The sequence below is a fragment of the Pseudomonas sp. GM50 genome (genome assembly GCF_000282375.1).
Lineage (GTDB): Bacteria > Pseudomonadota > Gammaproteobacteria > Pseudomonadales > Pseudomonadaceae > Aquipseudomonas.
Genome location: NZ_AKJK01000066.1, coordinates 1 through 57111, shown reverse-complemented (window position 1 = coordinate 57111; position 57111 = coordinate 1). Strand labels below are relative to the sequence as shown.

At 56.6% G+C, this 57111-nt stretch carries 57 protein-coding genes (1 of these 57 only partly in view); 34 read left to right on the top strand and 23 right to left on the bottom strand.

What is annotated here, in order from left to right; genetic code table 11:
* Positions 1-420, bottom strand: the 5' end (the start) of a protein-coding gene (locus PMI30_RS13060) for a LysR family transcriptional regulator (protein ID WP_008010520.1). Its footprint begins 501 nt before the window's first position; only the first 420 of its 921 coding nucleotides appear in the window; its start codon is at positions 418-420; its stop codon lies beyond the left edge, outside the window.
* A 260-nt stretch (positions 421-680) separates the two neighbouring features.
* On the opposite strand from PMI30_RS13060, the gene PMI30_RS13065 reads away from it, so the two are divergent.
* On the top strand, positions 681-1127 hold the full coding sequence (locus PMI30_RS13065; RefSeq protein ID WP_008010519.1) for a DUF2442 domain-containing protein: 447 nt from the start codon (positions 681-683) through the stop codon (positions 1125-1127).
* Between the two features lie 54 nt (positions 1128-1181).
* Here PMI30_RS13065 and trmA read toward each other — a convergent pair whose 3' ends face one another.
* Together trmA and PMI30_RS13075 are read right to left on the bottom strand one after the other, a co-directional pair.
* Entirely contained in the window at positions 1182-2261 is a 1080-nt protein-coding gene (trmA, locus tag PMI30_RS13070) for a tRNA (uridine(54)-C5)-methyltransferase TrmA (RefSeq protein ID WP_008010517.1), read from the bottom strand.
* Positions 2258-3553, bottom strand: coding sequence for an NCS2 family permease (locus PMI30_RS13075; RefSeq protein WP_007895297.1), 1296 nt, complete (start codon positions 3551-3553; stop codon positions 2258-2260). The genes trmA and PMI30_RS13075 overlap by 4 nt, the downstream gene beginning before the upstream one ends.
* A 227-nt stretch (positions 3554-3780) precedes the next feature.
* On the opposite strand from PMI30_RS13075, the gene PMI30_RS13080 reads away from it, so the two are divergent.
* Together PMI30_RS13080 and PMI30_RS13085 are read left to right on the top strand one after the other, a co-directional pair.
* Positions 3781-4236, top strand: a complete 456-nt coding sequence (locus PMI30_RS13080; RefSeq protein WP_008010515.1) for a DUF4879 domain-containing protein — start codon at positions 3781-3783, stop codon at positions 4234-4236.
* 67 nt (positions 4237-4303) lie between these two features.
* Positions 4304-4855 carry a DJ-1 family glyoxalase III gene (locus PMI30_RS13085; protein ID WP_008010512.1) on the top strand — a complete coding sequence of 184 codons (552 nt, stop codon included), beginning with the start codon at positions 4304-4306 and terminating at the stop codon, positions 4853-4855.
* Between the two features lie 20 nt (positions 4856-4875).
* On the opposite strand, the gene PMI30_RS13090 is transcribed toward PMI30_RS13085, so the two are convergent.
* Positions 4876-6114 carry an MFS transporter gene (locus PMI30_RS13090; protein WP_008010510.1) on the bottom strand — a complete coding sequence of 413 codons (1239 nt, stop codon included), beginning with the start codon at positions 6112-6114 and terminating at the stop codon, positions 4876-4878.
* A 504-nt stretch (positions 6115-6618) separates the two neighbouring features.
* Here PMI30_RS13090 and PMI30_RS13095 point away from each other — a divergent pair.
* The 3 genes from PMI30_RS13095 to PMI30_RS30660 are packed head-to-tail and all read left to right on the top strand — an operon-like array spanning position 6619 to position 9291.
* On the top strand, positions 6619-8061 hold the full coding sequence (locus PMI30_RS13095) for a cytochrome ubiquinol oxidase subunit I (RefSeq protein WP_008010508.1): 1443 nt from the start codon (positions 6619-6621) through the stop codon (positions 8059-8061).
* A gap of 3 nt (positions 8062-8064) precedes the next feature.
* The gene (gene cydB / locus PMI30_RS13100) at positions 8065-9072 is read left to right on the top strand and encodes a cytochrome d ubiquinol oxidase subunit II (protein ID WP_007895284.1); all 1008 of its coding nucleotides are present in this window, start codon (positions 8065-8067) and stop codon (positions 9070-9072) included.
* Between the two features lie 51 nt (positions 9073-9123).
* On the top strand, positions 9124-9291 hold the full coding sequence (locus PMI30_RS30660; protein ID WP_052967973.1) for a DUF2474 domain-containing protein: 168 nt from the start codon (positions 9124-9126) through the stop codon (positions 9289-9291).
* 72 nt (positions 9292-9363) lie between these two features.
* Here PMI30_RS30660 and PMI30_RS13105 read toward each other — a convergent pair whose 3' ends face one another.
* Positions 9364-10488, bottom strand: a complete 1125-nt coding sequence (locus PMI30_RS13105) for a methyltransferase (protein WP_008010507.1) — start codon at positions 10486-10488, stop codon at positions 9364-9366.
* Positions 10489-10680: 192 nt separating this feature from the next.
* Positions 10681-11391 (bottom strand): autoinducer binding domain-containing protein, encoded by a 711-nt coding sequence (locus tag PMI30_RS13110; RefSeq protein ID WP_008010505.1) that lies wholly within the window; start codon positions 11389-11391, stop codon positions 10681-10683.
* A gap of 303 nt (positions 11392-11694) precedes the next feature.
* On the opposite strand from PMI30_RS13110, the gene PMI30_RS13115 reads away from it, so the two are divergent.
* Positions 11695-12471 (top strand): ferredoxin--NADP reductase, encoded by a 777-nt coding sequence (locus PMI30_RS13115; protein ID WP_008010504.1) that lies wholly within the window; start codon positions 11695-11697, stop codon positions 12469-12471.
* Positions 12472-12515: 44 nt separating this feature from the next.
* On the opposite strand, the gene mscL is transcribed toward PMI30_RS13115, so the two are convergent.
* On the bottom strand, positions 12516-12929 hold the full coding sequence (mscL, locus tag PMI30_RS13120; RefSeq protein WP_008010503.1) for a large-conductance mechanosensitive channel protein MscL: 414 nt from the start codon (positions 12927-12929) through the stop codon (positions 12516-12518).
* A gap of 285 nt (positions 12930-13214) precedes the next feature.
* Here mscL and katB point away from each other — a divergent pair, with 285 nt between their 5' ends.
* From katB to radA, 3 genes are read left to right on the top strand one after another with little or no spacing between them, the layout of a single operon-like run.
* The gene (katB, locus tag PMI30_RS13125; protein ID WP_008010502.1) at positions 13215-14756 is read left to right on the top strand and encodes a catalase KatB; all 1542 of its coding nucleotides are present in this window, start codon (positions 13215-13217) and stop codon (positions 14754-14756) included.
* Between the two features lie 57 nt (positions 14757-14813).
* Positions 14814-15368 (top strand): ankyrin repeat domain-containing protein, encoded by a 555-nt coding sequence (locus PMI30_RS13130; RefSeq protein ID WP_008010501.1) that lies wholly within the window; start codon positions 14814-14816, stop codon positions 15366-15368.
* A gap of 45 nt (positions 15369-15413) precedes the next feature.
* Complete coding sequence (gene radA, locus PMI30_RS13135) at positions 15414-16781, top strand: DNA repair protein RadA (protein WP_007937264.1); 1368 nt, start codon at positions 15414-15416, stop codon at positions 16779-16781.
* Between the two features lie 129 nt (positions 16782-16910).
* On the opposite strand, the gene PMI30_RS13140 is transcribed toward radA, so the two are convergent.
* On the bottom strand, positions 16911-17279 hold the full coding sequence (locus tag PMI30_RS13140) for a PilZ domain-containing protein (protein ID WP_008010500.1): 369 nt from the start codon (positions 17277-17279) through the stop codon (positions 16911-16913).
* Positions 17280-17436: 157 nt separating this feature from the next.
* Between PMI30_RS13140 and PMI30_RS13145 the strand changes: the two genes are divergently transcribed.
* Both PMI30_RS13145 and PMI30_RS13150 read left to right on the top strand, forming a co-directional pair.
* The gene (locus PMI30_RS13145; RefSeq protein WP_008010499.1) at positions 17437-19503 is read left to right on the top strand and encodes a carbon starvation CstA family protein; all 2067 of its coding nucleotides are present in this window, start codon (positions 17437-17439) and stop codon (positions 19501-19503) included.
* A gap of 15 nt (positions 19504-19518) precedes the next feature.
* Positions 19519-19716, top strand: a complete 198-nt coding sequence (locus PMI30_RS13150; protein ID WP_007900300.1) for a YbdD/YjiX family protein — start codon at positions 19519-19521, stop codon at positions 19714-19716.
* A gap of 110 nt (positions 19717-19826) precedes the next feature.
* Here PMI30_RS13150 and PMI30_RS13155 read toward each other — a convergent pair whose 3' ends face one another.
* Together PMI30_RS13155 and potE are read right to left on the bottom strand one after the other, a co-directional pair.
* Positions 19827-20732, bottom strand: coding sequence for an amino acid ABC transporter substrate-binding protein (locus tag PMI30_RS13155; RefSeq protein WP_008010498.1), 906 nt, complete (start codon positions 20730-20732; stop codon positions 19827-19829).
* 48 nt (positions 20733-20780) lie between these two features.
* Entirely contained in the window at positions 20781-22121 is a 1341-nt protein-coding gene (potE, locus tag PMI30_RS13160) for a putrescine-ornithine antiporter (RefSeq protein WP_008010497.1), read from the bottom strand.
* 352 nt (positions 22122-22473) lie between these two features.
* Here potE and PMI30_RS13165 point away from each other — a divergent pair, with 352 nt between their 5' ends.
* The 20 genes from PMI30_RS13165 to PMI30_RS13265 all read left to right on the top strand — a co-directional run bounded on the left by PMI30_RS13165 (position 22474) and on the right by PMI30_RS13265 (position 42114).
* Entirely contained in the window at positions 22474-22998 is a 525-nt protein-coding gene (locus PMI30_RS13165) for a cupin domain-containing protein (protein WP_008010496.1), read from the top strand.
* 790 nt (positions 22999-23788) lie between these two features.
* Positions 23789-24094 carry a hypothetical protein gene (locus tag PMI30_RS13175; protein ID WP_008010494.1) on the top strand — a complete coding sequence of 102 codons (306 nt, stop codon included), beginning with the start codon at positions 23789-23791 and terminating at the stop codon, positions 24092-24094.
* Complete coding sequence (locus tag PMI30_RS13180; protein ID WP_008010492.1) at positions 24075-25382, top strand: diaminopimelate decarboxylase; 1308 nt, start codon at positions 24075-24077, stop codon at positions 25380-25382. The genes PMI30_RS13175 and PMI30_RS13180 overlap by 20 nt, the downstream gene beginning before the upstream one ends.
* A 10-nt stretch (positions 25383-25392) precedes the next feature.
* Complete coding sequence (locus PMI30_RS13185; protein ID WP_008010491.1) at positions 25393-26301, top strand: hypothetical protein; 909 nt, start codon at positions 25393-25395, stop codon at positions 26299-26301.
* 1 nt (position 26302) lies between these two features.
* Positions 26303-27280, top strand: a complete 978-nt coding sequence (locus PMI30_RS13190; protein ID WP_008010490.1) for a hypothetical protein — start codon at positions 26303-26305, stop codon at positions 27278-27280.
* 11 nt (positions 27281-27291) lie between these two features.
* A complete protein-coding gene (locus PMI30_RS13195; RefSeq protein WP_238541997.1) occupies positions 27292-28887 on the top strand; it encodes a class I adenylate-forming enzyme family protein in 1596 nt (531 codons plus the stop codon).
* A complete protein-coding gene (locus PMI30_RS13200) occupies positions 28865-29119 on the top strand; it encodes a phosphopantetheine-binding protein (protein ID WP_008010488.1) in 255 nt (84 codons plus the stop codon). Before PMI30_RS13195 ends, PMI30_RS13200 begins: the two co-directional genes overlap by 23 nt.
* Positions 29120-30673 carry an AMP-binding protein gene (locus tag PMI30_RS13205; protein WP_008010487.1) on the top strand — a complete coding sequence of 518 codons (1554 nt, stop codon included), beginning with the start codon at positions 29120-29122 and terminating at the stop codon, positions 30671-30673.
* Positions 30642-32159: an AMP-binding protein gene (locus PMI30_RS13210; protein ID WP_008010486.1), complete on the top strand. Its 1518-nt coding sequence runs from the start codon at positions 30642-30644 to the stop codon at positions 32157-32159. The genes PMI30_RS13205 and PMI30_RS13210 overlap by 32 nt, the downstream gene beginning before the upstream one ends.
* A 123-nt stretch (positions 32160-32282) precedes the next feature.
* On the top strand, positions 32283-32687 hold the full coding sequence (locus tag PMI30_RS13215) for a VOC family protein (protein ID WP_008010484.1): 405 nt from the start codon (positions 32283-32285) through the stop codon (positions 32685-32687).
* Entirely contained in the window at positions 32684-33811 is a 1128-nt protein-coding gene (locus PMI30_RS13220) for an acyl-CoA dehydrogenase family protein (protein WP_008010483.1), read from the top strand. The genes PMI30_RS13215 and PMI30_RS13220 overlap by 4 nt, the downstream gene beginning before the upstream one ends.
* Positions 33808-34287 carry a hypothetical protein gene (locus tag PMI30_RS13225; RefSeq protein WP_008010482.1) on the top strand — a complete coding sequence of 160 codons (480 nt, stop codon included), beginning with the start codon at positions 33808-33810 and terminating at the stop codon, positions 34285-34287. The genes PMI30_RS13220 and PMI30_RS13225 overlap by 4 nt, the downstream gene beginning before the upstream one ends.
* Before the next feature lie 8 nt (positions 34288-34295).
* Complete coding sequence (locus PMI30_RS13230; protein ID WP_008010481.1) at positions 34296-35117, top strand: alpha/beta fold hydrolase; 822 nt, start codon at positions 34296-34298, stop codon at positions 35115-35117.
* Positions 35101-36087: a 3-oxoacyl-[acyl-carrier-protein] synthase III C-terminal domain-containing protein gene (locus tag PMI30_RS13235; protein ID WP_008010480.1), complete on the top strand. Its 987-nt coding sequence runs from the start codon at positions 35101-35103 to the stop codon at positions 36085-36087. Before PMI30_RS13230 ends, PMI30_RS13235 begins: the two co-directional genes overlap by 17 nt.
* Before the next feature lie 40 nt (positions 36088-36127).
* Positions 36128-37246, top strand: a complete 1119-nt coding sequence (locus PMI30_RS13240; RefSeq protein WP_008010479.1) for an acyl-CoA dehydrogenase family protein — start codon at positions 36128-36130, stop codon at positions 37244-37246.
* Positions 37243-38094: a hypothetical protein gene (locus PMI30_RS13245; RefSeq protein WP_008010478.1), complete on the top strand. Its 852-nt coding sequence runs from the start codon at positions 37243-37245 to the stop codon at positions 38092-38094. The genes PMI30_RS13240 and PMI30_RS13245 overlap by 4 nt, the downstream gene beginning before the upstream one ends.
* A complete protein-coding gene (locus tag PMI30_RS13250; protein WP_008010477.1) occupies positions 38091-39038 on the top strand; it encodes a 3-oxoacyl-ACP synthase in 948 nt (315 codons plus the stop codon). The genes PMI30_RS13245 and PMI30_RS13250 overlap by 4 nt, the downstream gene beginning before the upstream one ends.
* The gene (locus tag PMI30_RS13255) at positions 39028-40335 is read left to right on the top strand and encodes a cytochrome P450 (RefSeq protein ID WP_008010476.1); all 1308 of its coding nucleotides are present in this window, start codon (positions 39028-39030) and stop codon (positions 40333-40335) included. Before PMI30_RS13250 ends, PMI30_RS13255 begins: the two co-directional genes overlap by 11 nt.
* Positions 40319-41389: a MupA/Atu3671 family FMN-dependent luciferase-like monooxygenase gene (locus PMI30_RS13260; RefSeq protein WP_008010475.1), complete on the top strand. Its 1071-nt coding sequence runs from the start codon at positions 40319-40321 to the stop codon at positions 41387-41389. The genes PMI30_RS13255 and PMI30_RS13260 overlap by 17 nt, the downstream gene beginning before the upstream one ends.
* A 14-nt stretch (positions 41390-41403) precedes the next feature.
* Positions 41404-42114: a GIN domain-containing protein gene (locus tag PMI30_RS13265; RefSeq protein WP_008010474.1), complete on the top strand. Its 711-nt coding sequence runs from the start codon at positions 41404-41406 to the stop codon at positions 42112-42114.
* Here PMI30_RS13265 and PMI30_RS13270 read toward each other — a convergent pair.
* Together PMI30_RS13270 and PMI30_RS13275 are read right to left on the bottom strand one after the other, a co-directional pair.
* Positions 42051-42827 carry a 4'-phosphopantetheinyl transferase family protein gene (locus PMI30_RS13270; protein ID WP_008010473.1) on the bottom strand — a complete coding sequence of 259 codons (777 nt, stop codon included), beginning with the start codon at positions 42825-42827 and terminating at the stop codon, positions 42051-42053. The two genes, PMI30_RS13265 and PMI30_RS13270, sit on opposite strands and share 64 nt — an antisense overlap.
* Complete coding sequence (locus PMI30_RS13275) at positions 42772-43746, bottom strand: sensor histidine kinase (RefSeq protein ID WP_238541996.1); 975 nt, start codon at positions 43744-43746, stop codon at positions 42772-42774. Before PMI30_RS13275 ends, PMI30_RS13270 begins: the two co-directional genes overlap by 56 nt.
* On the opposite strand from PMI30_RS13275, the gene PMI30_RS31710 reads away from it, so the two are divergent.
* Positions 43729-44169, top strand: coding sequence for a hypothetical protein (locus PMI30_RS31710; protein ID WP_238541995.1), 441 nt, complete (start codon positions 43729-43731; stop codon positions 44167-44169). The genes PMI30_RS13275 and PMI30_RS31710 overlap by 18 nt on opposite strands.
* On the opposite strand, the gene PMI30_RS13280 is transcribed toward PMI30_RS31710, so the two are convergent.
* From PMI30_RS13280 to PMI30_RS13295, 4 genes are read right to left on the bottom strand one after another with little or no spacing between them, the layout of a single operon-like run.
* Complete coding sequence (locus tag PMI30_RS13280; protein WP_008010471.1) at positions 44090-45502, bottom strand: sigma-54-dependent transcriptional regulator; 1413 nt, start codon at positions 45500-45502, stop codon at positions 44090-44092. The two genes, PMI30_RS31710 and PMI30_RS13280, sit on opposite strands and share 80 nt — an antisense overlap.
* A gap of 47 nt (positions 45503-45549) precedes the next feature.
* The gene (locus PMI30_RS13285; RefSeq protein WP_008010469.1) at positions 45550-47979 is read right to left on the bottom strand and encodes an ABC transporter permease; all 2430 of its coding nucleotides are present in this window, start codon (positions 47977-47979) and stop codon (positions 45550-45552) included.
* Between the two features lies 1 nt (position 47980).
* Complete coding sequence (locus tag PMI30_RS13290; protein ID WP_008010467.1) at positions 47981-48700, bottom strand: ABC transporter ATP-binding protein; 720 nt, start codon at positions 48698-48700, stop codon at positions 47981-47983.
* 43 nt (positions 48701-48743) lie between these two features.
* Positions 48744-49994 carry an efflux RND transporter periplasmic adaptor subunit gene (locus PMI30_RS13295; RefSeq protein ID WP_008010465.1) on the bottom strand — a complete coding sequence of 417 codons (1251 nt, stop codon included), beginning with the start codon at positions 49992-49994 and terminating at the stop codon, positions 48744-48746.
* A 429-nt stretch (positions 49995-50423) separates the two neighbouring features.
* Between PMI30_RS13295 and PMI30_RS13300 the strand changes: the two genes are divergently transcribed.
* Positions 50424-50969, top strand: coding sequence for a helix-turn-helix transcriptional regulator (locus PMI30_RS13300; RefSeq protein ID WP_008010464.1), 546 nt, complete (start codon positions 50424-50426; stop codon positions 50967-50969).
* Positions 50970-51195: 226 nt separating this feature from the next.
* Here PMI30_RS13300 and PMI30_RS13305 read toward each other — a convergent pair whose 3' ends face one another.
* The 7 genes from PMI30_RS13305 to wrbA form a co-directional block, all read right to left on the bottom strand.
* The gene (locus PMI30_RS13305; protein ID WP_008010462.1) at positions 51196-52266 is read right to left on the bottom strand and encodes an alpha/beta hydrolase; all 1071 of its coding nucleotides are present in this window, start codon (positions 52264-52266) and stop codon (positions 51196-51198) included.
* Positions 52256-53608: an MATE family efflux transporter gene (locus PMI30_RS13310; RefSeq protein WP_008010461.1), complete on the bottom strand. Its 1353-nt coding sequence runs from the start codon at positions 53606-53608 to the stop codon at positions 52256-52258. The genes PMI30_RS13305 and PMI30_RS13310 overlap by 11 nt, the downstream gene beginning before the upstream one ends.
* On the bottom strand, positions 53605-54246 hold the full coding sequence (locus PMI30_RS13315) for a hypothetical protein (protein WP_008010459.1): 642 nt from the start codon (positions 54244-54246) through the stop codon (positions 53605-53607). Before PMI30_RS13315 ends, PMI30_RS13310 begins: the two co-directional genes overlap by 4 nt.
* Complete coding sequence (locus tag PMI30_RS13320) at positions 54239-54499, bottom strand: acyl carrier protein (RefSeq protein WP_008010457.1); 261 nt, start codon at positions 54497-54499, stop codon at positions 54239-54241. Before PMI30_RS13320 ends, PMI30_RS13315 begins: the two co-directional genes overlap by 8 nt.
* The gene (locus tag PMI30_RS13325; protein ID WP_008010456.1) at positions 54471-55427 is read right to left on the bottom strand and encodes a 3-oxoacyl-[acyl-carrier-protein] synthase III C-terminal domain-containing protein; all 957 of its coding nucleotides are present in this window, start codon (positions 55425-55427) and stop codon (positions 54471-54473) included. Before PMI30_RS13325 ends, PMI30_RS13320 begins: the two co-directional genes overlap by 29 nt.
* Positions 55428-55608: 181 nt before the next feature.
* The gene (locus PMI30_RS13330; RefSeq protein ID WP_008010454.1) at positions 55609-56253 is read right to left on the bottom strand and encodes a dTMP kinase; all 645 of its coding nucleotides are present in this window, start codon (positions 56251-56253) and stop codon (positions 55609-55611) included.
* Positions 56254-56459: 206 nt separating this feature from the next.
* Complete coding sequence (wrbA, locus tag PMI30_RS13335; RefSeq protein ID WP_008010452.1) at positions 56460-57062, bottom strand: NAD(P)H:quinone oxidoreductase; 603 nt, start codon at positions 57060-57062, stop codon at positions 56460-56462.
* Between the last annotated feature and the right edge of the window lie 49 nt (positions 57063-57111).

Sequence of the window (57111 nt, the reverse complement as noted above, 5' to 3'; positions counted from 1 at the left end):
GAAATCGATGTTGCGATTGCTGATGTGCGCCTCGACTTTCACGGCGGGAAAGCGCGCCCGAAACGCAGGCAGCAAGGGCAGGATTCGATGATGGGCATAGGTCGTGGGAATGCTGATGCGCAAAGTGCCGGAAGGTTCTTGCTGCTGCCCCATCACCTCGCGCTGGGCCTCGACCAGTTGTGCGAGAGCCTCGCGACACTCTTCGAAATAACGCCGGCCACTGTCGGTCAGCTTGACGCTGCGGGTGGTACGCGCAAACAGCCTCACACCCAAACGTTCTTCCATGCGCGACACCGAGCGGCTGACGGCGGCCGGGGTCACGCCCGCCACCTGGGCTGCTGCGGTAAAGCTGCCGGCCTCTGCGGCCAGGCAAAACAGTTCGATGCTGCCCAACTGAAGATCGTCGAAATGTCGCTGCATGATTGATTACACCGGGAATCAAATGAAGTGTCAGAGTGTGTATTTATCAAATAAGAGCGCACAAATACAGGGTGTTTCAACCTGCCAGTGCCGAGTTCCGAACCGGCCAATTGATCGAGCGATCAGCGCGCCAGCTGTCGGATTCTTCAAGGAGTGGCGAATCTTTGAGTTTGTAACCTAACTGATGGGTTAGCATAAATGTAATCGCTACAGAAAAAGCAAACAGCCCTAAGAGCACCCGAGGGCGTGGAGATCGAATTATGAAAACGATAAACGCAAAAATGCAGGTCGATCACCCAGTGACCGAAGGCGCTCTGGACGAAGCGATCGAGAGTGGTGAGGCGCGCCGTCGCGCTGGATTGAATGCGACCACGGTGATCTTTCTTGATCCGTGTCTCGCCGTCGGTTTTGAGGATGGCAGCGGTGTGTTGTTGCCAGTGAAAAACTATCCAGAGTTCGATGGTTTCGAGACTGAGGATTTCGCCGGGCTGAAAGTCGGTTTCGCCGGAGCCGCACTTTGTCATGAAGACAAGGAATTGCAGGTGTCCATCGCCGGCTTGATCTCGGCGAGCAAACCGCTGATGGATATGGCCGCCTCGGTGATCGCATCGCGCAATGGTCGTCAGAGCAGCGCGGCCAAGGCCGAGGCTGCGCGGGCCAATGGCAAGAAGGGTGGTCGCCCGCGCAAGACCGATGTGGCGCTTTGATCACCCACAAAAAAGCCGTCCTGTGGACGGCTGATTTGTAGGTGGAGGCTGCGATCAACGACGGGTCAACAACACCCCGGATTCCATGTGATGGGTCCATGGAAACTGGTCGAACATCGCGCACTGAGTGATGCGGTGGGTGTCGTGCAACTGGGCGATGTTGGCCGCGAGGGTTTCCGGGTTGCAGGAAATGTAGAGGATGTTGTCGAAGCGCCGGGTCAGCTCGCAAGTGTCCGGGTCCATGCCGGCGCGGGGCGGGTCGACGAACACGCTACCGAATTCGTAGCTCTTGAGGTCGATGCCGTGCAGGCGACGGAACGGGCGAACTTCGTTCAGGGCTTCGGTCAGTTCTTCGGCAGACAAACGCACCAGCGTGACATTACCCACCGCGTTTTCACTCAGGTTGCTGAGCGCTGCATTGACCGACGTCTTGCTGATTTCGGTGGCCAGCACTTTGCGCACACGGGTCGCGAGCGGCAGGGTGAAGTTACCGTTGCCGCAATACAGCTCCAGCAAATCGTCGGAGCGATCGCCGAGGGCGTCATACGCCCAGTTGAGCATCTTCTGGTTCACGGTGCCGTTGGGTTGGGTGAACGCGCCTTCCGGCTGGCGATAGCTGAAGGTGCGACCGCCAACTTCGAGTTTTTCGACCACGTAATCGTGACCGATCACTTCGCGTTTGCCCTTCGAACGACCGATGATGCTGACGTTCAGGTCGGCGGCCAGTTTCGACGCGGCCGCGTGCCAGTGCTCCTCCAGCGGGCGGTGATAGCACAGGGTGATCATCGCATCGCCGGCCAGGGTGGTGAGGAACTCCACCTGAAACAGCTTGTGGCTCAGGGCCGCACTCGCTTGCCACGCCGCCTTGAGTTGCGGCATCAACTGGTTGATGCGCAGGCTTGCGATCGGGAATTCTTCGATCAGGATCGGCGTGCGTTTGTCTTCCTGGGAAAACATTGCGTAGTGGCGCTCGCCGGCTTCACGCCACAGCCGGAATTCGGCACGCAGGCGAAAGTTTTTCAGCGGCGAATCGAACACCGCAGGTTCGGGTGCGTCGAACGGGGCCAGCAGGTCACGCAGGCGCGTGACCTTTTCTTCGAGCTGAACGGCGTAGGCCTGGGAATCAAAAGTCATGCGTTGAACCAACCCAACTTGATCACGAACAGAATCGACAGAATCACCAGCGCCGAATTCAACTCACGGCCGCGACCGGACAGCAACTTGATGGCTGTCCAGGAGATGAAACCGAAGGCGATGCCGTTGGCGATGGAATATGTGAATGGCATGGCCAGGGCGGTGACCACGACCGGTGCGGCGACGGTGATGTCGTCCCAGTCTATTTCCGCCAGGCCGGATGTCATCAGTACGGCGACGAACAGCAACGCCGGCGCGGTGGCGAAGGCTGGAACGCTGGCCGCCAATGGCGAGAAAAACAGCGCCAGCAGGAACAGAATCGCGACCACGATGGCGGTCAGGCCGGTGCGGCCACCGGCACTCACGCCGGCTGCGGATTCGATGTAGCTGGTGGTGGTCGACGTACCCAGCAAGGAACCGGCCATGGCCGCGGTGCTGTCGGCGATCAGGGCGCGGCCCATTTTCGGCATGTGGCCGTCCTTGCCCATCAGGCCGGCGCGCTTGGCGACGCCGATCAGGGTGCCGGAGTTGTCGAACAGGTCGACGAACAGGAAGGCGAAGATCACGCTGACCAGACCGATGTCCAGTGCGCCTTTGATGTCCAGTTGCAGGAAGGTCGGTGCCAGCGACGGCGGCATCGACATCACGCCACCGAACGGGGTGAAGCCCAACAGAATGGATACGATGGTCACCGACAGAATGCCGATCAGCACCGCTCCACGGACTTTCAGGGCCTCCAGGGCGACGATCAGGGCAAAGCCGAGGGTCGCGAGAATCGGCGCCGGTTGCTTCAAGTCGCCGAGGCCGACCATGGTCGCCGGATTGCTGACGACGATGCCGGCGTTGTGCAGGGCGATCAGCGCCAGGAACAGGCCGATACCGGCGGCAATCGCCGAGCGTAGCGCCAGCGGGATGCTGTTGATGATCCATTCACGGATGCGGAAGATCGACAGCAGGAAAAACATCACCGCCGAGATGAACACCGCGCCCAACGCCACTTGCCAGGTGTGGCCCATGTGCAGGACCACGGTGTAGGTAAAGAAGGCGTTCAGGCCCATGCCCGGCGCGAGGGCGATCGGGTAGTTGGCGATCAGGCCCATGGTCGCCGAGCCGATGGCAGCTGCCAGACAGGTGGCGACAAACACCGCACCCTTGTCCATGCCGGTCTCGCCGAGGATGCTCGGGTTGACGAACAGAATGTAGGCCATGGCCAAAAAGGTCGTGACGCCCGCCAGAATCTCGGTCCGCACGTTGGTGTTGTGTGCCTTGAGTTGAAACAGCCTTTCCAGCATGTCTGCTCCCCGTGGCGCGCCCGGCGCCGTGAATGTATCGACCTCAACAGCAAAGCACAGGCCGCAGCAGGCGCCTGGGAATTTTCTGTGGGGTCGGAAAAAGCCGCGCATCATACCAGCAGCGTGGGGCTATGGCTGCTTATGGCTGCGATCGTCGTCGATGTTTTGCATAAAAGGGAACTGCGCCATACTGCGCGCTGTTTTTTTGGGGGAGGGAGGGGGTAGATATGTATTGCATTAAAAAGCGTGCGATTGCGTTATCGGGATTGCTGCTCAGCTGTTTCATCGGAGCGCAAACAGCCTTCGCGGCCATGGCCCAACCGTTGAGCCAGGTGAAGGTGCTCAAGGTCGAATCACCAGGCTGTGGCTTTGAAAATATCGCGGACGGCCAGGCGCAAACCCGTTGCGACCACAAAGGGCCAAACATCAAGGTGTATGTGCTGGAGGTCGGCTACGGCCGTGCAGCCCATGTCGCACTGGACGGTTTCGAGGTGAACGGCACCCGAACCCCTGTCTGTGCTTTTGATACCGGCAACCTGACCGAGTGCTCCGCCGGGAAAAAAACCGTCGGCTATCTGTACATCTTCGACCTGGCGGGCAAGCAGGACGGCACCTTCACGTTCAGCAATACCTCGATCAACGCCCCCGGCAACACGCTGTCGACGCAGCTTTACATCAAGTAACGGCTGGCCTCGAACAAGTGTCAGGAAAGCTGACTACGCTTTAAAGATCATCCTGTGGACCGCGCCCATGACCTTTAGAGCCCTGATTACCCTCGCCGAGGGCATCGACGATCTGCAAACCGTGACCTTGATCGATGTGCTGCGCCGCGCCAAGGTTGAAGTGGTGGTGGCCAGCATCGAGGCACGGCGCATGCTCACCTGCGCTCGCGGCACCCGCTTGACCGCCGATGCGATGTTGGTGGATTTACTGGCCCAACCCTTCGACCTGATCGTTCTGCCTGGCGGTGCCGTAGGGGCGCAGCATTTGGCGGCCCACCAACCCTTGCAACAATTGATCAAGGACCAGGCCGCCGCCGGGCGCCTGTTCGCCGGTATTGCCGAATCTCCGGCACTGGCGCTGCAAACCTTTGGCGTTTTGCGTCAGCGGCGCATGACTTGCCTGCCCACGGTCAGCAATCAACTGTCGGGTTGCAACTTCATCGATCAACCGGTGGTGGTCGATGGCAACTGCATCACCGCTCAGGGTTCGGGCGCCGCGTTGGAGTTTGCCCTGGCGCTGGTGGAGCAACTCTGCGGCAAAGCCACGCGGTCGACGGTGGCGGGGGAGTTGGTGGTTTAAGAGTGCCCTGGACAACTACGTCAGACCCTGACCTCTTCCACCGGCACATGCATGCGGTCGCGGTTGGCCAGGGTCGGGAACAGTTTAATCCAGGTCCCGGTCACCATCAGCGTGCCGATGCCGCCCATGACCACTGCCGGCACGGTGCCGAACCAGTGGGCCGTCAGGCCTGATTCGAACTCGCCGAGCTGATTCGAAGCGCCGATGAACAAGCCATTCACCGCGCTCACCCGGCCGCGCATTTCGTCGGGAGTTTCCAGTTGCACGAATGAGGCGCGGATCACCATGCTGATCATGTCCGCTGCGCCCAATACCACCAGCACGGCGAGAGAGAACCAGAACGAAGTCGACAGGCCGAAAGCGATGGTCGCCACGCCGAATACACCCACGGCCGTGAACATCACCCGCCCGACGTTTCGCTCTACGGCAAATCGCGCCAGAAACAGCGACATCAGCAGCGCACCGACTGCCGGGGCCGAACGCAGCAGGCCCAGACCCCACGGGCCGGTCAGCAGAATGTCTTTGGCGAACACCGGCAGCAACGCGGTCGCGCCGCCCAGCAGGACGGCAAACAGATCCAGGGAAATTGCCCCGAGAATGTCCGGGCGACTGCGAATGAAGCGGATGCCCGCCAGCAGCGAATCCAGGGTGGCCTTGCCCTTGTTCAGCGGTGTCTGTCGGGCCGGAAGGTTGAGCATCAGCGCACAAGCGATGAGGTAAAGAATCACCGTCGGGCCATACACCCAGACGCTGCCAAAGGCGTAGAGCAAACCGCCCAACGCCGGGGCGACGATAGTTGCCGATTGTTGTGCAGATTGCGCGGCGGCAACGGCACGGGGGAACAACGCGCTGGGCACGATGCTCGGCAGCAAGGCCTGAGTCGTCGGCATTTCGAAGGACCGGGCGGCGCCGAGCAGGAACGCGAGGATGAAGATCATCTCCCGGGTGACATGGTCGGTCGCGCTGCCGATGGCCAGCGACAGGGCGATCAGCGCTTGCAGGAACTGACAAATCGCCGCGACCTTGCGCCGGTCATAGCGGTCCGCGACATGCCCGGTGTGCAGCATGAACAACACTCGAGGGGCAAATTCCACCAGCCCCACCAGGCCCAGATCGAGCACATTGCCCGTCAGTTGATACAGATTCCAGCCGATTGCCACCGTGAGCATCTGAAAACCGCTGGCGGTAAACACCCGAGCCAGCCAGAACGCGATAAACGGGCGGTGATGACGTAACAGCAGGGGCGCTTGGTTGGGCATCTGAAGGCAGGTCTGGGAGAGGGGAAGGGCGAGATTATCACCAAGCTGTAACCAGAAGTTGCAGGGCTGAGAAATTTAGTTAGCTAGACACCGATCTACACAGCATACGAAATCCCTGTGGCGAGGGGGCTTGCCCCCGTTGGGCCGCGAAGCGACCCCAGACCTTTACGACTGCTGCGCAGCCGAACGGGGACAAGCCCCCTCGCCACAGTTAGTTCACCCATCTAAAAATGTATTGCAATGCATGACCAAACCCATGAGGCAACCTGTCACGCGGCAAAAGACCACACCGTCCATCGGCAAAAATGCGACTACTCTTTCAACGTTGCTTGATCCAGATCAAGACCCTTCGTGGAAATGATCCGGCGGCCAGATGGCCAGACTCCCTACGTTGTGATGATGGTAAAAAAAGAACGAATTCGAATTCGCCGCATTCCATATCCGTGGGGGCAGTGGGTGTAGGCCACAAGCCTTCAGCCGGTATTACCTGACAGAGGAAGACTTATGTTCGGTTTGGAGGCACTTGATCTCGCCCGGATTCAGTTCGCATTCACCATTTCGTTTCACATCCTGTTCCCGGCCATCACCATTGGCCTGGCGAGTTACCTGGCGGTGCTCGAAGGCTTGTGGCTGAAAACGCACAACGACACTTACCGCGATCTGTACCATTTCTGGTCGAAGATATTTGCCGTCAACTTCGGCATGGGCGTGGTTTCCGGCTTGGTCATGGCCTATCAGTTCGGCACCAACTGGAGCCGTTTTTCGGACTTCGCCGGTTCGGTGACCGGGCCGTTGCTGACCTATGAAGTGCTCACCGCCTTCTTCCTCGAAGCCGGTTTCCTCGGCGTCATGCTGTTCGGCTGGAACAAGGTGGGGCGCAAGCTGCACTTCTTCGCTACCGTCATGGTGGCCATCGGCACCCTTATTTCTACCTTCTGGATTTTGGCCTCCAACAGCTGGATGCAGACCCCGCAAGGCTACGAGATCGTCAACGGCCAGGTCATTCCGGTGGACTGGCTGGCGATTATCTTCAACCCGTCGTTCCCCTACCGCCTGATGCACATGGCCACGGCGGCATTCGTTGCGACCGCCTTCTTCGTCGGTTCGTCGGCGGCCTGGCACTTGCTACGCGGCAAGGACAACCCGGCGATTCGCACCATGCTCTCGATGGCGATGTGGATGGCGCTGATCGTTGCCCCGATTCAGGCCGTTATCGGTGACTTCCACGGCCTCAATACCCTCAAGCATCAGCCGGCGAAAATCGCTGCGATCGAAGGCCACTGGGAAAACCACGGCGACGAACCGACGCCGCTGATTCTGTTCGGCTGGCCGGACATGAAAGCTGAGAAGACCAGGTTCGCGGTAGAAATTCCGTACCTCGGCAGCCTGATCCTGACTCACTCCCTGGACAAACAGGTCCCTGCGCTCAAGGAGTTCCCGCCTGAAGACCGGCCGAATTCGACCATCGTGTTCTGGTCGTTCCGGATCATGGTCGGTCTGGGCATGCTGATGATCTTCACCGGTTTGTGGAGCCTGTGGCTGCGCAAACGCGACAAGCTGTATACCTCGCGGCCGTTCTTGTACCTGGCGCTGTGGATGGGGCCGTCTGGCCTGATCGCGATCCTGGCCGGCTGGTTCACTACTGAAATCGGCCGTCAGCCGTGGGTGGTTTATGGGTTGATGCGCACGGCGGATGCGTCCTCCGGGCACAGCTTCGTGCAGATGAGCATCACGTTGATCATGTTCGTTGTGGTGTATTTCGCGCTGTTCGGTGCCGGTCTTGGTTACATGATGCGTCTGGTGCGCAAAGGGCCGAAGATCGACGAAGGCAAGGAAACCAACGAAGGTGGTCCTGGCCAGAAACGCACACCGGCCCGTCCGCTGTCTGCAGCCGATGACGATGGCACCGAAGCTGATAACAGCCCCAGCCTGACCAAGGAGATTTGAATCATGGGTATTGATCTTCCGCTGATCTGGGCCGTGATCATCATCTTCGGCATCATGATGTACGTGGTCATGGACGGCTTCGACCTGGGAATCGGCATTCTCTTCCCGTTCATCAAGGGCAAGAGCGATCGTGACGTCATGATGAACACCGTCGCCCCGGTCTGGGACGGCAACGAAACCTGGCTGGTGCTGGGAGGCGCGGCATTGTTCGGCGCTTTCCCGCTGGCCTATTCGGTGGTGCTCTCGGCGTTGTACCTGCCGCTGATTTTTATGCTGATCGGGTTGATTTTCCGCGGTGTGGCCTTCGAGTTCCGCTTCAAGGCCAAGGATGACAAACGCCACCTGTGGGACAAGGCCTTCATCGGTGGCTCGATCGCCGCCACCTTCTTCCAGGGCGTGGCATTGGGTGCGTTCATCGATGGGCTGCCGGTGGTCAACCGTCAGTTCGCCGGCGGTTCACTCGACTGGCTGACACCGTTCACGATGTTCTGCGGCGCGGCGCTGGTGGTGGCTTATGCGCTGCTTGGTTGCACGTGGTTGATCATGAAGACCGAAGGCAAGCTGCAGGAGCAGATGCATGATCTGGCGCGGCCATTGGCCTTCGTGTTGCTCGCGGTGATTGGCATCGTCAGCATCTGGACGCCGTTGGCCCATGCCGAGATCGCCGCACGCTGGTTCACCCTGCCGAACCTGTTCTGGTTCTTGCCGGTGCCGATTCTGGTGCTGGTGACCCTGTACGGTCTGATTCGCGCGGTGGCCCGCAATGCGCATTACACGCCATTCCTGCTGACCCTGGTGCTGATCTTCCTCGGTTACAGCGGTCTGGGTATCAGCCTGTGGCCGAACATCGTGCCGCCGTCGATCTCGATCTGGGACGCCGCCGCACCGCCGCAAAGCCAGGGCTTCATGCTGGTGGGCACGCTGTTCATCATTCCGTTCATCCTGGGTTACACCTTCTGGAGCTACTACGTATTCCGCGGCAAGGTCACCCACGAAGATGGTTACCACTAGCGACTACGGCGCAGAATTGATACCTGCGCCGTTGTAGAGGAGAAAGCGATGATGGCTGGAAAACCTGATTTGCAGGAAATCGAAGCTGCCGAGAAAAAGCCGCTCTGGCAGCGACTCGGCTGGCTGGCGATGATCTGGACCGGCAGCGTCGTGGCACTGTTCATTGTGGCCTCGCTGATGCGCATGTTCATGAATGCCGCCGGTTTGAGCACCCACTGAAATTCCCATCCCGTTGCCTTGCGGCACGGATTTATAACCCTCCTGCGATGGAGGGTTTTTTTTAACCCGTATTTATTTACGTGCTTTGAGAATGACGAACTTGGGGGTGGCCGCGACTTGTTCGACGCCGCGGAACAACCGCGCCAGCTTGCTGTGATAACCCAGGTGACGATTGCCGACGATGTACAGCGCACCGCCCACCACCAGCGATTCACGCGCCTGCTGGAACATCCGCCAGGCCAGGAAATCGCCGACCACTTGCTGTTGGTGAAACGGCGGATTGCACAGCACTACATCCAGGGATTGAGGTTCCTGCTCTGCCAGACCATCGCCGGCCCGCACGATCACGTCACGATCGCCCAGCGCCGCGTGCCAGTTCTCAGCGGCCGATTGCACCGCCATGAACGATTCGTCCACCAGCGTGTAGTGGGCCTCAGGGTTTTGCAGAGCACTGGCAATCGCCAGCACGCCATTGCCACACCCCAGATCGGCAACCCGTGCTGCGCCGAGGTTCTTCGGCAAGTGCGGCAAAAAGGCCCGCGTGCCGATATCCAGCCCTTCACGGCAGAACACATTGGCGTGATTGAGCAGGTCGATCGCAGGAGCGTCGAGTCGATAGCGGGTCGGGTAGGGGGAGACAGCAGGGGCTTTGGCTTCTGCTGTGGCGATCAGCAGCCGAGCCTTCTTCACGGCAAGCGAGGCTTGCACCGGGCCGATGTAACGATCCAGCAGATCGCCCGCAGCGCGTGGCAAATGCTTCACCATCGCGGCCGCAATCACTTGAGCGCCGGGAGCCAATTGCCCTTGTAGCCTGATCAGTTGCTCTTCCAGCAGGGCCAGGGTTTTCGGTACCCGGATCAATACCCGGTCGAACGGCCCGATGAACGCTTGGCTGGCAGGCACCTTCGGCACCGCATCAAACGCCTGGCCGTTGCGTATCAGGTTCTTTTCCAGTCCCTGAAACGCCAGAAACGAATCGCCGCTGCTGGTCACCCGAACCTTGCCCACCAGGCTGGCGGCCAGAGCACCGAAGCTGTCGTTGAGCACCAGCACGCGGGTATCGGCTGCCGGTTGTTGCTCGGCCAGATGAGTCAGCAGGTATTCGTCTGCGGCATCAAACGCTTGCAACGGTTCGTTCTGCTGTTCGGGCTGGCGGATCAGATCGAGTTGAGCGAAGGGGGTTTCGAGCAGAGGCATGAGGCAGGGGGGCTCTGGGTAGTCAACGGAGGATAATCATCGAATGGCCCGTCGCTCAGGGGCGTCGTAGCGGGCTGAACCATCCGAGCAGACTGCGTCGTGGAATGTCACACGGCATCACTCAGGATGGATCGCAGATGGTACGTTTTTTTCGTCTGGATTACTCGCAGGGATTGCCTGATTCGAACAGATTCAGATAACGCACATTCTCGCTGCTTTGATCACCGCAGCAATCTTGTTGTTGACCCCAAGTTTGCGGATGGCACCGCGTATATGAAACTGCACCGTGCTTTCACTGAGGCTGAGGATTCTCGCGATCTCGCCTGCCGTCTTGCCGATGGCTGAATATTTCAACACCTCGACTTCTCGGGTTGATAAATGCACCGGGTTCGGCTTTGGGTGGGAGGAGGGCAGATCTTTCGCGACAAGCCCGTGCAGGTGGCGGCTAATGAACATCGCGTAGCCCAGATTTTTGTACAGGTCATGCGTAGTAATCGGGCAGTGGCTTCTAGCCAGGCTCAGCATGCTGCAAAGCCCATTCTGATCATGTACGGCTTGGGACCAGCCATAGCGCAAACCTTGCTGCTTTTGTGCTTGCCACAATGTCGGTGTCTTGGAGAAGACCTCCTCCTGCCAAAGAATCGGTAATTCGGAATGATTGCAATGGGCTAGTATCGGATCGACTTCACTGAAATGTTCTTGTTCATATTTCGTGTTCCATTCGGTGGGGTAATTATTCAGATTGATTTGATGGCGATGTATTTCACTCCTTTGGGATGTTATTGAAAATGCACAGAAATTAAAGCCCAGGTTTTTAACGAGATTGAGAGAAATCTCGTACGCGGTCTCCATTTTCTGTGCGTAGGATAGCTGCGTTAATTGTGATTCCTTCCACACTTTCATTTGATAACTCCATGCGGACTTTCCTGAGTAGTGCAGATTGGATCCAAGATCCGGCACGCCACGAGTGTAGGAGTATTCCTACATATATGCTGGATTATTTTGCTCTTGAAAAAGCTGGCAGCTGCATAACCGGTTCTTAGGTTCTGTTACAACGGATAAACAGACTTAATGCTAGCTGTCGTTTTTATCGTTTTTATTATTTTGTACTGTTTAGTTACAGGCCTGAAAAGACATTACAAATCACCAGTGTTTACGCTGCCTGCTTTGCGGGACACTAGCCTCATCTGTTGAATGGAGCGACCCATGACTGCCAGTGCAGAAAAATTCACTCGCCAGACGCTGCTTGACGTCCAGACGTTGACGCCAAACCTGTTCACCCTGCGGACCACCAGGGATCCTGGCTTTCGTTTTCGCGGGGGGCAATTCGCCCGACTGGGCGTGACCAAGGCGGATGGCAGTACGGTGTGGCGGGCTTACTCCATGGTCTCGTCACCCTACGACGAGTTCCTCGAATTCTTCTCCATTGTCGTGCCGGGAGGGGAGTTCACCAGTGAATTGAGCCGGCTGGTAGTCGGCGATACGCTGCTGGTCGACCGGCAGGCCTTTGGCTATCTGACGCTGGATCGCTTCGTCGATGGCCATGACCTCTGGCTATTATCCACAGGCACCGGGCTGGCGCCGTTTCTGTCGATCCTGCAGGACTTCGAGGTTTGGGAAAAATTCGAGCGAATCATCCTAGTCTACAGCGTGCGCGAAGCGCGGGAGTTGGCGTACCTGGAGTTGATTGCAGGGCTGGCCCAGCGCGATTATCTGGCTGAGTACGCGCACAAGCTGCAGTTCATCGCTACCGTCACCCGCGAGCAGCATCCGGGTGCCTTGAATGGGCGGATCACGACACTCATGGAAAGTGGCGAGCTGGAGCGAGCGGCCGGTGTGGCGCTGACAGCCGAGCATTCACGGGTGATGCTCTGCGGTAATCCACAGATGATCGATGACACGCGCAAGTTGCTCAAACAACGGGACATGCACCTGAGTCTCAGTCGACGACCCGGCCAGGTGGCAGTGGAAAACTACTGGTAAACAAACGGCGCCCGGAAGGCGCCGTTTCTTGGGGCAATCAGTTATCAGGGCCGGTTGTTCTGGGCCTTGAGCAGATCGCGAATCTCTTCCAGCAGCTCTTCTTCCTTGGTCGGAACCGGCGGCAGGGTTGGCGCCACGGCCTCTTCGCGTTTCAGACGGTTGATGGCCTTGACGCCCATGAAGATCGCGAAGGCGACGATGATGAAATCGATCAAGCTCTGGATGAACTTACCGTAGGCCAGCATCACCGCCGGGACATCACCGTTGGCAGCCTTGAGCGTAATGGCCAGGTCACTGAAGTCGACCCCACCGATCAGCAAGCCGATGGGTGGCATCACCACGTCGCCGACAAACGATGAAACGATTTTGCCGAAGGCGGCGCCGATGATGATACCCACGGCCATGTCGACCACATTACCTTTGACCGCGAAGGCCTTGAACTCACTTATCACGCCCATAGGTTATTTCCTTGTTACAGATGAGGTTGGTGAACGCAGTGTAATTCAGCAAAACGGCTCCTGCTCGAAACACCGCCTCACAATGCGAGCTCTTATCGACACATCTTCCGGCAATTAGTTTACAAAGTGCCACCATTCGCGCGCGATTACGCGCTCTAGACCGGGCTTTCCAGAACCTTTTCGCTATCGGCTCGGTGCGGGATTTCTATTTATGTTTTGGCCTTTGGGTCACTAGCCTCTGTGGGGCGCACCTGGATGCGCCTTATAAAATCAGAGGAAACTTCCATGATGACTCCCCTCGGCCTCGGGGCTTTGCCCCTGCGTCGTACGTTTGGCGTGCTGACCGCCAGCCTGCTGTCCTTCTCCGTTAGCGCGGCGACGTTGACCCGTGATAACGGCGCCGCCGTCGGCGACAACCAGAACTCGCAAACCGCTGGCGCGACCGGGCCGGTGCTGTTGCAAGACATACAACTGATCCAGAAACTCCAGCGTTTTGACCGTGAACGTATTCCCGAACGCGTGGTGCATGCCCGTGGCACTGGCGCCCATGGCACGTTCACCGTGACCGACGACCTCAGTGACCTGACCAAGGCCAAGGTTTTCGCCGGCGGCCAGAACACACCGGTATTTGTGCGTTTCTCCGCTGTGGTCCATGGCAACCATTCGCCGGAAACCTTGCGTGACCCGAGGGGGTTCGCCACCAAGTTCTACACTGCAGACGGCAACTGGGACCTGGTCGGCAACAATTTTCCGACCTTCTTCATCCGTGACGCGATCAAGTTTCCAGACATGGTCCACGCCTTCAAGCCGGATCCTCGCACCAACCTTGACGACGATTCCCGTCGTTTCGACTTTTTCTCCCATGTTCCGGAAGCCACTCGCACCTTGACCGAGTTGTATTCCAACTCCGGCACGCCTGCCAGTTATCGGGAAATGGACGGAAATGGTGTGCACGCCTATAAGTTGGTTAACGCCAAAGGTGATGTTCACTATGTAAAATTTCACTGGAAAAGTTTGCAGGGAATAAAAAATCTCGACCCTAAAGAAGTCACTAATGTTCAAGGTCAAGACTACAGTCATATGACTAACGACTTGGTCGCTCATATTAATAAGGGTGACTTTCCGAAGTGGGACTTGTACGTCCAGGTTCTAAATCCGCAAGACTTGTCCAAGTTTGATTTCGATCCATTGGATGCGACCAAGATCTGGCCCGGTGTTCCTGAACGAAAAGTTGGACAAATGGTGTTGAACCGTAATCCAGCGAATGTTTTCCAGGAAACCGAACAAGTGGCCATGGCCCCGGCCAATTTAGTTCCGGGTATCGAACCTTCGGAAGATCGCTTACTGCAAGGGCGAGTGTTCTCATATGCCGATACCCAACTGTATCGTCTGGGGGCAAACGCTCTGCAGTTGCCGATCAACGCACCCAAAATCGCCGTGAACAACGGTAACCAGGATGGCGCAATGAACCTCGGCGCCAGCAGCACGGGCGTGAATTACCAGCCAAGTCGCTTGCTGCCCCGTGAAGAGCCGCAAACCGCGCGTTACAGCCAGTCGGCCCTGTCGGGCAGCACGCAGCAGGCGAAGATTCAGCGTGAGCAGAACTTCAAGCAGGCCGGCGATCTGTATCGCTCGTTCAACCAAAAGGAACGTCAGGACCTGATCGACAGCTTCGGCGGCTCCCTGGCCACCACCGATGACGAGAGCAAGCACATCATCCTGTCCTTTCTTTACAAGGCCGACCCGGAGTACGGGACCGGGGTGACCAAAGTAGCCAAGGGTGATCTGGCTCGGGTCAAGGCGCAGGCGGCCAAACTGGTCGACTGATCCATCTGCCTGAAGCGGGACCTCATGTGAGGTCCCGTCTGATCAAGGAGTTGTGCCATGCGTTTTTATCTGCCGGTGTTTCTGGCCTGCTGGTCGCTCGGTGTGTTCGCCGGGCCTGAAGCGCCAGTCTCGAAGGACCCCCAGGCACTGAAAGCCCAATTGCAGGATTACTACTTCGATGCCGCCCGACGCGGTGATGTGCCCATGCTCGAAACCTTCATCGAGGCCGGCTATTCCCTCGATACCCGCGACAGCAAGGGTTACACCGCGCTGATTCTGGCCGCCTATCACGGCCAGAGTGCCGCAGTGGAGCGTTTGCTCGCTGCCGGGGCGGATGCCTGCGCCCAGGATCAACGTGGCAATACGGCGCTGATGGGCGCGATTTTCAAAGGCGAAGTGCAGATCGCCAGGACCTTGCTGGCCGCCCATTGCAGCCCCGACCAACGCAACGGCGCGGGACAGACTGCCGCGATGTACGCCGGCTTGTTCAAGCGTGTCGAGTTGCTGGACGCCCTCAAGGCTCAAGGAGCGGACATGAACGCCGAAGATCCGCTGGGCAATAGTGCCGCGCGTCTGGCCAGCGGTGAAATCCGTACGGCGGCGCCGCGCTGATCCGCGCGAGCTGAGCTATCATCGCGGTTTTTGCCGGGAGTTCAGATGGCCAAGGCCAAGCGCATGTACGGCTGCACCGAGTGTGGCTCAACCTTCCCGAAGTGGGCCGGCCAGTGCGGCGAATGCGGGGCCTGGAACACGCTGACCGAAACCATGGTGGAGAGCGGCGGCGCCGCAGCCCCCAGCGGGCGCACCGGTTGGACCGGCCAGCAGGCGCAGATCAAAACCCTGGCCGAAGTCAGTGTCGAAGAGATTCCGCGTTTCTCCACGGCGTCCAGCGAGCTGGATCGCGTTCTGGGCGGCGGCCTGGTGGATGGCTCGGTAGTGCTGATCGGTGGTGATCCCGGCATCGGCAAGTCGACCATTTTGTTGCAAACCTTGTGCAACCTCGCCAAGAGCATGCCAGCGCTGTATGTCACCGGTGAAGAGTCCCAGCAACAAGTGGCCATGCGCGCCCGGCGCTTGGGCTTGCCTCAGGATCAGCTGCGGGTGATGACCGAAACCTGCATCGAAACCATCATCGCCACCGCGCGGCAGGAAAAGCCCAAGGTAATGGTGATCGACTCGATTCAGACGATTTTCACCGAGCAACTGCAATCGGCACCGGGGGGCGTTTCGCAGGTGCGCGAAAGTGCGGCATTGCTGGTGCGTTACGCCAAACAAAGCGGCACGGCGATTTTCCTTGTGGGCCATGTCACCAAAGAAGGCGCGCTGGCCGGCCCTCGAGTACTGGAACATATGGTCGACACCGTTCTGTATTTCGAAGGCGAATCCGATGGGCGTCTGCGTTTGTTGCGGGCGGTGAAAAACCGTTTCGGCGCGGTGAATGAATTGGGTGTGTTCGGCATGACCGACAAGGGCCTGAAAGAAGTCTCCAACCCCTCGGCGATTTTTCTGACCCGCGCCCAGGAAGAGGTCCCGGGCAGCGTGGTCATGGCAACGTGGGAAGGCACCCGGCCGATGCTGGTGGAAGTCCAGGCGTTGGTGGACGACAGCCATCTGGCCAACCCCCGCCGGGTGACGCTCGGTCTGGATCAGAATCGCTTGGCGATGTTGTTGGCGGTTTTGCACCGCCATGGCGGCATCCCGACCCATGATCAGGACGTGTTCCTCAACGTAGTCGGTGGGGTGAAGGTGCTGGAAACAGCATCTGACCTGGCCCTGATGGCAGCGGTCATGTCCAGTTTGCGCAACCGACCGCTGCCCCATGATCTGCTGGTGTTCGGCGAAGTCGGCTTGTCGGGTGAAGTGCGCCCGGTGCCGAGCGGCCAGGAGCGCTTGAAAGAGGCGGCCAAGCACGGCTTCAAACGCGCCATCGTGCCCAAGGGCAACGCGCCGAAAGAGGCGCCGCCGGGATTGCAGATTATTGCCGTGACGCGCCTGGAGCAGGCCCTCGACGCGTTGTTCGAATAACTTTCAGATCGATACAAAACCTGTGGGAGCGAGCCTGCTCGCGATAGCGGTGTGTCAGTCGACTTAAATGTTGAATGTCAGACCGCATTCGCGAGCAGGCTCGTTCCCACATGGGAATGGGATTGGCCTTCAGATTTCGATCAGGGCGCCCAATTCGCGCTCCAGTTCCTCGGGGTCGCCCAGGTTGAACTCAATCAACCGCCGCAGGCGCTCGATGGATTCCAGGCTGATGTGTTTGCAGACGAAGCCAAGCTGACCATGGTCATCGTGGGTCAGCAGCACATCCATCTTGATGGCGACATCTTCGTTGAGATGAATATCGACCAGGAAATGCCAGTCCCGATTCCCCAGCCAAGGCTCGGGTTTCTCGATCAATAACCCCTTGAGCGACAGGTCGATCAACTTCACCGGCCAGATGAATTCCCCTTGGCTCAGCTCGGTTCGGGCATCGAACGCAAAACGTTTGAAGCGGCGGCGATCAGCAGGGTGGTCACTCATGGCGCAATCCTCTGAATGTCCGCTGACTATAGACCCGCATTGTTAAAGCCTGCCAGCAAAGACAGACCCTGGATCATTGCGGGGTATGGCCTTTGCCGTCAGTAGCGCTAAACTCCGGATGGCTGTCTTTCTTGTCCACTCTGGCTGGAATCATAAAATGAAAAATAATAATAGCCTGCTACGCCACCTACCCTGGCTGCTGCTGGCAATCCTGGGAGCGTGCGCCCTGGGCGTAGTGGCATTGCGCCGAGGCGAGGCGATCAACGCCTTGTGGATTGTGGTCGCCGCGGTGGCCATTTATCTGGTCGCGTACCGCTACTACAGCCTGTTCATCGCTAACAATGTGATGCAACTCGATCCGCGTCGGGCTACACCTGCCGTGCTCAACAATGACGGTCTGGACTATGTGCCGACCAACAAACACATCCTATTCGGTCACCACTTTGCAGCCATCGCTGGCGCAGGGCCGCTGGTCGGTCCGGTATTGGCGGCGCAGATGGGCTACCTGCCCGGTACGCTGTGGCTGATTGCCGGCGTGGTGCTGGCCGGTGCAGTTCAGGACTTCATGGTCCTGTTCATGTCCACCCGCCGCAACGGTCGCTCTTTGGGCGACATGGTCCGTGAAGAAATGGGCCGCATCCCCGGGACCATCGCGCTGTTTGGCTGCTTCCTGATCATGATCATCATCCTCGCGGTGCTGGCGCTGATTGTGGTCAAGGCCTTGGCCGAAAGCCCGTGGGGTATTTTCACGGTGATGGCGACCATCCCGATCGCGATGTTCATGGGCATTTACATGCGCTACATCCGCCCGGGTCGCATCGGTGAAATCTCGGTGATCGGCGTGGCGTTGCTGCTGGGTTCGATCTGGCTGGGCGGACAGATTGCCGCTGACCCGGTCTGGGCCAAAGCCTTTACCTTCACCGGACTGCAGATCACCTGGATGCTGATCGGCTACGGTTTCGTCGCGGCGGTACTGCCGGTGTGGCTGATTCTGGCACCGCGTGACTACCTGTCCACCTTCCTGAAGATCGGCACTATCGTCGCGCTGGCGATCGGCATTCTGATCACCATGCCCGACCTGAAAATGCCGGCATTGACCCAGTTCATCGACGGCACCGGGCCAGTGTGGAAGGGTGGGTTGTTCCCGTTCCTGTTCATCACCATTGCCTGTGGCGCGGTGTCCGGTTTCCACGCACTGATTGCTTCCGGCACCACGCCGAAGTTGCTCGCCAGTGAAGGCCATGCCCGTTACATCGGTTATGGCGGCATGTTGATGGAATCCTTCGTGGCGATCATGGCCATGGTTGCCGCTTCGGTGATCGAGCCAGGCGTGTACTTCGCCATGAACAGCCCCGCAGCCCTTGTAGGCTCTGATGCTGTTTCGGTGGCTCAGACCGTCAGCAGCTGGGGTTTTGCAATAACCCCGGAAGCGCTGCAAGCGGTGGCCAAGGACATTGGTGAAACCACCATCCTGGCCCGCGCCGGCGGTGCGCCGACCCTGGCGGTCGGTATCGCGCAGATCCTGCACCACGTGCTGCCGGGTGAAAACACCATGGCGTTCTGGTACCACTTCGCAATCCTGTTCGAAGCGCTGTTCATCCTGACGGCGGTCGACGCCGGTACCCGTGCGGGACGCTTCATGCTGCAGGACTTGCTCGGCTCCTTCGTGCCAGCGCTCAAGCGCACCGAATCCTGGACCGCCAACCTGATTGCCACCGCCGGTTGCGTGGCAATGTGGGGTTATCTGCTGTACCAAGGCGTGATCGACCCATTGGGCGGGATCAACACCTTGTGGCCATTGTTCGGTATCTCCAACCAGATGCTGGCCGGAATCGCGTTGATGCTGGCAACCGTTGTGCTGATCAAAATGAAACGTCAACGCTATGTGTGGGTGACCATGCTGCCCGCCGTTTGGCTGCTGATCTGCACCACCACAGCAGGCTTCATCAAACTGTTCGACGCCAACCCGGCGATCGGCTTCCTCGCACTGGCGAAGAAATACAGCGATGCCCTGGCCAACGGTCAAGTACTCGCGCCGGCCAAGAGCATCGAGCAGATGCAGCACGTGATCTACAACGCCTACACCAATGCAACGCTGACCGTGCTGTTTTTGCTCGTGGTGTTCAGCATCCTGTTCTTTGCACTCAAGGTCGGTATCGCCGCCTGGGGCAGCAAAGAACGTACGGATAAAGAAGCACCATTCCAGGCGCTGCCGGATGCTTGATGGAGGAGGGTGCCCATGTTCAATGACCTGAGTCGCCTCGGTAAATACTTGGGTCAGGCTGCACGCTTGATGGTTGGCATGCCTGACTACGACACTTACGTTGAGCATATGCAAACCAAACATCCGGACAAACCGGTGATGAGTTACGAGGTGTTCTTTCGCGAACGTCAGGAGGCTCGTTACGGCAGCAAGGCGGGACCGAAGTGCTGTTGATGCGAAACGTCTAAGCGGCATTTTGCTTTAGGAGCCCGGCCTGCCGGCGATAGCGATCTTCGAGACGCTACCGTTGGCAGGCCGGGCTTTTTTGTTTTTCAGGCTTGTCTCTACGGTATCGCATAGACCTTGAACAGCTTTTTGTCCGTGTCGGTAAGGCCTTGCAGGTGGGTGTCGTATGCCTGCTCGATCGCGCCCGATCGATACATCTCACTCAGCGCGGTGTCGACCAGCAAGCGGAAATCTTCATCGTCTCGATCCACCGCCATTGCAGTCGGTGAGTACTCAAAAACTCGATCCAGCAGGACCAGATTTCTTGCGGAATGGTTATTGGCGAGGAGGTTTTTCAGCATCATGCGCTCGGCGAATAAGGCATCGGCTTTGCCTTCGGCGACCAGTTTGAGGCCAGCTTCAGTGTTCTCGACTGTGACCAGGGTGGCCACCACACCGAGTAATCGCATCTGTTGACGGATCCATGCCTCGGTGACGCCACCTGCGGTGGCGGCATAGGTTTGGTTGGCCAGCCCATGATTGATGGTCGCACGCCAGGTCGGTCCGGTATGGGCTACTTTGCCGTTTAGTACATTGAGCAACGCCTCGGGTGCTTCCTGGCGCACCACTGCCGAAAGGCCGGCCGTGTAGATCGGAACCGAGAAACTCACATGCTTGCGTCGCGCCAATGTGGGTGGCGTCGGCGTACAGAGGATGTCGATCTCGCCCGAGCTCACGGCACTCATCTGGTCGTTGATGGAGACGGGGCGGTAACGTACCTGCAACGCGGGCAAACCCAGCTCGGTCTTGATTTTGTCGGCGACCTTCAGACAAAGCTCGATCGCATAACCGCTGGCTTTGTCGCCGTCCTGGACGCTAAAAGGTGCGAAGTCCGGCAGGTAACCGAGGGTGAAGGTATTGCTCGCCCGCACGCGTTCAAGGGTATTGGCACCGGCCAGTACCGGCGCCATTGTGAGCAGGCAGACGAACAGCAAGTTAGTGGCTTTGGTCAGTTGTACGTTCATATCCTGGCGCCCCGCATTCGGATGTCTGTGCTGTCCTGAAGATTACAGCTAAGGATTGCCGGCCCTGGTCTGAGCGGTTGGAGACGCATCGACAAAACGCTTGGAGAGGAAGCCATAGAGCAGGTAGCCAAATGTAAGGACAATGAGGCCACCGAATACGGCATCCTTGCCGCAGGCATAAAGGGCGTACAACGAATAGGCCACGGCGATCAGTAATAGCATCGTGTTGCGGGTGTAGACCCCTGCGCTGACTTTGGCCTTGTACATCATGACCAGCAGGCCGGTGGCGGCTGTCACGTATGGGATCAGATTGGTTACTGCCGCCAGGCTGACGAGCTTTCCGAACTGGGCGCTGGCATTGGGCGAGATGGTCGACAGCGCCATCAAGGTCTGCAAGACGCCGCAGACGAGCATGCCGACAATGGGCGCATCCTGTGCGCTGACCTTGCTGAACAATTTCGGGAACATACCTTGGTCAGCAGTCATCTTGGCCGTTTGCGCCAGGGTGAACTGCCAGCCCAGCAGCGAACCAACACAGGCCATCACTGCCAGCGCCATGACGATGTTGCCGACCGCGGGGTTAAACATATGTGCATAGACGAGCGCGAAGGGGGCCGAAGAGTTGGCCAGTTCGGCATTGGGTATGATGCCCTGGATGACCGTAGTCGACAGCACATAGACCACTGCCGCACCCAGCGTGCCGAACAGGCAGGCCAACGGTACGGTGCGCTTGGGATCTTCCACAGCATCGGAGGCCTGTGCCGCCGATTCCATGCCGAGGAATGCCCACAAGGTCAGGGGAATCGCCTTACTGATGGCGTCGGAGATCGGCAGGTTGTTCGGATTCCAGGCGGCAATCAGCACATCGGGCTTGAACCAGAACCAACCAATGATGCTCAAGCCGGCCACCGGGATGATCACACCCCACACGGTAATCGCACCGATCTTGCCGGTGATGCCCGGGCCACCGAAGTTGGCCGCGGTGGTCAACCAGAGCAGACCAACCGTACCGATGAACAAAGGAATGGCGCCACTGCCCAGCCAGGGCACGAACGATGTCATGTAGCCCACAGCGGAGATGGCCACGGCCACATTGGCGATGCCCAACGAGAGAAAGTACAGATACGAACAGAGGAAGAAGCCTGATTTGGCGTGCGCCTCTTCAGTGTAGGCAGACAACCCGCCTGAGCGCAGGCAGAAGATGCCGCACTGGGAAAAGCAGTACGCGATGGCCATGGAACCGACGGCAGTGACGATCCATGACAGCAACGAAACGGCCCCGAGTTGGGCCATACTCGTTGGCAACATGATGATACCCGATCCCATCATATTCACCGTCACCAGTGTGGTGAGCCCCATGAGGCTCATTTTCTTGCTTGAGTCGGCCATCGGAAACCCCTTGATCTGCTCAACACATTGACCATAGCCCCGATTGTCATGCTCAAGGTCCGGAAAGTGCCCATCGAACAGTTTTATCGCCAGTTAGTCTCATCGAAAATGGGCTTTTGGGGTTCTGAACAGCAAAAAGAAATGGCCGACATGGTCTGTTTGGCGTACCTCCCAAGCGGGATATTGCGGTGTTGCGAGGGCAGGGGTAGCTATAGAGTCAAACCGACGAATTGCGTTTACTCACGCTTTTAAACGCTATCGAGATAAAACGACTAAACAACCATTTAGCATAGTTATAATCTATCGATAAGACAGTAACAATAGATTAAGTGTTTTTAAGAGAGCAATCCACATGACCAACAGTGAGCTCAACATTCAAATCCCCAACGCTGAAGCAGTGATCGCCGCATTGGCGCTGGAGCCACACATCGAAGGCGGTTTCTACCGAAGAACCTTTCAATCGGATCACCACGCCATGGTCGAGATCAATGGTGGTCAACGTCACTTGATGACTTCAATTTACTACTTGCTGACCAAGGATTCGCCGATAGGTCATTTTCACCTGAATCAATCGGACATCGTTCATTACTACCATTTGGGAAACCCGATTCAGTACAGCCTGATTTTTCCAGACGGCACGTTGAAAACTGTGGTGATGGGCAGCGACGTTATCGCCGGGCAATGTTTGCAGCTGCATGTACCTGGTGGCGTCTGGAAAGCTTCGCAGCTTATGAATGGTTTAGCAGAATACGGTTTGATCAGTGAAGCGGTTTCACCAGGGTTTGATTTTGCAGATATGGAGATGGGTAATCGGCAGAAGCTCAGAGCGCAGTTTCCCGAGCATTCGGAGCTGCTTGGAAAGCTGACGCAAGGATGAGGGGCTTAGGTGAATCCTGGGCTTCAAAATCTGCGTGCAACCGGGCTAATCTCGAAACATATTGTTACGTGTAATGTATATTATGTTAAACGACAGATCATGTCATAGATGTTCATGAGCCTCATAAGGCACTGATTCGAAAAATGTCACCGTCGCGATTTTCGGACACCACCGCCCCTGGATGCCTTTTCCTTTAAAGCGACAAAATTCAAGACAAAATCCAAAACCCTGGCTTTTTCACACGCAGATTTATGCCCGTATCTCTAAGCTCCAGCCAGTTTGCAATAATCTGGCATCGATTGTTTCGCAGTGGATATTTGATAATAAATCGAGGTTCGAGACGAGTACGTCGACCAGCATCTGAAACGCTATCGCGTATTTCTCGGTTTGCCCGAGTTGCCTATGGAAAACGAGCGAACCCAAGGTAACCAAATACCCACCTCTCATGTTGACGCCTATTTTTGTGAAGCCATCGGACTTCGATCCTTCAAGGATTGAAAAGCGACCTGGCCTGGTAAAGAGCCTGTATAGAATATTGGCTTTCGAAGCCGATGCACTTTTAAGGATTACCTGGCGCGACTCTCATTGTGGCGCTTGGGCATGCCCCAAATAGACGCCTAATAGATTTGAGCAAGTCAATCACATCGCCCGTTAATCAGTCTTGAAAAAATGGGGATGACCATAGATTGTTCTATGAATTCAGGGGTGATTTTCGTTGCAATCTCAAGCAAATCTCAGTGTCCGCCACGGATATGATCACTCTTACGACGTTTAAAGGGGTGTCACATTCATGAGCTTTTCGCCAAAAACGGCACGGACATTTATTCTCTCCTCGCTGGAAAACTTGGGCGTTACCCAGGACAAGTTACAGGCCATCGACCACGGTGCCGAAATCTACGGCCCGCAGGGGCTGTTGGACTCCATACATCTAGTCGGCCTTATCACAGCAATTGGTGACCGGGTCGACGACACCGCAGGTAATACCGAGAGTTTCTTCGATATTCTCGATAACGATCTGTTCGACAACTTTAAAGATATCAAACAAATCGAATCGTTATTAAACGGAAAATTCAGCCATGTCAGCTTTTGCGCCTGATAGTCAATACATCCATACCGACAAAATTGAAGACATCCCCTATCAGTTGTTGGCCGACAAAGTGCCCACGCCTTTTTATGCGTACAGTGCCACACAGATAAAAACAGACTTTGCAGAACTTAAGCGCACGCTTCCCCAGGACATAGATTATTTCTACTCCCTCAAGGCCAACCCGAATAAAACGCTGGTCGCGCTATTACATCAGGCAGGAACGGGCTGCGAAGTCTGTTCCCTGGTGGAGTTGGAAATTGCTTTACGCCAAGGCGTGGCGCCGGGCGATATTATTTTCGTCGGGCCCGGCAAGCATATTAATGAGCTGACGCAGTGTTGCCTTGCCGGCATTAAAGCCGTGGTGGTCGAATCCATCGAAGAAATGGTTCTACTCAATGATATTGCCGCTGGCCTGGGAATAACCCAGAGCATTGCCCTGCGCATCAACCCTGACTTCACCGGCGAAAAAGCCAAGTTAGTGATGAGCGGCAAGCCCCGGCAATTTGGTATTGATGAACAATTGCTGCCACAGGCATTCGCCACGCTCGGGCAACTTGCGCAACTGCGCCTGGCAGGCATCCATGTTTATCTTGGCACCCGAATTCTTGACTGGCAGGCCCTGGCCAACAATACGCAAAACATCCTGACACTGGCCGCCACGCTCCAGCAGACCTATGACATGGACTTCGACTTTGTGGATGTCGGCGGTGGCTTTGGCGTGCGCTATTTCGACAAGGAAAAAGCACTCGACCTGGCCGCCTTGGGACAGGCACTGATGCCCGTGGTAAACGACTATCGTCGGTGTTTTCCACGCTGCAAGATCGTTATTGAGCTGGGCCGTTTCCTGATTGCGCGGGCTGGCATATTTGTCACGCGGGTCAACTACCTCAAACCGTCCCGGGATGAGTGGTTTGCCGTGTGTGACGGCGGTGCCAACTGCCACGGCAGTGCCGCTGGCATCAACTCCTTGATCCGTCGAAATTTCCCGATGGCGCGTCTTGGCCCATCCCGGCACAGCGATCAACATCGCTATCAAGTGACCGGCCCCCTGTGTACGCCCACTGACTTGCTGGGCGAAAACATCATGCTCGCCGAGCTTCGTTCGGGGGATCTGATCGGTATCGGGCATTCCGGTGCCTATGGTGCCAGTGCATCGCCAGTGGGCTTTTTAAGCTTCGGTCACCCGGCAGAAGTGCTGGTGGAAAATGACCAGGCTTATCTGATCCGCACGGCAGATAGCGTAGACACCCTGCTGGCCCCCCAGGTGTGCCAGCGCTTGTCTTTGGCCAACGCCTGAAGGAATCGCCATGTCTCTGAAGTTTGCGACTTCTCATATCCTGTGGCGCCAGTTTGAAAGGCAAAACGATGTGCCTGCCGTGGACGACGGGCAATTGAAAATAGTGAAGGACTTCGTCAACGGCTTTTTTCATTCTCATGGCCATACGGGGCAGGCTCAGGACCTTCATGCCTACCGCTGGTATGCCGCACAAAACCAGACGTTCAGGACAATGCTGACACAGTTGGTCGGGGAGCTGGCAAACCAGGCCCCGCTCAAGGACCTGGATCTGCTGGTACTCGCCCACTGGACGCCGGACGTGGAGGTCGGATGCTCGGTGACCAACGCCATTATTCATGAGGCGGGTTGCCACGACGCCTTTGGTATTGCCATCAGCGATCATGGCCTGAGCAGTGCGTTTCTGGCGTTGCAAGTCATTGAGGATTACCTCGACGACAGGGACCGTGGCGGCCGTGGGAAAACGGCCCTGCTGCTGATCGCCGACCAGGATGCCATCATGTATGACAGCCCCAGCCTGGCCCGTTTCAATCCCGCGGCCAGCGCCTGCGTCGTGATGTTGCACAGCCTGCCAGTCGAACAGACCGGCGGCCAACCCGGAAACATCGCGTTTAAACACTATCGAAAAGTCCCTTTCCCGGCCACGCACCAGGCACTGGATGCCCTCCTCGTTACGTTGGATATGTTCACGTCCGAGGAAGAACGACTGCCCCTGCTGATCCTGACCACGCCGGGTTTTGCCAGACAGTTGCGCGAGCATGGGCCGCTGGCAACCCATCGCATCGAGAGCTGGGATGAGGCGTTACTCTCCTGCGCCCCCTGGGCCCGACTGGAACAACTCGCGCCGAACAACCACCGTATCCTGCTGATGCTGCCGGAGGGTAACTCCCTGAGCTGCGCGGGCTTTGTGGCGGGGGCTTGAGATGTATATCCATACGATTACCAGCCTGGTCGCCGCTAACCTCACCGCCCTGCCCGCCCTGGCGGAAAAATATGCCTGGGGTCAGCGCAACACCAAGATCTTTGGCCGCTTTCATCGGATGGAGTCGGCCAGCCTGTTTGAACGGGAGGCGTTGCCTGGCCTGATCATGCGGCTGTTGCAACAGCTCAAGGCCGAGTGTGACCCGGTACTGTTTGGGCGCATTGGCTATGTGGCCTGGGCGCACTCTCTGAATTGCCCCAGTCCTTTTGACCTGGTCCCCGTCCTGGCCAGCGACTTGCGTACATTCCTGGGTCGCCCGGAGATTGAGTTTTTCTCTGTTTCCCAGGCGTCGTGTGCATCGGCGCTGGTCGGGCTGAAATTTCTCAACGCTAAACTCACTGCGGCTCATGCCAGGCAGGATAACGTCTGTGGCTTATTGATCACCGGGGAAAAATGCTTCCACGAAACCGTGCAATACGTCGATCAAAATGGCTATTTCGGCGAAGCATTTTGCGCAACCTTGCTCAGCGTAAATCCCTCGCCCGGCGCCTTGCGCGTGAGCGCCGTGCACGTCCAGCAATTGGCTGCCTACGGCACACGTACGCGTGCCACGGATCGCGAAAGTGAAAACGCCTACGATCACGCCTTTATCCCCACCATGCTTGAGACCGTGCACACCGCGCTGCAGCACGCAGAACGGCGCCCTCAAGAGCTGCGTACGCTGATCCCGTACCACATCAGCCCGCCCACCTTCGACAGGATTGCCGACGGCGCAGGTTTTTCCCGGGACATCATCTACCGTCGTCATCTCTACCAACTGGGACATTGCTTTTGCAGTGATGCGTTCCTCAACCTGAAAAGCCTGCTGGCGCACCGCGATAACGCTATCGCCGTTCACCCCATTCTGGCCGTGGCGTCCGGCATCGCGGGCACTTTTGCAGCCATGGTTCTTGAATTGAATAATGAGGATGAGACATGAGCACAACCCATTTGACCCAATGGCTGGTGCTGGCTGCACACCAGTTCCCTGAGAAAACGGCGTTGATCGAGGGTGAGCATGCAGTGACCTGGGCCGCACTCCATCAACGCGTGATCAATACCGCCGCCTACTTGCGTCAGCAGCAGGTTGAACGCGGCGACAGGGTATTGGTATGGCTGCCCAATGGAGTGGATTTCGTCGTCTGCTTCTGGGCTGTGCAATATTTGCAGGCCGTGTTTGTCCCGGTGAATCCGGATACACCGCTGGCACGGGTCGGCTGGTTACTCGACAACGCAGCGTCACACCTATTGATCGCCCAGGCCGGGCAGGCCGCTGCGCTGGCAGCGGCACCCGGCAACCCTGACCTGCAGGTGCTGTTTGATCAAGCGCCCGGCGCGCAAGAGAGCGATTCGCCACTGCTGTCCCTGCAACAAATAGCGGCACTTGCACCGACCATACCGTTGCCTGTTCGAGATGCGCTGGATATTGACCTGGCCTGCCTGATCTACACCTCGGGTTCTACGGGTGATCCCAAAGGGGTGATGTTGACCCAGCGCAATATGCTGAGCGCGGCGGACTCTGTCGCTACCTATTTGCAATTGGCGGCCAGCGACCGGATATTCTGCACGATCCCCATGAGCTTCGACTACGGGCTGTATCAAGCGATTATGGCCGCCAAGGTGGGCGCAACGCTGATTATCGAAAAGGATTTCAGCCGTCCGCTCTTTGCCCTTAAACAGCTGGTCAAGCACAAAGCCACCGTCCTGCCGATTGTTCCCACGCTGCTGGCGATCATTGCACCATTGGCCAAACGCTATGACTTCTCCTCCCTGCGCAAAATCACCAACACCGCGGCGGCCCTGCACCCCAGCGATATCGATCTGCTGACCTCGCTCTTCCCGCAAGCCGAGATTTTTTCCATGTACGGGCTGACCGAGTGCCATCGCTGTACCTGGCTGCCCCCCGCGTTGCTGGCCCAGCATAAAGACAGCGTGGGCTACGCCATCCCGAATACCGAACTATGGGTAGTGGACGATGACGGCGTGGAGCACCGCAGCAATGCGACCGGTGAGCTGGTGATCCGTGGCGCAACCGTGATGCGCGGCTACTGGCGCAACCCTGAGCAGACCGCGAAGAAGCTGCGGCCAGGCCCCTTGCCCGGCGAATCGGTCCTTTATACCGGCGACGTGTGCCGGCTGGATGAGCAGGGCTTGCTTTATTTCCTGTCGCGCAACGATGACATTCTGAAAACCAATGGCGAAAAAGTCGCCCCCAGGGAAGTCGAGGGCGTACTCAAGCGCATGCCGGGGGTGCTGCAGGTCGCGGTGATCGGTGTCGCCCACCCTGTTTACGGCGATGAAATCGTGGCCTGTATCGAATGCGTTGCTCCGCTGGACACCGCGCTGCTCAAAGCCTTTTGCCAGACCCATCTCGAAGCCTATAAACGGCCCCACCGCTATTACTTCAGTGAAGCTTTGCCCAAAAACAACAACGGGAAAGTTGACCGCGGCCAGCTATCCGGCCTTCTGCCGCGCCGGGAAAACAACCTGAACGTCGGGTGCACACAACAAACAGGGAGCCAACATGTATACGCCAACCATCATTGAAGCCATCGGGCTGGTTCTGGAAACGTCAAACCTCTCGGAACTGAGTGCCCGGACTCACCTGGAGCGCGACTTGGGATTTGAAAGCGGTTTGTATATCGAACTCATCATGTACCTTGAGGAGCGCATCGAGGACCTGGTCCTCGACCCTGCCACGCTGGAATTCCAGCACTTCGAAACCGTGGGCAGCCTGTCGAACTTCATTGAACTCCAACTCGCCAGCCGGGCGGCATAAATGGACGCCTGGTCTGAGCTCATAACGGTGTTTATGCGCTTTGAGGATCAATCGCATACTGCCTGGTGCCACCACTCACTGACGTACAGCTATGCGGCGCTTGCTCAGCGCGCGCAGGATATCGCCATTGAAATAGTCCGCCAGCAGCCTCGAAGCGAGACGCCTCTGGCGCCGGTATTGGTTTATGGCCACAAGTCCTTCGATTTTCTGGCGGCCTGGTGGGCCTGCCTGCTGTGTGGTTGTCCGATTGTGCCGGTGGAGTCAGACAACGCTCCCGAGCGGCTGGAACGGATTGCCCGTACGGTCGGGGCAAGCTTGATCCTGAACACCGACGCCCTCCCCCTGTGCGCCGCCAATGGCAAGGTGATTGCCCTCGCCGCCTTGCCCTGGCAGCACCATGACCCTGCTGCGCTGCGGCATTTACTGGACGGCACCCGCAGGCGGTTCGACAACGCGACCGACACCCCGCTGGCCTACATCATGTTTTCCTCCGGGACTACCGGGGAACCCAAGGGCATTCAGATCAGTCTGTCCAATCTGGTCGATTTCGTGGCCTGGATACGCAGCGACTTTCCACTTGATGGGGCTATCACGGGAAATGTGCGGTATTGCTTCGATGTCTCCCTGTTTGAAATCTGGCTCGCCTGGCAGTTTCTGCAACCACTGTCCGTGCTCGACCATCGAGACTTGATCAACACCCGCAAGATGATTGCCCAGCATGCACACATGGCGCTGACCTGCTGGGTATCGACGCCATCGATGACGCGTCTGTACTTGCTGGACCCGACCTTCAATATGCAAACACTGGCGCAGTTACGCCGGTTTATTTTCTGCGGCGAGACGTTGCCCAAAGAGATCGTCACCCAGTTGTGGGCGCGTTTTCCAGGCTGTGAGGTGATCAATACGTACGGCCCCACCGAATGTACCGTGGCGGCTTCACAAGTGTTGATTACCTCGGACATGGTGGCTTCGTCATTGCCCCTGCCGATCGGCCGCGCCAGACCGGGCGCGGCACTGCACCTCTCCCAACCCGTGGACGCTTCGGGCCGGGGGCAACTGTTGATCAGTGGCGAATGTGTCGGCCCTGGCTATCTCAATGCTGCACCTGCGCGTCAGGCCAGTTTCAGCCGGCAGGATGGGCAAGCCACTTACGCCACCGGTGATATCGGCCTGTTTGATGGCACCTGGTATTACTTCCTGGGGCGTGAAGATGGCGAGGTCAAAATACAGGGACACCGTATTGACCTGCATGAAATCGAACGCTTCCTGCGCGACCGCAACCTGGTCGCCGATGTGGTGGTAGAGCCGTATTGGCGCAAGGGCAACGCCGAGGCGATCCAGGCCTGCGTGATCCTCAATGCAACCTGCGAACTGTCACAACTTGGCCACGCCATGCAAGCCCATTTCCCCCCGTGGGCAATCCCGCGTTACTGGTACAGCACCCCCCGCACCGTACTCAATCACAACGGCAAACTGGATCGTTCAGCTGCCCGCCAACTGGCTTTGGACAACGGAGAAAAATATGTTTTCATCGCAAATCAAACCGCTGTTTGAGCGGCTGAAATATCAGAGCACTGCGACCGCCTTGATCAACGAGCAGGGCACCTACAGCTTTGCCGAACTTGGCGTGCGCACCGCCGCGATTGCCCAGGTGCTCGCGCCGTGGGCAGGCCGTAACGTGCTGGTTCACGGCCATAAGCAACTGGATGCCGTGGCAGCCATGCTGGCGTGTATCAGCCAGGGTTGCTGCTTTAGCTTTGCCGACCAGTCCAACCCCGTCCCGCGGATTGAAAAGATTGCCAAGCTGACCCGAGCCGAGCTGATCCTCACGGCGACGCCACAGAAGCTGGAGGGTCTGGACCGCTGGCCACAATGGGTGACATCGACCCTGGAAAATGGCGACCCGGCATCACTGCCACTCGAACCTGAATTGACCCAGCCAGCCTTTTATATTCTCCCCACTTCGGGCAGTACCGGTGAACCGAAGGGCGTCGTCGTCAGCTATGAGAACTTCGCCGCATTCTCGACCTGGTACAGCCCGATGATCCGCGACGGTATCGCACACGGATGCCACGTGAGCCATGCCTGCTTCTCCTTCGACATGGGCTTGCTGGATCTTTTCCCGGTGCTGTGCGAAGGCAGAGCCTTGCTGATGCTGGATCACCGCCACAACATGCTGCCGCGGCAAAATATCCGCCTGATGTCGCGCTATCCGCAAAGCCCGGTCACCAGTTGGTTTTCCACGCCGAGCTTTGTCGATTTGATGTTGAAGGACCCCTTGTTCAGCGGGGAGCAGTTTGCGGATCTGAAGCGGTTCTTTATGGCCGGCGAGCGCGCCTCGCTGGGGTTGGTGACCCAGTTGCAGGCGCGCTTCCCGGGCCTGGAGGTGATGCACGGTTATGGCCCGACCGAGACCACCGGCATGACCCATACCTTCGAGCTTGGCCATCCTCCCGAGCACATCTCGGGCCTGCTGTCCCTTGGTAAAGCCTGCGGGTTGACCGGGGTCAGGATCGTGGATGCCGATGGTCAAAGTCTGCCGCCAGGCGAAATAGGCGAGGTGCTTTTGTACGGCCCGCAAGTCGCGCTGGGCTACCTGCCTGAGGACGACCCGCGTAACAGTGCATTCAGCCATGACGAGTTCGGACGTTACTACGCCAGCGGTGACCGGGGGTTTGTGGATGAAGAACAATCCCTGTTTATCCACGGCCGGGATGACGGCCAACTGAAACTGAACGGCAACCGTATCGAGCTCGCCGAAATTGAAAGCAGTGTGTGCCGCTATGTGGGGGTCACCCAGTGTTGCGCGGTGCCGATCAAGGAAGAAGGCAAGGTCATCGACCTGCAACTTTTTATTCAATTGCGCGAGGACAGTGCAACCCACCGCGCCGCACTGCGCCAGTTCCTGGCAGAACAGTTACCGGCTTACATGATCCCCAAATCCATGTTTTTTTGTCAGACCTTCCCCGTGACACTGCATGGAAAGATCGACCGCCAACAACTGGTGGATCAGCACAAAGAGCCGCTGGCCGTAAGCTGATGGCCACCTGCAAGCACATATAAAAAACTTCCCGCCACCACGGCGAAAATTCACATCACTCCATGCCCCGGCGCCGGACAGGCGCCGGCGTAAATCGTTTTCCCCAAGGATAAGGGCGTCGCGATGCGTTTTAGTCATATCGGTTATGTGGTTAGCGACAGCGACGCAACGGCTGTCGCGGTTAAACCGTTTTTCCCGGTTATCGTCCGATACAAAGAATATGTTGCCGCACAAAAAGTGTTCATCACCCTGCTGGAAACTGTTGAAGGGCACAGCCAGATAGAGTTGGTCGAACCGCTGGAAAACAATCTCCCCTTGCGCGAGTTGTTGGCCAAATCCGGCAAGTCGTCGCTGCCCTACCATATCTGCTTTGAAGTCGATGACTTTGACGAGCAATTCAAAGTCATGAAGAGCGCCGGCTGGATCGTACTGACGCGCCCGTTCAACGCCTTTGACAGCAACCACCGCTCCAGCCACCTCTATCACCCTGATGCCGGGGTTATTGAAATCATGTCAGGCCCGCTATGAGTCAACTCTACGATGACACGTTCGCCGGGCAATCCTGCCCGTTGGGCGCAGACGCCCAGCAGATTGCTGACCAACTGCGCAACTTCGGCGACACACGGCAGATCATGGGGCAATGGTCGTTCGCCCCGACGCTGAACTATCTCGGCTTGCCGCAACGGTACCAGGTACCGCCAAGCCGTCAGGTGATCAGCCTGGCCGCACGCTATGAACTCTACGAACAGATCGGCTTCGTCTCCCCGGCGCTGATATTCAGCGCGCCCGGGCCGAGCATGGCGGCCTATGTCGTTGCCGGGCTGGGCAACGAACAGCAGCAGGATGCCTTTTTCGGCCAGTTCCAACAGGCATTGTGCTGGTCCTGCTTTGCGATGACCGAACCCACACAGGGAAGCGATGCCGGGGCCATGCAGACCACGGCGACACCGGTTGACGGCGGGTACCTTATCTCCGGGCGCAAGATGTTTATCGGTAACGGAGTCATCGCCCAAACCGGTGTGTTGTTTGCGCGTACCGCACCGGGGCAATTGGGGATCAATGCTTTTCTGTTTTCGCCACAAGACCCGGCCATCACCCGCCATCGCCTTGCGCTGACCGGGCTTGACGGTGCAAACCTGGCGTTGATGCAGTTCGACAACCTGTTTGTCCCGGCAGGGGATTTGCTCGGGCAGCACTTGAAACCGACCCAGCGTTTTGCGCAGTCGGCGATGGCTACATTCGATGCGCTGCGCCCCTGTGTCGGCGCCCTGGCGCTGGGTGTGGCGCGACGCGCATTGCACGAGTGGCAAGCCTGCGTCACGCCGACCCCGGCACAGTCACAACGGCTGTCGCAAATGAAGCGTCGCTGGTATGCCGCTTACCGTGCGGCGTCGATGGTCTGTCAGCAAGCAGATGAACAGCAAAGCCCGGGGGAAAGCCCCGGCATGGTGAAAACCGCCTGTGTGACTCTCGCCGATGAAATTGTCAGCCTGCTGATCCATGCTTTCCCTGCAGACACTCAGCCTGTACCGGCAGCCCTGTGGCAGGCATTTCGTGATGTAAAAGCCTTTGAGTACACCGAAGGCACACGACAGATCCACCGACTGAACCAGAGTTTTTCACCCCGACAAGCCAGCCAGGAGTGCCGATGACTATCGCCCCTCTCGTGCAGGGTCAACTGAATATCGTCAGTACCTGTGAAGCCATCACGCCGGACAGCCGGCACTTTATTGCCACCCGGGAGCTACCGACCCGGGCGCGCTGGTATCAACACTGGCCACACATCGATTGCGGCGAACGCCTGCACGCAAAGGCCGCTGTGGACCTGTGCCGCAGCGTCATCAGTGAGCCGTATCCGACACAGTTGGTTTACGACAGCCTTCACCCGGCGGCGCGCGGTGCGACTCCCCTGCTGCAAAGCCTGATTTCCCAATGCCCGGGCTTCATCGAAATCTGGGGCGTATGCAGTGGGCAATTTGATCCGCAATACGCCGGTTCGCTGGCAAGCACCCTGCTTCAACCCGGGCAACGCCTGCTGTATCTGTATGACCCGCTGCAGCGCCTGAGTGGTGATTCCGCGCCCCAGCTGGCAACGCTGCACTATCTGATCTTTTCTGCACAAGCATAGGGGAAGCAATGGATACCCAGTTTGCTTCACTGATCGAGCGCCTGGCCAAACCCACCCTGCTGCCGATGCGTCCGGCTGAGTCGCGACAGCTGGCGACCATGAAGACCGAGGTGGTCACCTGCGGCGAATACCGCAGCCGGGTGCTGATAGAGGGAAACCACGACCCACAGGCCAAAAGCGCGCTGTTACTGCACGGCTGGGGTGGTCATCCGATGATGATGTCTGACCTGCAAGCAGTGCTGCAGGCCCAGGGATACAGGGTCTACACCCCCTTCCTGCTGGGCCATGATCCCCACGCGCCGGCCCATTGCGATTTGCCCGGTCAGTGCTCGTTGCTGTTGGCAATGCAGGCCAAATACGGCCCGTTCGATACCGTGGTTGCCCATTCGGCCGGCGGGATCATCACGGCGATGGCCCACTGGCAGGGTTTTACCCTCAACCGCGTGGCGCTGCTTTCAGCCCCGGCTTCACTGTCGAGCCTGTTGCAGCATTACCTGGCGTTGCTCAAGGTAGACGAACATTACCTGCCACTGCTAGGTAGCCATTACCAAAGCCGCTACCCCATGCCCGCCGACTTGCAGACTGCACACCCGTACACCTTCCGCGGGGCGCGCGCACTCATTTTGCACGGCACGCAAGACCAAAGAATCAACCCTGCCGACGCCAGGCAAATCCATGCTCAATTGCCGGATAGCCAGCTGCATATCATCGAAAATACAGGCCACCTGGGGATTCTCTCGCATCAGCGTACCCAGCAGGCGCTGGCCGGGTTTCTCGGCGCGAAAAACGCCGACCATGAAAAAAGGAACACCCATGTTGGGGCATATTGAATCCATCACCATTCACATTCCCGAGCAGCGCAAGTCACTGGCCGAGGTCGGCCTCACTCTTGGGTTGACCGCGCTGGATGTCAGGATGTTTTCACGCTTCTACGGCCTGGAGAGCTTCCCGCGTCATCCAGGCACGGTGGATGACCTGATACGCCAGCTCCTGGAGCAATTTGTCGCCACTCATCCTGACGTCATCACGCGCGTCCGGCATGTGGTGCATGCGCATACCGTGCCGACCCTGCGCCCGTTTCACGAGACCGGCAGGGCCGTGCTCGACGCATGCGGGTTTGCCCAAGACACCGAGTACGGCAGCCTGACGATGGGCCACTGTGCGACCTCTTTGTCGGGCGTGGAGTATCTGTGCAGCCGCCTCAAGGATGGGGAATACGCCCTGCTGCTGATCGGCGAAAAAGCCTTCCACCCGAAGGTAGAGCTGCTGGATGACACCACCATCATGGGCGAGGCCGGCTGTGCCGTGCTGCTCGGTCGGTCGGGAGACCGTGCCAGGGTCATTGCCCGGCACAGCGAGCAGGCCGGCCAGTTCAGTCAACACAAGGGGAATGAACCGAGAACCAACCCGGAATTCGCCGATGCCTATTTCGCGTTCGTCAGCAATGCCATGCGCCGTGCAGCGCAGCATTTCGACTGCGCACTGGACGCTCTGGACTGGATAGCCCCGCACAATGTCAACCTGTCGTCCTGGCAGAAAATCGCCGACGCACTCGCCATCCCCCGCACAAAGTTTTTTTTGCAGAATGTTCCCCGCTATGGCCATTGTTTCGGTGCGGACCCTTACCTCAACCTGGCCGCCCTCATCCGTGGGCAACAGCTTTCTCCCGGCGATAAGGTGATGCTGGTCAGCGTCGGCATGGGGGCGACTTTTTCCTCGCTATTGCTTGAGTTACCCGCGGGCAATGAAATCCCGGTCTTTTGCAACCTGAAGCAATACCCGGATATGAGGCCGAATTAAGTTAACGCCTAGTTCTTCCTCTACGCGAACGCAACGACCTATGAGCGATATCACCCGCCGCTATCCACAACTTTACGCGCTGTCAGAGCGACTTCTTGCCGCCGGACAGCTCGAGGAAAACAACCTCCAACTGGCGATCGCCTATCTGGATGACCCGGAGCTCAGAAGCCTCGCCTGTATCGGCATACCTTCACGGTTCAATCCCTGGGAAACGCCGGCATTTTCCAATGTCAGCTATCCCCGGCACTTGCAAATCATCGAGTACCTGAGCCGAACGGACGCCAGCGCCATGATGCTGTTGCCGGGTGCGTCCCTCAGTACCCGGGCCATCCTGACCCTGGGCAATGAACAGCAGCAGACGCGTTTTTTTGCCTGCTTTGCCGAACGCCCGGCCTGGACATTCTTTGCCGTCACGGAACCCGAAATAGGTTCAGATGCCGGGGCTATCTCCACTGAGCTCACGCACAGTGAACAGGGCTGGCGGCTCAACGGCACCAAAAAGCTGATCGGGGGCGCCATGCTGGCAAGCGCCGGCCTTGTGTTTGCGCGCTATCAACAAAGCCAGCGATTGGTCATGGTGTTCCCTGATGAAGCCGAGCCTGCCTTGTTGCGTGAGCCACTGGGCACCGTCGGTTTGGTGGGTGCCGGTTTAACGCGCTTGACGTTCAAGGATTATCGCGTCCAGGAAGACGACATCCTGGGGCACGAGCGCCGCGAACTCTTGCAGGGGCTCAATTCCTTGAGCCTGGTTTTCGAGCGTCATCGGCCAATGGTGGCAGCCATGGCGCTGGGCACCGCATTTGGCCTGCTTACCGCCCTCGACACCCGCCCCGTGCCGACCATGGCACGGCGCTCGGTCGCGCGGCTGTGGCGAAAATATCATGCGATCTACCAACAAATGCTGGCCGTGGCAGAAGGCTACAGCAACGGCCAGCACCAGCATGCCCTCACCAGCCAGCTCAAGCGTAATGCCACCCGCCTGGTCGAGGAAGCCGCGTGCCACCTGCCCCATTGGCTCAACCACGACGACTGGCTGGAAGATCGCTTGCTGCGCAAGCGCTATCGCGACAGCTTTGCGTTCGAGTACATGGAGGGCACCAGCAACATCCACCTGCTCAATAGCTTCCGTCCGCCCGCAACCCAAGGGACCAGCCTGTGACACTCTGCCTCGATCCTGCCGATATCGTGTTCCAGTCGTTTCACCATACTGATCCGGCCATGCCCGAGTCGGACCCCCATATCCCGCACTGGCGTTCTTATACGCAGCATTTCTTTCGGGCCAACGGTGAGACGCTCAGCCCGCAGGATGATCGGGCGCTGGCGTGGGTCACCAGCACGGAGCGCGCCTCCTTCAGCGATATGATCGCGGTGCTGCTGCCCCGGCTGGCCACCATCCAGCCTGCGCGGGTGAAAACGGTGCTGATGGCGCATTGGACGCCAGACCTGCACATGGGCAGTTCGGTGGTGAATGCCGCCATCCATCAATTGGGACTTTCCGCCTGCCTGGCATTGGCGATCAGCGATCGCGGACCGGACGCGGGTCTGTATGCGCTGGACGGCCTCAATGACTGCCTGGCCGGCAAAGACGAGGACGGACTTTTGCTGATTGCCGAGCAGAAAAGCCTGATGTATTTCTCGCCGCTGATGGAGGCCCTGCAACCGGAAAACAATGCCTGCGTTTGCCTGTTCAACAAGCAGCAACGCGGCTTGCGCTACCGGGGGTTCAGGCGCGCGCGCCTTGCGCAATGGTCCAGCGAGTACCTTTCGCACGCCGTTGAGCAGTTGGGGTTGACCAAGGAACGCCTGACCCTGATCGGCCCTGCCCGGCTACTGGAGGCCGCGCATGCCGGCGCTCGCTCGTTTGCCGTCAACCCGAAGTTGCTGTGCGCGGCCCCTTTCGTTGCGCTGCGCACCTTCTGGGAGCCGCAACGTGACTATCTGCTGATCAGCGAAAATGATAACGGGATCAGCCTGTGCGGGCTCGCAGCCGAAGAGGGTTCACGATGAACATTGCTTCCCTGGCCACTTACATTCCATCTGCCCGCGTGTCCCTCGACGAGGTCGTCGCGCATCGCGGCGGCAATCCGTCAGAAGCCCGAACATTCGGCCAACTGTTCGGCATGCGGGAGGCATCAACCCTGGCGAATGAAGAAAGCGCCGAAGGCTGTTTTCATGCCTTGCTGCAGCAACTGGGTGAAAGCCTGGATGAAGGGGAGAAGATTGATGCGGTCATCTTGATCCAGGGCTTGCCCTCTCCTTCCTTGCGCCAAAGCGTCAACCTGCCAGGCCTGCGGCAGCGGTCAAACTTTATCGCCGCGGATGCACCGCTGCTGACCCTCAACCAGCAAAACTGCGCCACCTTGTTCTGGGGGTTGCGGCTGGCCGAACGGTTGCTGGCAAGCGGCAAGCACCGCTGCGTGGCACTGCTGGCGGGCGACACGCTCGCCGACTTTGACCTGGCTGAGCGCTATATCCCGGGCTGCACAATGATTGCCGACGGCTTCGTGGCCGCCCTGCTCAAACCAGGTGGAGGTCAACGCAGGGTGTCGGGCATCCAGTGCTTTTATCACCCCGGATTCTGGCAAGGCTTGGACGGTACTCGCGAGGACACCAAACGCTTCTATCAGTCCCACAACCATCTCGTCGAGCATGCCCTGTCGTCCTACCCCGAAGACGTGCGCAAGCGTGCCTGGCTGCTGCCGCACAATATCAATCGCCTCAGCTGGCAAACCTGGCTGCGCCATCCAGAAAACCGCGACCGTTCGGTCGCCACCGACCTGCTCAGCCAATGCGGGCACTGTTATACCGCGGACCCTCTGTTACTGCTCGACCGCTACGCCCCTCAGGATACTGGGCGCCCCGCCCTGCTGCTGTCGGTGGGCCTGGGCGGCTGGGTAGGTTGTGCCGCCATTACCTCAGACGCCTTACCGGAGGCAGTCCGTGCTCAATAACTCCAATGCTATTGCTATCGTCAAGCCGTCCGCGGCCAAGTTTGCGCAGCTGGGCTTTCTGAAAATTGCTGAAAGTGCCGTTCGCCAGCACGGGGACAAGGTCTGGATCGGTGAGGAAAAGGATGAAGTGTTGCTGCTGGCGGGCGCTCGACATATCCGTTTTTTCCTAGAGAACGAAAGCAGCTTTCACAAGGAGCTCGACAATGGCCATTCAGCCAGGCGGGTACTGCTGGGCCAGTCGCTGATCACGGCAAGGGAAGGTGAAGAATGGCACCTGGCCAGAAAACTGACCGCACCGCTGGTCAATCCCAAATCAGCGTTGCTCAAACAAGGCACCCAACACTCCGCTCAGTGGCTGGTGGACACTCTCCAGGACCCGGAGAAAGATTCCATGCAGGAGATCTGCCTGCAATGGGCGCTGATGTGCGTCGCGCAAGGATTCGTCGGCTCCACGCTCAGTCCTCTGCAGCTGAATAGCCTGATCAATCACTTTCGCAGGATCTACCTGCAACTGATTGTCGATGAGCCGACCGAGGATTATGCAGCGTTATGCCAACACCCGGCCCTGGCCGCGTTCCGCGAGGAACTTGAGGCAATGATCGGGCCGTTGATTACTGGCGACGGCGGCGGGAACGTCGACATGCTGCAACGCTTTTGCCAGGCGCTCGATATCAAGGCCAATCCGCAGGAACGGGAACGGGCGATCAGCATGTTGCTGGGCAATTTGGTCGCCAGCGTGGATAACACCGGTATCGCGCTGCTGTGGTGCCTGACCCACCTGTCACAACACCCGCATTACCAGAACCAGGTGCGTGAAGAGGCCCGCCACGGGACGCGCGACATGGCCAGCGCCATCGTCAAGGAATCGCTGCGCATGACCCCGGTTACGGCGTTTTTCGAGCGCGGCACCCTGGCCCCGGTGGAGATCGACGGCGTCAGCGTGCCGGCCGGAACCAAAGTGCTGTTTTCACCCTGGCTGGTCCATCGCAATGCGGCTTATTGGTCCGAGCCCCTGAGTTTCAGGCCAGAACGTTTTCTTGAAGGCCGGAAAATTGCACGCGAGCACTTTGTGCCCTTCAGCGTGGGTAAACGCAACTGCGTAGGCATGGCGCTCGCACTGGACCAACTCACCACGGCCATTGAAACACTGTGCAGCCATTGCCACTTCGCCCTGGCACCTTCGACCCCGCCCGCCGCGCTCACGCCGCTTTATGGGCTGAATGTGATGCCCAGAGGCGCTATCTGTTTCACCATCGAATCCGTGGACAGGGTCACTCAGCATGAATGCATCGCCTAACTTGGCGGGAGATGCCATCCCGCAACTCAGCGTGTTTTGTTTTTCGGACGTGGCCCGGGACAGCTTTGCAGAAAAGTATGAACAGTTGCTGAGCACCGCCAGGCTGGTGGATGAGCTCAACTTTCATGCTATCTGGACGCCTGAACGACACTTCCACACTTTCGGTGGGATGTTTCCCAATCCCTCCGTCGTCAGCGCCGCGCTGGCCGCCAGTACACAGCGTATCGCGATCCGTGCAGGCAGCGTGGTGCTCCCCTTGCATGATCCGCTACGCGTTGCTGAAGAGTGGGCGCTGGTGGATAACCTCTCTCGCGGCCGGGTCGGCGTAGCGTTTTCTGCAGGCTGGCAACGTAATGATTTTGTGCTCAAGGCGCAAAATTACCGTCAGCGTCATGAGGTCCTCTTCTCCTCTTTGGAGCAGATTCAGTCGCTGTGGCGCGGCGAGTCCGTGACGCGTCACGAACTGTCCCTGCCGGGACGTCCGGAACCGGTCACGTTGCAAACCTGGCCGCCCGCCTATCAAGCCGCCATTCCCGTTTGGGTCACGACGGGGAGCAATCCCTTGTTATTCAGCGAGGCCGGAAAACGCGGCCTGAATGTGCTGACGCACCTCATTGCACAAACCCGTGAACAGCTGCGGGAAAACTGCGCCAGCTATCGCCTTGCACGCCACGAGGCCGGGCTGGATCCGGCGGCCGGCAAGGTCACGCTGATGATGCATACCCAGGCCGGAGAGGATCGGGAAGCGCTGCTGCCACGTCTGCGACCGGCCCTGACGGGCTACTTGCGCGCGTTTATGCAGCTCTCTGACAACCTCAATGAACCTTCTGCGCTTGATCAGCAGAGCACTGACAAAAAGCAGGCCTACGCGCTCAAATGGGGAGTGGAAAAGTACCTCAACCACTACGGTTTGTTTGGCTCCGCCGCAGAGTGCCTGGAGCAACTGAAAGAGCTCAAGCGAGAGGGCATCGACGAAGTGGCGGGGCTGGTGGATTTTGGCATGCCTCAGGACAGTGTTGAAACAACGCTACGTACACTCGCGACATTACTGTGAAAAAAGGAGGTTGCATGAACAACATGAACAACATGAACAACATGAACAACATGAACAACATGAACAACATGAACACGATGAAGCTGATGCTTGCGCTGCTGGCCAGCACGACCAGTTACGCTGCACTGGCCGCAGAAAAAACCTTTCCGCTGAGCGCCTTCAGCAGCGTTGAAGTCCGACAGGGCATCAACCTGTCGATCAAATGCGCTGCAACGTCATCGATGGTGGTCTCAGGCTCTGCCGATACGCTGAACAAGCTCCAGGTGACGACAGACAATAAGGCATTATTGCTCGTGAATGACGCAGCGGAAAATGACCGCATCGTCTCCCGTACGCTGGATATCACGCTATATACCAGCGCGCCACTGACGGGGCTGACAGGAAAAGCAGGGGTGAAAATCGTGGCACCTGCGTGTGCCGTCGATCAATCCAGACTGGCGGTTGCCGGCAGCATGGGCACAGACATCCAGATCGAGGGCAAGACGGGTGAGCTGGTGCTTGACCTGGCAATGGGCGGCACCTTCAACAAAAAACCACTGCCCTTCACTGCGGATGTGGCGAATGTGCGCATGAGCATGGGAGCGGAGTCATCCCTGTGCCACATACCCCGGATCAACGGCAGCCTGTCTGCCGGCGCACGGATGTCTGTCAGCCCATCGGCTCAGGTCGATACCGGCGCCACGGGTTCTTTCGCCAGCGAAATTTCAACCTCTGATTGTTCGTAAACGGCAGTGGTGAACAGGCGACTCTCAGTTTGATGGCAACCTAGCTGCCATTGAACTGACGGTTGCTGCGAGCCAGGGATCGCACCATAAGCCAGACAAAAACGCCCCTCCCCTTGCACCTGGCAATAATGAATCTGCCCAATACTGACGGGGGGGACGACCATGACCTGCGCCACCCCGCTCGCGCCCGCCTGTGGGATGACGCAAAAACTGCGAAGCGGTTGAGTCAGCCCCGTACCCCGGGCTTTCAGCCAGGCTTCCTTCATACTCCAAAGCTGCGTAAAGCGAGTGAGGTAGTTGGCTTCGTCAAGCGCCAGCCAGCGTTGCTCATCCGCGTGGAAAAAGCGTTGGGCGATGGCTTTTTTTACCGAAACCTTTCCGCTGATTTGTTCCAGATCGACCCCGACCTCATACTCCCGGCACAGGGCGATGGCGGCCGAATGAGCGCTGTGGCTCAAGTTAAAGCGCAGCCAGGTGTACTCCGGCAGCCAAGGTTTACCGGTAGAGGTTCTGGCGATACGCACTTGATCAACCGGGATCGCCAAGTAGGCCGCCAGCACCTGATGCAACCAACGTTGCGCGCGTTGGCGAACCGTCATATCCGGCAGCGCATCATTAAAGTGCTGCAGCAGGCAGACACCCCTGCCTTCGATCAACTCAGGCAGGGGATTGCAGCGGTAAATTGATGGTGACTTTGCAACCGGTCTGCTCATGGCGATTCTCCAGAGACAAGTAACCGCCGTGGCTTTCAGCAATTTGCCGGCACAGGATCAGGCCGATGCCGGTGCCATTGGGTTTGGTGGTATAGAAAGGCACGAACAGATTCTTCGGATTAGTCAGCCCCACTCCCCGATCAAGGATGGTGATCAGTAAGCGCCCCTTTTCCTCAGCCCACTCGATATCGATACTGTCAGCGCTGCTGCCCATCGACTCATCGGCATTCTTGATCAAGTTGATCAACAACTGATGGATCTGTACCCGGTCGAGGCTGGCCATCAACGGACGCGGCCCGTTCAGGGTAATCACACGGTGAGAGAACAGCAGCGGCAGCTCAGCCACCAGGGCAGTCAAATCCACGCGTTCCTTCAGTGCCGGCGCCAGTTTGCTCAACTGCCGGTAGCTGCTGATAAACGCGATCAGCTCGCGTGCCCGCCGGTTAATCAGATCGATGCCCTCGGTAAAACCGGGGGGCAGGTTGTCAGAATGATGCCGGTAGTGTTGTTGCAGCATTTGACTGATGGAGGCGATGGGGCTGAGGGAGTTGTTGATTTCGTGGCTTATCACACGCAACAAATCTTGCCAGGCTTTCTGCTCTTCCTGACGCAACATGTCGTCAACATCACTGACGAACAACAGCACATTCTGGACACCATCCACCATGTAGGTGTCACTGGTTACTTTGTACCGGCCCGGTCGCCCTTCATGATCGGACACGACAGGGTGCTCCGTGTTGGCATTGTGCAAAAGATTATCCAGTTGCCAGGCGCTGGCTGTATCGCCAATCAACTTATCCAATGATGTGCCCAACATGCGCGAGGCTGCGCTATTGCACCAGATCAGCCGATGACTGCCGTCCAGGGCATAGATGGCAACCGTGATATTGGAGATCACTTTTTGCAGCAGGAAATCCATCTCCCGCTGCTGTTGGCGGTGGCGCGACAATTGGCTGGAAATGTCATTGATTTGCTCAATGACGCCCTCGAAAGCCCCCGCCCCGCTGGTCACCCCACGCAGGCTGAAATCTTCCTGCTCTACCGCTTCCAGCAAATTGGATATGACGTTGATTTTGTAAATCAACTGCTGAAAAAAGTGATAGCAGAAATAAACCATCGTTACACACAGAACAAACAGGGTGAAAAACTTGAGGTAAATGGACTGGTGCGGAAAAACCCAAAGCAGCAGGTAGGCAATAATGGCGCCTATCGGCGCCAGACTGCACAGCAGCAGGTGACGTATTTCAAAAGAATGAAAAAATTTACTCATGGCAGATTTTTAGTTTTTCGAGCCGGCGATAAAAAGCGCTGCGGCTCAGCCCCAGCGATTCCGCGGCCTTGACCGCATTGCCGTCATACTGACGCAGGCGCTGTAACAGTAAGGTTTCTTCGGCTTCGGCCAGGGTGCAGGCGTCCGTCAATCCTAAAGACGATTCGTTGACCGGACGCACTTCGCTCTGGGATGACACCGAAAACGGCAGGCAGAGGTCTTCCGGATCAATCACATTGGCGCGACACAGCAACACGGCGCGCTCCAACAGGTGACTAAGCTCCCGGATATTCCCAGGCCATGAATAATCCAGCAGCCCCTGGCGTGCCTGCGGCAATAACACCGGCCGGGGTTTGTTGTATTTACGCGCAAAACGTTTCAGGAAGCGCTCAGTCAGCGGCTCGATATCTTCCAGCCGTTCGCGAAGCGGTGGCAGCTGGATTTGAATCAGGTTCATGCGGTACAGCAGGTCCTGACGGAACCGCCCCTCTGCCACAGCCCTGTCCAGGTCGGAATTGGTGGCGGCGATGATCCTGCATTGAGTGGTCTGGGTGCGCGAAGATCCGACGCGCTCAAACTGCCGCTCTTCCAGCACCCGTAACAGTTTCATTTGCTGTGTCAGGGGCAAGTTACCGATTTCATCGAGAAACAGCGTCCCCTTGTCCGCCAATTCAAAGCGGCCGATACGGTTCTCCCGAGCGTCGGTAAAGGCGCCTTTTACGTGGCCAAACATCTCGCTTTCAAATAACTGCTCGTTAATACACCCCATATTCACTTCGACGATACTGTGTTCGGAGCGCGAGGAAATCTGGTGGATATAACGTGCGAGCAGGCTTTTACCGGTGCCATTTTCTCCCAGGATCAGAACGCTTGTATCGGTCACCGCCACCTTTTCAACCAGGCTGATCAGGCGTTTCATCGCCGGTGAGCGGACAACCCATTCGCTGTCCATATCATCTTCGAGCGCCAGTTTGAGCAGCTTGTTTTCTTCGCGCAGGCAATTGCCTGAACGACGCGCCTGACTCATGGCAATCTGCTGCTGAACGATGCTCAGCAAACGCTCGTTATCCCAAGGCTTTTGAATGAAATCGGCCGCCCCTCCCCGCATGGCGTTGACAATGATGTCGACACTTCCCCACCCCGTCATCGCGACAGCCGGCAAGCAATCATCGAACTTCTTCATCTCGGCCAGCAACTGCAACCCTTCCAGGCCTGACGTGGTGTCTTTCTGAAAGTTCATGTCCATCAATACCAGATCGACAGGCCTGGCGGACAAATGTGCAAGCAGGCGATCGGCCTGGGTTTCCACGGTCACGTCGTACCCTTGCATGCGCAATAAGATATCGAGGCTGGTCAGGATTCCCGCGTCATCGTCTATCACAAGGATATGTTTTTTATCGTTCATTTAAGCATCCTGCTTAGAGCGCCGTGCCCGGGGAGCACGGCGGTCGTTTATTCATAACGAATCGCGTCGGCGGGCGACATATTGGTTGCCCGTCGGGAAGGAAGCCAGACCGCCAGCGCCACAACCAGCGTAATCATCAGCGCCACCATCCAGAACAGGAGCACAAAAGGAGTGTTTCCGTTACCCAGAACGTGCGTCAGTTTGGGAGCTACAAAGAATGCCAGAGGCAAGCCGATGATAAGGCCGATCAATAACTGCTTGCCGCCCTGGATCATAAGCATACGTAACAAATTACTTTCAGTGGCTCCCATGGCCATCCGTAAGCCAATTTCCTGGGTACGCTGATTAATCAAGTTGCACATCACCGCATAAATACCCGTTGCAGCCAGTATCATCGCCACCAGGCCGAACAACATGAAAAGATTGGCAATAAAATGCAAGCCAGCCGTATTACGGGCCAGGCGTTCATTCAACGTCTGGATCTGATTGACGGAAAGATTGCTGTCCACCTGACGGACCGCGTTGATCAGGGCGGGCCCGACCGTTTCAGGACGCGGGGCTCGCAGCACCAGCATCAATGAGGGCGCGGGTTGCTGCTCCAGAGAGCGGTACACCGTGGCGCGGTGGCGGAATGCGCTGAAAGGCCGTCCATGAATAACGCTGGGCACCACGCCTACTACGTTGTACCAGCGTTGGTCATCGGTATCGCGAAAACGCAGGCGCTTGCCAATCACATCACGCTCTCCCGGCCAGAACTGTTCGGCAAAGGACTGGCTGACAACGACCACCTGTTGTGAGTCCTGAGTATCGCCGTGGGCGAACTCCCTGCCCGCCATGGGGGTAATACCCATCGCCGACAGGCTGCCCGGCATGACCTGCACATCATTGACCATCGGGTAAGACCAGCGCTCGTTCCTGTTGTTGGTCGACGAGTCTACATCCACCTGGCGCGGCACGGTGAACTGCCCCACGGCACTGGTGGTCAATGCTGCGTTTTCAACCCCGGGAATCGCAGCGGCAGCGTCCTGCAGGCGTTGGTAAAACAGGATACGGCTTGCATCATCAGGGTAATTGTTAGCGTTAAGGTGGATTTGCGCGGTCAGGTAATTACTGGTGTCGACACCGTAATCAGCGCGGGTCGCCTGGTAGACCAATAATGCGAACAGCGCACTGATACACAGAATTGAGCAGGAGAGCCCCACTTCAAAGATAACCAGGATCCGCGAAACCCGACCTGCACCACGGCTCTGCGCACCACGGGTGCCATCACGCAGCACATCATTGAAATTGCCATGGACGATTTTCCAGGCCGGCAATGCACTGGTGAGCACCGCCGTGATGATCACCAGGACAAGGGCGTTGAGGACCAACACATTATCGAGTGACAGCTGCCACCAGAAAGGAATTTTATTGGGTACGAAACCAGGCAGTATCGTATTGGTTATCTCCAGCCCCCATGCAGCCAGCAAGATCGCCACGACACCGGACAGAAAACAGATAAATAAGCTTTCCAGCATCATTTGCATTACCAGGCGGCCTGCGGGAGACCCCAGCGCGACCCGGATCGCGATCTCTTTGGAGCGCTCAGTCGTTCTTGCCAGCAATAAATTTCCGACATTGCAGCAAGCCAGTAGCAGCACAAAACAGACGGCAAACAGCATGACGATAAAGATTGGCGTGGTCTCCTCACCCATAAAGTTTTCCTGGAACGTCAATACCTGAGCGGAAAGCCCTTTATTACTTTCCGGGTACTCCAGCGCCAGTGACTGCATCACTCTATTGAGGTCGCGATTGGCATCCGCCAGGGTCACACCGGGCTTCAAACGCGCATACACCGACACTTCCGGAGCGCCTTTACGCTCCAGGTACTGCAAGGGTTCAAGCTGAGAAGGCAGCCACAGGTCATGGAAGAAGGGGAAGGCAAAATTTTGCGGCATGATGCCGACGATGCGGGTATGTACGCCGTTGATTCTGATATCGCGGCCAATGAGTTGCGCATCGGAAGCGAAGTAGTTTTGCCACATTGCATAGCTGATCACCGCGACAGGCTCAGCCCCCGACTGAACGTCCTCTTGATTCAGCACACGCCCTCGAAATGGCTGAACAGCTGCATACGAGAACAGTTCCGAGGTGTTTCTGATGGCCATATAGGAAACAGCCTTGCTGCCATCACTGATATCCGCGCGCTCGGCGTAGAAATAGCCCATATCCTCAAACTGGGTAGAGCGCGCCTTGATATCGCTGTAGTCCATGAAGTTCAGCCCGGAATCACTCAGGCTGACACCATTCACGGTCGGATTGACCAGCACCATGCTTTTTCCGTCCGGATAAGGAAGCGGAGTGAACATGATGGTATTGATCACCGAAAACATATACAGGGTCAGTGCCAATCCACAGGACATGATCAGCACGGTAACAAAAGTGAAGCCGGGGCTTTTCAGGAGTAAACGCAAGGCATAGCGAATATCAAAAAGCATCTTATGCTTCCTTCACCAGAGTCAGTTGTCGCGCCTGTTCCCCATCGCCGACGACCTTTCCGTCAGACAGGACAATACTGCGCTGTGCACGCTCAGCCGAACGAGGATCGTGGGTCACGATGCAGATCGTGGCACCTTCCTGATGCAACTTATCGAGGATATTCAATACCGCTTCTGCGTTGTGCGAATCCAGGTTACCGGTGGGTTCGTCCGCCAGAAGGATGGACGGATTACCCACGATGGCCCGAGCTACCGCGACGCGCTGCTGCTGACCGCCGGAGAGTTGTGAAGGATAGTGACGGCTACGGTGGGACATATTGACCTTGTCCAAGGCCTCGGCGACCCGCTGTTGGCGTTCGGATTTGGAAATATCACTGCGGTAGGTCAGTGGCAGCGCGACATTTTCTTCGATCGTTAGATCACTGATGAGGTTGAACGACTGAAAGATGAAGCCGATGTCCCGATTGCGCACCTGCGCACGCTGCTTCTTGGAAATATTGTCGACATTGTGACCGGCCAACTGATAAGTGCCGCTCGAAGCCGTATCCAGCAACCCCAGGACTGAGAGCAGAGTCGATTTCCCACAGCCCGAGGGCCCCGATATGGCCACGTACTCGCCCTTGGAAATGGTGAGCGTGATTTTGCTGAGCGCATGGGTTTCGATTTCATCGGTCAGGAAAATTTTGTTTACGTCAGTCAGTTCTACCAAAGGTTCCATCATTACTGTCTCCAGGGCATTGTTCCGGTAGCCGGCGCGAGCTGCATCAGTTGGCAATTTCAATCTGATCGGCACCCTGCCAGGCGGTGCTGTCAGTGAGAATTATTTTGTCGCCAGCTTTAAGCCCGCTGGTGATCTGAATGTAGTCAGCAGAACCCTGCCCAAAATCCACTTTCATTTTGGTCGCTGAACGATCTTTTTCATCCAGCCGGTAGAGCATAGAGGGCAAGTTATTCTGCGCGAATGGCGGGCGCTCGACATACAACGAATTATTGATTTTCGTCACCGCGATCAATCCGTCGACACTCAGATCAGGACGTGCCTCTTGTGGCAGCGGCTGATTGAACGTCACATCCACCTTGACCGTACCGTTGGTCACCGCGGGATCGACCCTGGATAACACACCGGTAAACCGGCTGCGCCCTGTGTTGATCGTGACGGCCTGCCCGACCGCGAGATCGCGCGACTGCAATTCGGGCACTTTGAGTTCGGCATACAGCTCTTTTTCTTTGGCAAGGCGGGCAATATCACTGCCTACCGTTACCCGCTGTCCGACCTGGACTTTCACATCCTGCAAAATACCATCTATCGGCGATTTAACCTTGAGCGAATCTACCTCCTGCTGACTGAGTGCAACCTGTGACTCGATTTTGTTAAGGCGCATAAAGTTGGCCTTTATATCCGCTTGGACGCTGAGTTTAAGTGTCTTTAACCGACGCTCTTCAAAGCTGACCTGCTGAGTATACTGTTCAGTCAGAATGCGCGTGGTTTCATATTCCAGCCTTGGCACGGCCAAAATGTATTTTTTCTGGGCAGCAAGACGCAGTGCAGATCCAAGTAATCGACTCTTCGCGTCCATCATTAACGCCTCTTGATTGAGAATCTTATTTTGCAGTTCTGCATTTTTGGCCTCGGTTTCCGCCCGGCGTGCGTTAAGTTCCAGCTGGTTCTCCTGAAGTCGCTGTTCCAGCGTCGGATTACTCATGACAACCAGTAACTCTCCCTTGCTGACTTTCATCCCGGCCTTATAAATGACTTCCTCCACCCGAGCGTCAACGTTCGCCGCGACCCAGTTGATGTCCCAAGGTAAAAGTACTCCATTGCCCCGTACCTCAACGGCGAAATCACCGTACTTGACCTCGGCAACCGTGACGCTGCTACGAGCAACCTGGTAAGGCGAGAACCGGTAGTTATAGATAATCAGCAACAGCACCAGCAAAAAGACGCCACTCGCAATGGCCTTGCTGTGCTTTTTCAGTACGCGTTTATTTCCCGGCTGCGGGATCGAGATATCCATAGTAATACCAATGTTAACAACCTGAGTAACACAAAGCACATTCCGTGCCAAAATAAAAAATGCATCTAACCATTTGATATTTAAGTATAAATTATAAAGACAGCACGTGAGCGGCTTGATGTCAGTGGTGGGGCGTCTCATTTTCGGAACGACAGTAAAACGTGCACTTCTTATTAGCTGATTTCTATGGACAAACCGCACGAGAATCAGAAATCCCAATAATGGGACGCAAGATAACAGCCTGTGAAAAAACTTTTCGAAAATGGGATTCCACTTTCCCTAAATCGAGAAAGTCCTAAAAAATACTTAACAAACAAGTACTTGAAGCCGCTAAAAAACTGGCATAGCAATTGCCTATTCATGAGTGAGTCAAAAGCCTATCCCAAAAATAAAAATCTTCGCCATTAAGCGCTGCAGAACGGAGTCTGTATGTGGGATCTTAAAATCTCGAATGCTGAAAAGACCCTCTTTACACAAAAAATAATGGACGACCTGTATAAACGTCACTTTGAGATCTATAGCAAACATGCACATACAGAAAAAGCGCTGTGCATTGTCACAGTGATAAACTACATCGTAGAGAATATTTCAGAGGAGATCACCTTGGATGACCTGGAGAAAATCTGTGGTAAAACCCGGTTTGATATTTGTCGAATGTTCAACCTGTTTTACGACGTAACGCCGATAAAGTGGATGTGGAGAGTCCGATTGGCACTGGCAAAGGAGTTTATTCATCTGGCGCCGGAATGGTCATTGACTGATATCAGCTACGCCTGCGGTTTTTCCTCCCTGCCGCATTTCTCTCGAAGCTTCAGTAAAACCTATAATGAAACACCGCTAAAATTCAAACAATACGTAATGAAGTCGACCCGGCAGAAAGCAAAGAAAGAATCTTCTGAGTATGACTTTATCTTTGGCATGCAAAGGAATGGTTTCTCACGCAACATGCTGCTCAACAACATCAACTCATTATAATCAATAAACGCCCGCTGAATACGCACGAACCTCAGGTCGCTCGTACAATCGATAAGGCATGAAAGAATCAGCATCACTGTGCAGCTGCAGCTCCCTATTGCCGGAAAAAAGCAGAAGCGACAGTTGAGGCGATAGTCAAACTCGGCTGAATAAGAGTGGCGAGTGCTTGAGGGGAAGGCAGGAAAATGCAGAGGTGACACTCAGTTATCCTGGTTGCCACTCGCGATCAACGAACATAAGGCTTACGCTTTGAACGCTTGATACCTATCTTAATGGTGGTGCGCAAGCGCAGTACGGGATCAACCATCGCAAAACAATCTTCCTGCGCTGTATTGTCCAGGAATTTAGAAATACGGCTAAACACCGTGGCATCGCGCAAGGCACCATTGTGCCCCTTGCCTTCGGTTACAATCAGTTTGCTTTTGTCCAGAACATGGTTAAGTACCATGGCTTCTTCCAAATCGATGCTCACATCTCCCTTGTCATGCAATATCAGTACAGGCTGTTTAATTTTTGCGATCAATTCGGGCCCGATTTTATCAGGGTGCACGCCATAACGTAGCTGATAGAGCTTTTTCATCGACGTTGCAATATGCCGAGGTAGTTTATTACTGAGAACATAGTTATCCAGCACTTCGCCGAAGCTGCAAGGACTGCTGATCAAGATCATTCTTTTGAAAAACAGTCCTTGTAATGCGGCCATGCAGCCTACCAATCCGCCGGACGAATGCCCGATAACCACTGAGAAAGGACCGTATTGTCGCTCGATATCGATGACTGCCCTGGAGAGATCGTAAAAAGACACGCCCTTACCCGGGGACACGCCATGTGCCGGCAGGTCAGGTGCAAAGACGGTGTAACCCTTTGCCTGTAAACGCTGGGCAAGGTGCCTGAGCATGATGCTTCGCCCATCCCAGCCATGCAGCAGCAATACTTTCTCTGTTTGCTGCGCTGATTGAGGGTAAATAAACATTTTCACGAAGGTGTGCCGCCAGGTGAAATTTTCCTGCCGACACTGGCTGAGCAGCATCATCTCTGCGGGCTTATAGGGCAACGGTCGGGTTTTTTCAAACAGGTGCAATGCATACAGCGCTGAAAGATAAGAAGACATCATGTCCAACGAATAGAGGTCGAACATCCTTATCAAACGGCACACGCGGACATAGTGAGTCGTTGGCCTGATTCGGGCCTTCATTAACAATGAAGGCCGAAGCCGCATCACCACCAGCACGCGAAAGTAATTTTGGTGGATCAGCGAAACGATCAGCAACAGAGGATAGATGACACTAAAGAACATGCTCATTCCCAATTTTATTCGCGAGCCGCCAGTACTCGTTGGCAAATGCCAAAAAGTTAATAGTACTGAACATAATGATGATGCTCATGATCGCGTTCAAATTAGAGAAACGATCCCAGCCGGCCAACAAAACGATCACCATGAGCAACTCGATGATCACCGTCAAAATCAATACACGACGCGCCTGATCAAGTTGCTCAAGTAACGCTTGCAGAGACGCTACAAACGCCGTGAGGAAGAACGTCGGTAATAAAATCAGCATCATCTGTCCACTGGCTGCCCTGGTCGTCCCGTCACCTGTAAGAATGCCGATCAACGCTTCTTCACTAAAGTAGACCCCGACGGTGAGCACAAGATAAAGCCCCCCAATAAACATCAGCCCACGATGCAGGAGCCGTTTCAATTCCTCACCGCTACTGATCGTCAAACGTTGGTTTATCAATATCGCCAGTGCAGAGCCGCACGCCACGGCGGGAATAACAATAAACATCCTGATCTTGGTAATGATCAGGAACGCGGCGACATATTGTTCACCCAGTGTTCCAATCAAGGGAAACACCAGCAGCGAACTGAAAAACACCACGATAAAAGACGCGAAGATCGGCAAGCCAACCTGCTGGAGCAAGCCTTTTAATCGGGCAATGAACGCTTGCGGACGATCGTCCTGCTGCTGGCGACCGACACGCCATACCAGCCATGTTGCAACCGGGATCAGCAGGCCGGACGCCAAGGCATTTGCCACGATAATGGAGTAGAAGCCCAAACCGTACACGTGGTAGCTGGTGTAGCAAATACCGGCGTTCAGGACGATATAGGCAATCACAAGAAACATGCTCAACGCGCTCTTGCCCTGCCCTCGCAGGGCGCTGTTACACATTTCCAGGTGAATGAACGGCAACATCGAAAGGAAGTAGAGCGGAAGTGCCTCTTGATAAAAGCTCCCACCCGACACGGGAAGCAGCTTCTCGAGCCAAGGCGAAGAGAGTGCGATCGTCCCACTGAGCAAGGCCACAACCATCACGCCCAGCACGGATAAAATGGACGTTGCCGTCAGCACTTTCTGTTTTGACCAAAGGTTCAAAGACCTGGCGCTGAATACCTGGTTACTGATAGCCAGGCATTCGAGAATCGCCAGGAACAAAAAGCTGAACGGCTGGATCATCGACAACCAGTAAATCGACGTTGTCTCAGCGCCATGTCCCAGAATAGCGGTCTGGGTGTTTTGTGAAAAAGACACCGCGACGGCAACGACAATCATTGGCCAGGCAAGCTTCAGTAGATCCGCAATATCCCGGCCTGCCCCCTGGCGTTGCGACAGAACCAAGCCCGGTGATGTGTTCACGCCCCCTCCCCCACGGCATCGCGCCGCATGGCGTAATGCCTCGTCGTTTTGCCATACAGGCTATAAATCATCATCGAGAGATAAGACAGCGTGTGCGTCGCGCCAAGCAGATAGCCATGGCCTCCCATCAATTTTTCCGCTCTGTTGGTCAGCAGGGTGATCTGCCAATGGTCTTCTTCAGCGTCCTGAAAATCCTGCGCCGCGATGCGCATTTCCCATTGCAACACCAGCTGGCTGCACTGACTGCTCACATCCGCAAACTCGGTTTTAATCAGCTGATGCCGGGTGGTTTTCACCCCAAAACTCCGGCGTGCGGACAAATGCGTCCAACTCATGCCCAACATGCGCATCAACAGCCCCAAACGGGCGGCGACGGAGACAATGAGTGGGGTGTCATCGGCGGCTATCGCCTGCTCCCCTCCCAGGTATTGAAGATCCAGGCCAAGAGAGGCAAGCACCCGATCCGCCTGCGGTGGTTGACCGGCCGTGACCTCTCGCTCGTCCGGCACGAGTTGATAGCCTTGGCTGAGCACCCGCCTGGTCTGATCGGGCGATTCAAGACGCAATAGCCGTACGGCTTCTGCGGGCTCATTGCCCGCAAACAGCTGATAAATTCTGTTAAACGGACCATCAGGCATATGAGTTCTCCAACTGCAGGTGCTGCTCAATCCAACTGATCAACTTGCCGACCGTGGTAAATGCATCCTGATCGATTTGATCAGGCTCAAACATTAACCCAGGGATTTTTTCTTCGAGTGTCAATAAAAACTGCACAAACAACACCGAATCCAAATCCAGGTCTTCGTTGAAATCCGTTTCCAGATTGACCGACACGGCCGAAGACATAATATCGTTGAGCGCTTCATTCACCGCCGACAGAAGACTTGACATGTACAACCTCGCTATTTTTTTCAATTAAAACGCATGAAAGCGTAACGCCCATGCCCATGGTGAGGCAGAGGATTCTTTTGCCTGTAAAATTTTTCAACAGGGCAGACAAGTTAAATAAAACGTCCGAACAATAAGCGTGCCCATATTCGGCAATATGCTCGGTAAACATGATGCCTTTGAAATTTAATTTATCGGCGACTCTTTTAAGCATCGGCAGATCCAGATTGCATGGAACGATGGCGTCGATGCTTTCAGCTGGAACATTGAATTTATCCAGCGCGTACAGATAAAAATCATGATACTCCTGCTCCAGCGACGCATATAACTCACGCCGGCGGACAGCAGACTCCTGCCGGTGATTGTCATAAAAAGAGGACACGTGCCTTACGGCGGTATGCTTCAAATTCCATTGACCAGGCCCCGCATTCAGCAGCATCGCCGCCGGTATTTCGGCCAATACGCTATTATCCAGTCGATTAACAGCACTATGAAAAGCCTTCTCTCCCGTAAGAAGGAGCATTGGCTCGCCGCGCTTAATCAATCTGTTTTTAAATAAGTGAATCGCCGATAAGGCAGACGAGCAATGGTTCAAGCTGACGCTGAGTACTTCCCAGTGCCCTATCCCGCACGCCTCGGCAACATCCTCCAGCCAATGATTATCAAAGAATGTGTTATGCGTTTGGGTCTTGGCATACACCAGGCACCCTTTGACTTCTTTCACATGAGGGTTTGCAATGATCAGCGCGCACAGCGTATCCACAAGCATCTCTGCGTGTGTTCTGGAAGACATCCCAACGGACTGTAAAGAGTAATAGCGCTGTAATACCTTGCAAGCACCCGGCTTTAAGTCATGGGATTGCTCAAGCGTGCCCAAGGGCTCTAATGAAATACGACTCGGCAACCAACATAAATAATTAAGTGGCAGCATAACATTCCCGCATGGAGTATTTTTAGTGCATTTATAAACTACCCACATCGTCCCAGAAACGGATCGTGCTTTTTGCCTCAAATTGCTTAAAAGGCATGTTTTTCCCATTTGCAGGTCCCACAAATGGAATTATTACCGGCTAACGGTGACCTCGCGGCTTGCCGACGATCTATATCTACGGCTATCTCAACCGCATCAAGACCGGCGCAGCGAACTTCGCCTGGACTCTATATATCTCAGAAATCACCTGCATCGTCGCGTCTTCGATCGTTCCTTCATTACGGCATAAAACCCAGCCGTGATCTGCAATCGCTCGCTCGAATGCCTTGGTACAAGCGACATGTTCTTCCAGCTTATGGATCACGGTACTGCTCAGCCCACGCCGTCGTGCCGCGGCCCTCGCCCATGAAATTTCAGGGGCGGTGACAACCCCGACATGCAGGTCTGGCACTCGCACGTTTCGATCAATATTCAACTGCAGAATCTCTGCAAACGGGACGATCCGGCGAAACGCGGCATCAGACGGGTACCAGCGATCGATCAAGATGATGCTGCCTGGTGGCTGTTTAGCCAGCACGTGCTGTGAAATCCAGGTGCGGCTATCAGCAAAGCGCTCACAAACCTCCAACTCCAAATCCCGGGAGGGATTTCTGACGAGTTTGTTAACGAGGGCCATTGTTTCACCCCTATAGGGATCGCTTTTACTCTCGCAAAGTCGGATCACCTTTTTGTTGTCTGCCCTCAGTACTTTCGTAACGGCCTCCAACAGTGTGGTTTTGCCGGCTCCCTTGGGCCCATCTAGAGAAACAAACAGCGGACGATTCATTCTTCACATAACGATTGATATACGGTTTTTGTTGCCCTGTTCGTTCGCTGGAGCCGCTTGGCGCGACTACGCGAATCGAGTGGAGGGGCCTTATGAACAGACATGGATGAACACTCTAACCTTGTTTCTGGCTGACGGGGCTCAAAACCCAGGGCCAGCGAAGCTCGACACCTGTCCTGCAGCAAGGGCCCATTTACGTGCTTGCGTTAACCCGCGATCTTTATTGCAAGCTCTGCGACGTGTTTACCCTGGAAACGTGCAATATCCAGTTCATTTTGTGACGGTTGCCGTTTACCGTCGGCGCCTGCCAGGGTGGTCGCGCCATAGGGCGTACCGCCGGTGATCTCGCTCATGTTGGTCAGCCCTGCGCAGGTGTAAGGCACACCCACGATGACCATCCCCTGATGCAGGAGTGTGCTGTGGAACGACGTGATGGTGGTTTCCTGGCCGCCGTGCTGGGTGCCGGTCGACGCAAAGACGCTGCCGATTTTCCCGACCAGCGCGCCGCTCATCCAAAGTCCGCCGGTCTGGTCTAGAAACGTGCGCATCTGTCCCGCCATATTGCCAAAGCGCGTCGGTGTGCCAAAGATAATGGCATCGTAATTACCCAGCTCGTCAGGTGTCGCCACCGGTGCCTTCTGGTCAAGTTTGACGCCGATGGCTGCTGCCTGTTCGGCCGGGATGGTTTCAGCGACACGCTTGAGCGTCACGTCGGTGCCGGGTACGGAGCGTGCGCCTTCGGCCACTGCGCCAGCCATCGTTTCGAGGTGACCGTACATTGAGTAATAGAGAACCAGTACCTTCGCCATGATTTTTCTCCTGGATTAAGCGCCATTCGATGGATTAGGAAGATCTTGG

Coding starts and splice junctions, on each gene's coding strand:
- PMI30_RS13065 (WP_008010519.1), top strand. CDS start 681: ATGAAAACGATAAACGCAAAAATGCAGGTCGATCACCCAGTGACCGAA.
- trmA (WP_008010517.1), bottom strand. CDS start 2,261: ATGACTTTTGATTCCCAGGCCTACGCCGTTCAGCTCGAAGAAAAGGTC.
- PMI30_RS13075 (WP_007895297.1), bottom strand. CDS start 3,553: ATGCTGGAAAGGCTGTTTCAACTCAAGGCACACAACACCAACGTGCGG.
- PMI30_RS13080 (WP_008010515.1), top strand. CDS start 3,781: ATGTATTGCATTAAAAAGCGTGCGATTGCGTTATCGGGATTGCTGCTC.
- PMI30_RS13085 (WP_008010512.1), top strand. CDS start 4,304: ATGACCTTTAGAGCCCTGATTACCCTCGCCGAGGGCATCGACGATCTG.
- PMI30_RS13090 (WP_008010510.1), bottom strand. CDS start 6,114: ATGCCCAACCAAGCGCCCCTGCTGTTACGTCATCACCGCCCGTTTATC.
- PMI30_RS13095 (WP_008010508.1), top strand. CDS start 6,619: ATGTTCGGTTTGGAGGCACTTGATCTCGCCCGGATTCAGTTCGCATTC.
- cydB (WP_007895284.1), top strand. CDS start 8,065: ATGGGTATTGATCTTCCGCTGATCTGGGCCGTGATCATCATCTTCGGC.
- PMI30_RS30660 (WP_052967973.1), top strand. CDS start 9,124: ATGGCTGGAAAACCTGATTTGCAGGAAATCGAAGCTGCCGAGAAAAAG.
- PMI30_RS13105 (WP_008010507.1), bottom strand. CDS start 10,488: ATGCCTCTGCTCGAAACCCCCTTCGCTCAACTCGATCTGATCCGCCAG.
- PMI30_RS13110 (WP_008010505.1), bottom strand. CDS start 11,391: ATGAAAGTGTGGAAGGAATCACAATTAACGCAGCTATCCTACGCACAG.
- PMI30_RS13115 (WP_008010504.1), top strand. CDS start 11,695: ATGACTGCCAGTGCAGAAAAATTCACTCGCCAGACGCTGCTTGACGTC.
- mscL (WP_008010503.1), bottom strand. CDS start 12,929: ATGGGCGTGATAAGTGAGTTCAAGGCCTTCGCGGTCAAAGGTAATGTG.
- katB (WP_008010502.1), top strand. CDS start 13,215: ATGATGACTCCCCTCGGCCTCGGGGCTTTGCCCCTGCGTCGTACGTTT.
- PMI30_RS13130 (WP_008010501.1), top strand. CDS start 14,814: ATGCGTTTTTATCTGCCGGTGTTTCTGGCCTGCTGGTCGCTCGGTGTG.
- radA (WP_007937264.1), top strand. CDS start 15,414: ATGGCCAAGGCCAAGCGCATGTACGGCTGCACCGAGTGTGGCTCAACC.
- PMI30_RS13140 (WP_008010500.1), bottom strand. CDS start 17,279: ATGAGTGACCACCCTGCTGATCGCCGCCGCTTCAAACGTTTTGCGTTC.
- PMI30_RS13145 (WP_008010499.1), top strand. CDS start 17,437: ATGAAAAATAATAATAGCCTGCTACGCCACCTACCCTGGCTGCTGCTG.
- PMI30_RS13150 (WP_007900300.1), top strand. CDS start 19,519: ATGTTCAATGACCTGAGTCGCCTCGGTAAATACTTGGGTCAGGCTGCA.
- PMI30_RS13155 (WP_008010498.1), bottom strand. CDS start 20,732: ATGAACGTACAACTGACCAAAGCCACTAACTTGCTGTTCGTCTGCCTG.
- potE (WP_008010497.1), bottom strand. CDS start 22,121: ATGGCCGACTCAAGCAAGAAAATGAGCCTCATGGGGCTCACCACACTG.
- PMI30_RS13165 (WP_008010496.1), top strand. CDS start 22,474: ATGACCAACAGTGAGCTCAACATTCAAATCCCCAACGCTGAAGCAGTG.
- PMI30_RS13175 (WP_008010494.1), top strand. CDS start 23,789: ATGAGCTTTTCGCCAAAAACGGCACGGACATTTATTCTCTCCTCGCTG.
- PMI30_RS13180 (WP_008010492.1), top strand. CDS start 24,075: ATGTCAGCTTTTGCGCCTGATAGTCAATACATCCATACCGACAAAATT.
- PMI30_RS13185 (WP_008010491.1), top strand. CDS start 25,393: ATGTCTCTGAAGTTTGCGACTTCTCATATCCTGTGGCGCCAGTTTGAA.
- PMI30_RS13190 (WP_008010490.1), top strand. CDS start 26,303: ATGTATATCCATACGATTACCAGCCTGGTCGCCGCTAACCTCACCGCC.
- PMI30_RS13200 (WP_008010488.1), top strand. CDS start 28,865: ATGTATACGCCAACCATCATTGAAGCCATCGGGCTGGTTCTGGAAACG.
- PMI30_RS13205 (WP_008010487.1), top strand. CDS start 29,120: ATGGACGCCTGGTCTGAGCTCATAACGGTGTTTATGCGCTTTGAGGAT.
- PMI30_RS13210 (WP_008010486.1), top strand. CDS start 30,642: ATGTTTTCATCGCAAATCAAACCGCTGTTTGAGCGGCTGAAATATCAG.
- PMI30_RS13215 (WP_008010484.1), top strand. CDS start 32,283: ATGCGTTTTAGTCATATCGGTTATGTGGTTAGCGACAGCGACGCAACG.
- PMI30_RS13220 (WP_008010483.1), top strand. CDS start 32,684: ATGAGTCAACTCTACGATGACACGTTCGCCGGGCAATCCTGCCCGTTG.
- PMI30_RS13225 (WP_008010482.1), top strand. CDS start 33,808: ATGACTATCGCCCCTCTCGTGCAGGGTCAACTGAATATCGTCAGTACC.
- PMI30_RS13230 (WP_008010481.1), top strand. CDS start 34,296: ATGGATACCCAGTTTGCTTCACTGATCGAGCGCCTGGCCAAACCCACC.
- PMI30_RS13235 (WP_008010480.1), top strand. CDS start 35,101: ATGTTGGGGCATATTGAATCCATCACCATTCACATTCCCGAGCAGCGC.
- PMI30_RS13240 (WP_008010479.1), top strand. CDS start 36,128: ATGAGCGATATCACCCGCCGCTATCCACAACTTTACGCGCTGTCAGAG.
- PMI30_RS13250 (WP_008010477.1), top strand. CDS start 38,091: ATGAACATTGCTTCCCTGGCCACTTACATTCCATCTGCCCGCGTGTCC.
- PMI30_RS13260 (WP_008010475.1), top strand. CDS start 40,319: ATGAATGCATCGCCTAACTTGGCGGGAGATGCCATCCCGCAACTCAGC.
- PMI30_RS13265 (WP_008010474.1), top strand. CDS start 41,404: ATGAACAACATGAACAACATGAACAACATGAACAACATGAACAACATG.
- PMI30_RS13270 (WP_008010473.1), bottom strand. CDS start 42,827: ATGAGCAGACCGGTTGCAAAGTCACCATCAATTTACCGCTGCAATCCC.
- PMI30_RS13275 (WP_238541996.1), bottom strand. CDS start 43,746: ATGGATTTCCTGCTGCAAAAAGTGATCTCCAATATCACGGTTGCCATC.
- PMI30_RS13280 (WP_008010471.1), bottom strand. CDS start 45,502: ATGAACGATAAAAAACATATCCTTGTGATAGACGATGACGCGGGAATC.
- PMI30_RS13285 (WP_008010469.1), bottom strand. CDS start 47,979: ATGCTTTTTGATATTCGCTATGCCTTGCGTTTACTCCTGAAAAGCCCC.
- PMI30_RS13290 (WP_008010467.1), bottom strand. CDS start 48,700: ATGATGGAACCTTTGGTAGAACTGACTGACGTAAACAAAATTTTCCTG.
- PMI30_RS13295 (WP_008010465.1), bottom strand. CDS start 49,994: ATGGATATCTCGATCCCGCAGCCGGGAAATAAACGCGTACTGAAAAAG.
- PMI30_RS13300 (WP_008010464.1), top strand. CDS start 50,424: ATGTGGGATCTTAAAATCTCGAATGCTGAAAAGACCCTCTTTACACAA.
- PMI30_RS13305 (WP_008010462.1), bottom strand. CDS start 52,266: ATGTTCTTTAGTGTCATCTATCCTCTGTTGCTGATCGTTTCGCTGATC.
- PMI30_RS13315 (WP_008010459.1), bottom strand. CDS start 54,246: ATGCCTGATGGTCCGTTTAACAGAATTTATCAGCTGTTTGCGGGCAAT.
- PMI30_RS13320 (WP_008010457.1), bottom strand. CDS start 54,499: ATGTCAAGTCTTCTGTCGGCGGTGAATGAAGCGCTCAACGATATTATG.
- PMI30_RS13325 (WP_008010456.1), bottom strand. CDS start 55,427: ATGCTGCCACTTAATTATTTATGTTGGTTGCCGAGTCGTATTTCATTA.
- PMI30_RS13330 (WP_008010454.1), bottom strand. CDS start 56,253: ATGAATCGTCCGCTGTTTGTTTCTCTAGATGGGCCCAAGGGAGCCGGC.
- wrbA (WP_008010452.1), bottom strand. CDS start 57,062: ATGGCGAAGGTACTGGTTCTCTATTACTCAATGTACGGTCACCTCGAA.